The sequence below is a fragment of the Klebsiella sp. JN_Kp122 genome, assembly GCF_040062085.1.
GTDB lineage: Bacteria > Pseudomonadota > Gammaproteobacteria > Enterobacterales > Enterobacteriaceae > Klebsiella > Klebsiella aerogenes.
Window position 1 is genome coordinate 285,992 of sequence record NZ_JBEAHW010000047.1, and the last position, 57,369, is coordinate 343,360.

General features: G+C 56.9%; 53 protein-coding genes (2 of these 53 only partly in view). 30 read left to right on the forward strand and 23 right to left on the reverse strand.

The window, feature by feature from the left end:
* The 5 genes in view from gsiD to iaaA are tightly spaced (at most 46 nt apart) and all read right to left on the reverse strand, a layout consistent with a single transcriptional unit that may run on beyond the window.
* On the reverse strand, positions 1–815 hold the 5' portion of the coding sequence (gene gsiD / locus ABLU78_RS22245; RefSeq protein WP_047041807.1) for a glutathione ABC transporter permease GsiD. 97 nt of this gene lie to the left of the window's left edge; the window shows 815 of its 912 coding nt (coding positions 1–815); its start codon is at positions 813–815; the stop codon falls past the left edge of the window.
* Position 816: 1 nt separating this feature from the next.
* Positions 817–1,737, reverse strand: coding sequence for a glutathione ABC transporter permease GsiC (gene gsiC, locus ABLU78_RS22250; protein ID WP_020079290.1), 921 nt, complete (start codon positions 1,735–1,737; stop codon positions 817–819).
* Between the two features lie 46 nt (positions 1,738–1,783).
* Complete coding sequence (gene gsiB, locus ABLU78_RS22255; RefSeq protein WP_015367555.1) at positions 1,784–3,325, reverse strand: glutathione ABC transporter substrate-binding protein GsiB; 1,542 nt, start codon at positions 3,323–3,325, stop codon at positions 1,784–1,786.
* A gap of 33 nt (positions 3,326–3,358) precedes the next feature.
* On the reverse strand, positions 3,359–5,212 hold the full coding sequence (gene gsiA, locus ABLU78_RS22260; protein ID WP_048228572.1) for a glutathione ABC transporter ATP-binding protein GsiA: 1,854 nt from the start codon (positions 5,210–5,212) through the stop codon (positions 3,359–3,361).
* A gap of 14 nt (positions 5,213–5,226) precedes the next feature.
* Entirely contained in the window at positions 5,227–6,168 is a 942-nt protein-coding gene (gene iaaA, locus ABLU78_RS22265; RefSeq protein WP_047055632.1) for a beta-aspartyl-peptidase, read from the reverse strand.
* Positions 6,169–6,347: 179 nt separating this feature from the next.
* Between iaaA and moeA the strand changes: the two genes are divergently transcribed.
* From moeA to ABLU78_RS22295, 6 genes are all read left to right on the forward strand, one after another.
* Positions 6,348–7,583: a molybdopterin molybdotransferase MoeA gene (gene moeA, locus ABLU78_RS22270; RefSeq protein WP_032711277.1), complete on the forward strand. Its 1,236-nt coding sequence runs from the start codon at positions 6,348–6,350 to the stop codon at positions 7,581–7,583.
* Positions 7,583–8,338 (forward strand): molybdopterin-synthase adenylyltransferase MoeB, encoded by a 756-nt coding sequence (gene moeB / locus ABLU78_RS22275; protein ID WP_046883527.1) that lies wholly within the window; start codon positions 7,583–7,585, stop codon positions 8,336–8,338. Before moeA ends, moeB begins: the two co-directional genes overlap by 1 nt.
* A 155-nt stretch (positions 8,339–8,493) precedes the next feature.
* Positions 8,494–9,393: a glycyl-radical enzyme activating protein gene (locus tag ABLU78_RS22280; protein WP_048228570.1), complete on the forward strand. Its 900-nt coding sequence runs from the start codon at positions 8,494–8,496 to the stop codon at positions 9,391–9,393.
* Between the two features lie 3 nt (positions 9,394–9,396).
* Complete coding sequence (locus tag ABLU78_RS22285) at positions 9,397–11,829, forward strand: formate C-acetyltransferase/glycerol dehydratase family glycyl radical enzyme (protein ID WP_015367561.1); 2,433 nt, start codon at positions 9,397–9,399, stop codon at positions 11,827–11,829.
* A 150-nt stretch (positions 11,830–11,979) separates the two neighbouring features.
* The gene (locus ABLU78_RS22290) at positions 11,980–12,795 is read left to right on the forward strand and encodes a Cof-type HAD-IIB family hydrolase (RefSeq protein ID WP_015367562.1); all 816 of its coding nucleotides are present in this window, start codon (positions 11,980–11,982) and stop codon (positions 12,793–12,795) included.
* A gap of 139 nt (positions 12,796–12,934) precedes the next feature.
* Complete coding sequence (locus tag ABLU78_RS22295) at positions 12,935–14,200, forward strand: DUF1479 domain-containing protein (RefSeq protein WP_015704832.1); 1,266 nt, start codon at positions 12,935–12,937, stop codon at positions 14,198–14,200.
* Here ABLU78_RS22295 and ABLU78_RS22300 read toward each other — a convergent pair.
* Complete coding sequence (locus ABLU78_RS22300; protein WP_048228567.1) at positions 14,197–15,270, reverse strand: LacI family DNA-binding transcriptional regulator; 1,074 nt, start codon at positions 15,268–15,270, stop codon at positions 14,197–14,199. The genes ABLU78_RS22295 and ABLU78_RS22300 overlap by 4 nt on opposite strands.
* Positions 15,271–15,566: 296 nt before the next feature.
* Between ABLU78_RS22300 and ABLU78_RS22305 the strand changes: the two genes are divergently transcribed.
* Both ABLU78_RS22305 and ABLU78_RS22310 read left to right on the forward strand, forming a co-directional pair.
* Positions 15,567–16,868 (forward strand): MFS transporter, encoded by a 1,302-nt coding sequence (locus ABLU78_RS22305; RefSeq protein WP_048228566.1) that lies wholly within the window; start codon positions 15,567–15,569, stop codon positions 16,866–16,868.
* 15 nt (positions 16,869–16,883) lie between these two features.
* Complete coding sequence (locus ABLU78_RS22310; protein WP_045386662.1) at positions 16,884–19,247, forward strand: glycoside hydrolase family 31 protein; 2,364 nt, start codon at positions 16,884–16,886, stop codon at positions 19,245–19,247.
* Between the two features lie 193 nt (positions 19,248–19,440).
* On the opposite strand, the gene ABLU78_RS22315 is transcribed toward ABLU78_RS22310, so the two are convergent.
* Complete coding sequence (locus ABLU78_RS22315; protein WP_015367567.1) at positions 19,441–21,033, reverse strand: ABC-F family ATPase; 1,593 nt, start codon at positions 21,031–21,033, stop codon at positions 19,441–19,443.
* 179 nt (positions 21,034–21,212) lie between these two features.
* Here ABLU78_RS22315 and ABLU78_RS22320 point away from each other — a divergent pair, with 179 nt between their 5' ends.
* Together ABLU78_RS22320 and ldtB are read left to right on the forward strand one after the other, a co-directional pair.
* A complete protein-coding gene (locus ABLU78_RS22320) occupies positions 21,213–21,995 on the forward strand; it encodes a tyrosine-protein phosphatase (RefSeq protein ID WP_015704829.1) in 783 nt (260 codons plus the stop codon).
* 198 nt (positions 21,996–22,193) lie between these two features.
* A complete protein-coding gene (gene ldtB, locus ABLU78_RS22325) occupies positions 22,194–23,108 on the forward strand; it encodes a L,D-transpeptidase (RefSeq protein ID WP_015367569.1) in 915 nt (304 codons plus the stop codon).
* 91 nt (positions 23,109–23,199) lie between these two features.
* Here the strand turns inward: ldtB and ABLU78_RS22330 are convergent, their stop codons facing one another.
* From ABLU78_RS22330 to mntR, 5 genes are all read right to left on the reverse strand, one after another.
* Entirely contained in the window at positions 23,200–23,916 is a 717-nt protein-coding gene (locus ABLU78_RS22330; protein ID WP_015704828.1) for a GntR family transcriptional regulator, read from the reverse strand.
* Positions 23,917–23,976: 60 nt separating this feature from the next.
* Positions 23,977–25,353, reverse strand: coding sequence for a glycoside hydrolase family 1 protein (locus ABLU78_RS22335; RefSeq protein ID WP_015704827.1), 1,377 nt, complete (start codon positions 25,351–25,353; stop codon positions 23,977–23,979).
* Positions 25,354–25,508: 155 nt separating this feature from the next.
* Complete coding sequence (locus ABLU78_RS22340; RefSeq protein WP_032712937.1) at positions 25,509–26,549, reverse strand: aldo/keto reductase; 1,041 nt, start codon at positions 26,547–26,549, stop codon at positions 25,509–25,511.
* Between the two features lie 107 nt (positions 26,550–26,656).
* Positions 26,657–27,769, reverse strand: a complete 1,113-nt coding sequence (locus tag ABLU78_RS22345; RefSeq protein WP_048228563.1) for an anion transporter — start codon at positions 27,767–27,769, stop codon at positions 26,657–26,659.
* Positions 27,766–28,233, reverse strand: a complete 468-nt coding sequence (mntR, locus tag ABLU78_RS22350; protein WP_015367574.1) for a manganese-binding transcriptional regulator MntR — start codon at positions 28,231–28,233, stop codon at positions 27,766–27,768. The genes ABLU78_RS22345 and mntR overlap by 4 nt, the downstream gene beginning before the upstream one ends.
* A gap of 186 nt (positions 28,234–28,419) precedes the next feature.
* Here mntR and mntS point away from each other — a divergent pair, with 186 nt between their 5' ends.
* Together mntS and ABLU78_RS22360 are read left to right on the forward strand one after the other, a co-directional pair.
* Complete coding sequence (gene mntS, locus ABLU78_RS22355; RefSeq protein ID WP_015367575.1) at positions 28,420–28,545, forward strand: manganase accumulation protein MntS; 126 nt, start codon at positions 28,420–28,422, stop codon at positions 28,543–28,545.
* A 268-nt stretch (positions 28,546–28,813) separates the two neighbouring features.
* Positions 28,814–30,391, forward strand: a complete 1,578-nt coding sequence (locus ABLU78_RS22360) for a phosphoethanolamine transferase (RefSeq protein ID WP_032707650.1) — start codon at positions 28,814–28,816, stop codon at positions 30,389–30,391.
* 69 nt (positions 30,392–30,460) lie between these two features.
* On the opposite strand, the gene ompX is transcribed toward ABLU78_RS22360, so the two are convergent.
* Positions 30,461–30,976 (reverse strand): outer membrane protein OmpX, encoded by a 516-nt coding sequence (ompX, locus tag ABLU78_RS22365; RefSeq protein ID WP_015704823.1) that lies wholly within the window; start codon positions 30,974–30,976, stop codon positions 30,461–30,463.
* A gap of 352 nt (positions 30,977–31,328) precedes the next feature.
* Between ompX and rhtA the strand changes: the two genes are divergently transcribed.
* From rhtA to ybiO, 6 genes are all read left to right on the forward strand, one after another.
* The gene (rhtA, locus tag ABLU78_RS22370) at positions 31,329–32,216 is read left to right on the forward strand and encodes a threonine/homoserine exporter RhtA (RefSeq protein ID WP_015704822.1); all 888 of its coding nucleotides are present in this window, start codon (positions 31,329–31,331) and stop codon (positions 32,214–32,216) included.
* A gap of 238 nt (positions 32,217–32,454) precedes the next feature.
* Positions 32,455–32,958 (forward strand): DNA starvation/stationary phase protection protein Dps, encoded by a 504-nt coding sequence (gene dps, locus ABLU78_RS22375; RefSeq protein WP_015704821.1) that lies wholly within the window; start codon positions 32,455–32,457, stop codon positions 32,956–32,958.
* Positions 32,959–33,348: 390 nt separating this feature from the next.
* Positions 33,349–34,095, forward strand: a complete 747-nt coding sequence (gene glnH / locus ABLU78_RS22380) for a glutamine ABC transporter substrate-binding protein GlnH (protein WP_015367580.1) — start codon at positions 33,349–33,351, stop codon at positions 34,093–34,095.
* A 125-nt stretch (positions 34,096–34,220) separates the two neighbouring features.
* Positions 34,221–34,880 carry a glutamine ABC transporter permease GlnP gene (gene glnP, locus ABLU78_RS22385; RefSeq protein ID WP_015367581.1) on the forward strand — a complete coding sequence of 220 codons (660 nt, stop codon included), beginning with the start codon at positions 34,221–34,223 and terminating at the stop codon, positions 34,878–34,880.
* Entirely contained in the window at positions 34,877–35,599 is a 723-nt protein-coding gene (glnQ, locus tag ABLU78_RS22390) for a glutamine ABC transporter ATP-binding protein GlnQ (RefSeq protein ID WP_015367582.1), read from the forward strand. Before glnP ends, glnQ begins: the two co-directional genes overlap by 4 nt.
* Before the next feature lie 111 nt (positions 35,600–35,710).
* On the forward strand, positions 35,711–37,909 hold the full coding sequence (ybiO, locus tag ABLU78_RS22395) for a mechanosensitive channel protein (RefSeq protein ID WP_048228560.1): 2,199 nt from the start codon (positions 35,711–35,713) through the stop codon (positions 37,907–37,909).
* On the opposite strand, the gene rlmF is transcribed toward ybiO, so the two are convergent.
* Positions 37,906–38,820: a 23S rRNA (adenine(1618)-N(6))-methyltransferase RlmF gene (gene rlmF / locus ABLU78_RS22400; RefSeq protein ID WP_048228558.1), complete on the reverse strand. Its 915-nt coding sequence runs from the start codon at positions 38,818–38,820 to the stop codon at positions 37,906–37,908. The genes ybiO and rlmF overlap by 4 nt on opposite strands.
* A gap of 97 nt (positions 38,821–38,917) precedes the next feature.
* Between rlmF and ABLU78_RS22405 the strand changes: the two genes are divergently transcribed.
* From ABLU78_RS22405 to ybiJ, 4 genes are all read left to right on the forward strand, one after another.
* Entirely contained in the window at positions 38,918–39,532 is a 615-nt protein-coding gene (locus ABLU78_RS22405) for a flavin reductase family protein (RefSeq protein WP_015704818.1), read from the forward strand.
* A 158-nt stretch (positions 39,533–39,690) separates the two neighbouring features.
* On the forward strand, positions 39,691–39,954 hold the full coding sequence (locus ABLU78_RS22410; RefSeq protein WP_074164477.1) for a YdgH/BhsA/McbA-like domain containing protein: 264 nt from the start codon (positions 39,691–39,693) through the stop codon (positions 39,952–39,954).
* A gap of 119 nt (positions 39,955–40,073) precedes the next feature.
* Positions 40,074–40,340 carry a DksA/TraR family C4-type zinc finger protein gene (locus ABLU78_RS22415; protein ID WP_015367587.1) on the forward strand — a complete coding sequence of 89 codons (267 nt, stop codon included), beginning with the start codon at positions 40,074–40,076 and terminating at the stop codon, positions 40,338–40,340.
* A gap of 284 nt (positions 40,341–40,624) precedes the next feature.
* On the forward strand, positions 40,625–40,885 hold the full coding sequence (gene ybiJ / locus ABLU78_RS22420) for a DUF1471 family protein YbiJ (protein ID WP_015367588.1): 261 nt from the start codon (positions 40,625–40,627) through the stop codon (positions 40,883–40,885).
* Positions 40,886–40,987: 102 nt separating this feature from the next.
* Here the strand turns inward: ybiJ and ybiB are convergent, their stop codons facing one another.
* From ybiB to rhlE, 3 genes are all read right to left on the reverse strand, one after another.
* A complete protein-coding gene (gene ybiB, locus ABLU78_RS22425; RefSeq protein WP_032712930.1) occupies positions 40,988–41,956 on the reverse strand; it encodes a DNA-binding protein YbiB in 969 nt (322 codons plus the stop codon).
* 50 nt (positions 41,957–42,006) lie between these two features.
* Positions 42,007–44,151 (reverse strand): ATP-dependent DNA helicase DinG, encoded by a 2,145-nt coding sequence (gene dinG / locus ABLU78_RS22430; RefSeq protein ID WP_015367590.1) that lies wholly within the window; start codon positions 44,149–44,151, stop codon positions 42,007–42,009.
* A 195-nt stretch (positions 44,152–44,346) separates the two neighbouring features.
* Positions 44,347–45,687, reverse strand: a complete 1,341-nt coding sequence (gene rhlE, locus ABLU78_RS22435) for an ATP-dependent RNA helicase RhlE (protein WP_015704814.1) — start codon at positions 45,685–45,687, stop codon at positions 44,347–44,349.
* A 259-nt stretch (positions 45,688–45,946) separates the two neighbouring features.
* Between rhlE and cecR the strand changes: the two genes are divergently transcribed.
* From cecR to ABLU78_RS22460, 5 genes are all read left to right on the forward strand, one after another.
* Positions 45,947–46,624, forward strand: coding sequence for a transcriptional regulator CecR (cecR, locus tag ABLU78_RS22440; protein ID WP_048228557.1), 678 nt, complete (start codon positions 45,947–45,949; stop codon positions 46,622–46,624).
* The gene (hlyD, locus tag ABLU78_RS22445; RefSeq protein WP_015704812.1) at positions 46,621–47,613 is read left to right on the forward strand and encodes a secretion protein HlyD; all 993 of its coding nucleotides are present in this window, start codon (positions 46,621–46,623) and stop codon (positions 47,611–47,613) included. The genes cecR and hlyD overlap by 4 nt, the downstream gene beginning before the upstream one ends.
* The gene (locus ABLU78_RS22450) at positions 47,606–49,345 is read left to right on the forward strand and encodes an ATP-binding cassette domain-containing protein (protein WP_048228556.1); all 1,740 of its coding nucleotides are present in this window, start codon (positions 47,606–47,608) and stop codon (positions 49,343–49,345) included. The genes hlyD and ABLU78_RS22450 overlap by 8 nt, the downstream gene beginning before the upstream one ends.
* Positions 49,335–50,468, forward strand: a complete 1,134-nt coding sequence (locus ABLU78_RS22455) for an ABC transporter permease (protein ID WP_042895141.1) — start codon at positions 49,335–49,337, stop codon at positions 50,466–50,468. Before ABLU78_RS22450 ends, ABLU78_RS22455 begins: the two co-directional genes overlap by 11 nt.
* Before the next feature lie 88 nt (positions 50,469–50,556).
* Positions 50,557–51,663 carry an ABC transporter permease gene (locus ABLU78_RS22460; protein WP_015704809.1) on the forward strand — a complete coding sequence of 369 codons (1,107 nt, stop codon included), beginning with the start codon at positions 50,557–50,559 and terminating at the stop codon, positions 51,661–51,663.
* Here the strand turns inward: ABLU78_RS22460 and ABLU78_RS22465 are convergent.
* Positions 51,625–52,035 (reverse strand): YbhQ family protein, encoded by a 411-nt coding sequence (locus tag ABLU78_RS22465; protein ID WP_032712926.1) that lies wholly within the window; start codon positions 52,033–52,035, stop codon positions 51,625–51,627. The two genes, ABLU78_RS22460 and ABLU78_RS22465, sit on opposite strands and share 39 nt — an antisense overlap.
* 131 nt (positions 52,036–52,166) lie before the next feature.
* Between ABLU78_RS22465 and ABLU78_RS22470 the strand changes: the two genes are divergently transcribed.
* The 3 genes from ABLU78_RS22470 to ABLU78_RS22480 are packed head-to-tail and all read left to right on the forward strand — an operon-like array spanning position 52,167 to position 55,131.
* Positions 52,167–52,928 carry an endonuclease/exonuclease/phosphatase family protein gene (locus ABLU78_RS22470; RefSeq protein ID WP_042895144.1) on the forward strand — a complete coding sequence of 254 codons (762 nt, stop codon included), beginning with the start codon at positions 52,167–52,169 and terminating at the stop codon, positions 52,926–52,928.
* On the forward strand, positions 52,925–54,169 hold the full coding sequence (gene clsB / locus ABLU78_RS22475) for a cardiolipin synthase ClsB (protein ID WP_015704806.1): 1,245 nt from the start codon (positions 52,925–52,927) through the stop codon (positions 54,167–54,169). The genes ABLU78_RS22470 and clsB overlap by 4 nt, the downstream gene beginning before the upstream one ends.
* A complete protein-coding gene (locus ABLU78_RS22480; protein WP_015367601.1) occupies positions 54,166–55,131 on the forward strand; it encodes a lysylphosphatidylglycerol synthase domain-containing protein in 966 nt (321 codons plus the stop codon). Before clsB ends, ABLU78_RS22480 begins: the two co-directional genes overlap by 4 nt.
* Before the next feature lie 93 nt (positions 55,132–55,224).
* Here the strand turns inward: ABLU78_RS22480 and ABLU78_RS22485 are convergent, their stop codons facing one another.
* The 5 genes in view from ABLU78_RS22485 to moaB are tightly spaced (at most 44 nt apart) and all read right to left on the reverse strand, a layout consistent with a single transcriptional unit that may run on beyond the window.
* Positions 55,225–55,929, reverse strand: a complete 705-nt coding sequence (locus ABLU78_RS22485; RefSeq protein WP_015367602.1) for a Bax inhibitor-1/YccA family protein — start codon at positions 55,927–55,929, stop codon at positions 55,225–55,227.
* Between the two features lie 44 nt (positions 55,930–55,973).
* Entirely contained in the window at positions 55,974–56,426 is a 453-nt protein-coding gene (gene moaE, locus ABLU78_RS22490) for a molybdopterin synthase catalytic subunit MoaE (RefSeq protein WP_015367603.1), read from the reverse strand.
* Between the two features lies 1 nt (position 56,427).
* Complete coding sequence (gene moaD, locus ABLU78_RS22495; RefSeq protein WP_048228551.1) at positions 56,428–56,676, reverse strand: molybdopterin synthase sulfur carrier subunit; 249 nt, start codon at positions 56,674–56,676, stop codon at positions 56,428–56,430.
* Complete coding sequence (moaC, locus tag ABLU78_RS22500; RefSeq protein ID WP_015367605.1) at positions 56,669–57,157, reverse strand: cyclic pyranopterin monophosphate synthase MoaC; 489 nt, start codon at positions 57,155–57,157, stop codon at positions 56,669–56,671. Before moaC ends, moaD begins: the two co-directional genes overlap by 8 nt.
* 3 nt (positions 57,158–57,160) lie before the next feature.
* On the reverse strand, positions 57,161–57,369 hold the final stretch of the coding sequence (gene moaB / locus ABLU78_RS22505) for a molybdenum cofactor biosynthesis protein B (RefSeq protein ID WP_047041832.1). 304 nt of this gene lie beyond the right edge of the window; the window shows 209 of its 513 coding nt (coding positions 305–513); the start codon falls outside the window, past its right edge — the gene reads right to left on this strand; the stop codon is at positions 57,161–57,163.

The window sequence follows — 57,369 nt, forward strand, 5'->3', positions numbered from 1 at the left end:
GCCACATGCGGCGCCATCACCATATCCGCGCGCGCTTCGTTCAGCATCGCCCCCCACTCCGGCGTCGGCGGCTGGGCGCCAAGGCCGAGGAACGACAGGCTGGCGGCGGAGATAATCGACACGCCGATGCGCATGGTAAAATAAACCACTATCGACGATACCGTACCGGGCAAAATATGGTTGAACAGAATGGTCGTATCGCTGGCGCCGATACTGCGCGCCGACTCAATAAACGTCTGCTGCTTCAGCACCAACGTATTGCCGCGCACCAGGCGGGCGAACGCCGGAATTGAGAATATCGCCACCGCGATAATCACGTTGGCCATCCCGCTGCCCATCACCGCCACTACCGCAATCGCCAGCAGAATGCCGGGGAAGGCAAACAGCACGTCGCAGATACGCATGGTGATGCGGTCCCACCAGCCTTCGTAGTAACCGGCCAGCAGGCCGAGCACGGTGCCAATTAGCGCGCCAATTAGTACCGCCAGAACCCCTGCGGCCAGCGAAATTTGCGCGCCGACCAGCACACGGCTGAAGATATCGCGCCCCAGCGAATCAACGCCGAACCAATGCACCATTGACGGCCCTTCATTGAGCCGGTCGTAATCAAAATAGTTTTCCGCGTCATACGGCGCTATCCACGGCGCGATAATCGCGACGATAATCAGCAGCAGCACAAATAGGGCCGCTGCCATCGCCACCGGCTGGCGACGAAAACGCCGCCAGAACTCGTGCCACGGCGTGCGGATCTGCCCGGGCTTAACGCCCGGCATGGCGTTGATAACCGCTTCCCTTCTCCAGTTGAGCAATCGCACCTTACTTGTACCTGATAGCCGGGTTAATGGCGGCATACAACACGTCCACCACTAAGTTGATAAGAATGAACTCCAGCGAAAACAGCAGCACTTCCGCCTGGATCACCGGGTAGTCGCGCATCTCCACGGAATCGACCAGCAACCGGCCAAGCCCCGGCCAGTTGAAGACCTTCTCCACCACAATGGAGCCGCCGAGCAGAAAACCGAACTGCAGACCCATCATGGTCACTACCGGGATCATCGCGTTGCGCAGGCCATGCTTCAACACCACCAGCGTTTCGCTCACCCCTTTAGCCCGCGCGGTACGCATGTAATCCTCATGCAGCACGTCGACGAACGACGCGCGGGTGAAGCGCGCCATCACCGATGCCACCGCGGCGCCAAGGGTCAACGACGGCAGAATATAGTGCCGCCAGCTGTCGGCGCCGACCGTCGGCAGCCAGCCCAGCTCGACGGAAAAAACCTGCATCAGCAGCATGCCGAGGGCGAACGCCGGGAAGGAGATACCGGTTACCGCCAGCGCCATCCCCAACCGATCCGGCCAGCGATTGCGCCACACCGCCGCGGCGATGCCCGCCGCCATGCCGAACAGCACCGCCCAGCTCATACTGGCAAGCGTTAACCATAGCGTCGGCATAAAGCGGCTGGCGATTTCGCTGGTCACCGGGCGGCGCGAAGCCATCGAGATACCGAAATCACCCTGCAATACATTGGTGATGTAGTGCCAGAACTGCACGTGCAACGGCTGATCGAGCCCCAGCTGTTGGCGAACCATCGCCACCACCTGCGCATCGGCTTCCGGCCCGGCGATCAGCCGCGCCGGATCGCCCGGCAGCATATGTACAAACAGGAACACCAGAACGGCGACGATAAACAGCGTCGGAATGAGCCCCAGCAGGCGCTTCAGAACGTAATTCAGCATCGCCCCCTCCCATTTCGGCAGAGGGAACGCGTGAGCATAAGCACTATCACTGCGTCAGATCCGCCTGCTCGAAGCTAAAACCGGTATCCGGCTGAATATAAAACCCGGTCAGGTTTTTGCTATGCGCCGATACCAGCTTTTCCACCACCAGCGGCACCCACGGCGACTCTTTCCAGATAATGTCCTGCGCATCTTTATAGAGTGTGGTCTTCTGTTGCGCATCGGTCGTTTTCAGCGCCTCGCTCAGATCTTTATCAACCTGCGGGTTACTGTAAAACGCGGTGTTAAACAGGGTCGGCGGCCAGTTTTGTGAGGCGAATAGCGGCGACAGCGCCCAGTCGGCTTCGCCAGTCGACGCTGACCAGCCGGTGTAGAACATCCGCACCCCGCTCTCTTTCTGCCCCTTGCCTTCAACCTGCGCCGCACGCTGTCCGGCATCCATCGCCGTCACTTGCGCTTTTATACCCACCTGCGCCAGCTGCTGCTGGGTAAACTGCAGCACCTTCTGCGCGGTGCTGTGATTATGCGATGACCACAGCGTGGTGCTAAAGCCGTTAGGGAAACCGGCTTCTTTCAGCAACTGACGGGCTTTCGCCGGGTCGTAAGGCCATGCGCTGTAGGTCTGGGCGTAAGCAATAGAAGGCGGTACGACGCCGGTCGCCGGGGTGGCGTATCCGGCAAACGCGACCTTAACCAGCGCCTGACGGTTAATCGCATAGTTAATGGCTTCCCGCACCTTCGGATTATCGAACGGCTTCTGCGTTACGTTCATGCTGATATAGCGCTGCATAATCGACGGGCTGGCCACCAGCTCCAGCTTGCTGTTTTTCGCCAGCAGCGGCGCTTGCTCGTAAGGGATCGGGAAGGCGAACTGCGCCTCGCCGGTTTGCAGCATCGCCGCACGGGTGTTGTTATCGACCACCGGGCGCCAGGTAATGGAATCCAGCTTCGGCAGCCCCGGCTGCCAATAACCGTCAAACTTGCTGACTTTGACGAAATCGGTCTGGTTCCAGGTATCGAGCTTATACGGCCCGGTACCTACCGGGTGGAAGCCGATCTCCTTGCCATATTTTTTCAGCGCCGCCGGCGAAATCATCGCCGTCGCCGGATGGGCAAGAATATTGATAAACGCCGAGAACGGCTGTTTGAGCGTGATTTTGACCGTCGTCGGATCCACCGCCTCGGTGCTGGCGATATTCTTATACAGGTTATAACGTTTGAGATGGTTATCCGGATTGCTGGCGCGGTCGAGATTCGCTTTCACCGCTTCGGCGTTAAAATCGGTGCCATCCTGGAATTTCACCCCGCTGTGCAGCTTGATGGTATACACCAGACCATCCGCCGAAACGGTATAACTTTCCGCCAATACGTTTTGCAGTTTCATCTCTTTATCAAGGCCGAACAGGCCTTGATAAAACGACTTCGCCACCGCCTGCGATAACGTATCGTTCGCGTCATAGGGATCAAGGGTCGTGAAGTTGGAACCGACCGCCACTACCACATCTTTCGCGGCGAAGGCCGGCGTCGCCGCCAGCGCCGAGGCGATGCCAAGCGCCAGTAGCCATTTGCGTGTAACAGGTTGAGTCATGTTGTTATGCTCCTGCAAGAGTGCGTTAGGTTGTTATCGGCTCAGTACATCGGCGGGCTCACGGGCGACATAATGCCCCGGCGCTACCAGCTGTAACGGCGCGCTGTCGATTTCTTCTCCCGGTTTATAGATATTCCCCGGCAGCTCGTCAGAGAGTAATACGCGCTGCGGTTGACGATGCGCCGGATCGGCGACCGGCACCGCCGCCATCAGTTTACGGGTGTAAGGATGCTGCGGGTTTTCAAACACGGCGCGACGCGGGCCAATCTCCACGATCCGCCCGCGATACATCACCGCTACGCGGTGGCTGATGCGCTCCACCACCGCCATGTCATGGGAAATAAACAGAAATGCGATGCCCATTTCACGCTGTAAATCGAGCAGCAGATTAATAATCTGCGCGCGAATAGACACGTCCAGCGCCGACACCGACTCATCGGCGATCACCACTTTCGGATTGAGCGCCAGCGCGCGGGCGATACAGATACGCTGCCGCTGACCGCCGGAAAACTCATGCGGATAACGCCACGCGTGTTCCGCCTCCAGCCCCACGCGCTGCAACAGCCAGGCGACACGTTCGCGAGCCGCATCCCCTTCCAGCAGACCATGCACACGCAGCGGCTCCATAATGGAATAACCGACCGTCTGCCGCGGGTCGAGCGAAGCGTAAGGATCCTGAAAAATAAACTGAATATCGCGGCGCAGCGTCTGTAGCTTGCCGCCGGACAGCGCATCAATACGCTGGCCGTTAAAGGTGATGCTGCCGCCCTGCGCTTCCACCAGCCGCAGCAGCGCCCGCCCGGTGGTCGATTTACCGCAGCCGGATTCGCCGACCAGCGACAGCGTTTCGCCCGGCCACAGGTCGAAACTCACTTTTTCCACCGCATGCACTTCGCGGGTGACGCGGTTGAGAATACCGCCGCGGATCGGAAAACGCGCGACCAGGTCGCGTACCTGCAAAATCGGTTTACCGGCTACCACGGTATTCTGTTCCGGCTGCTGGGTCACACCGTCGTTGAGCAGCGGGAAGCGTCGCGGCAAATCGCTGCCGCGCATCGAGCCGAGCTTCGGCACCGCCGCCAGTAGCGCCCGGGTATAAGGATGCTGCGGGGCGCGAAAAATATCCTCGACGCGCCCACTTTCTACCGCTTCGCCGCGGTACATCACCAGCACGCGATCGGCGATTTCCGCCACCACGCCCATATCGTGAGTGATAAACATCACCCCCATCGCCATCTCTTTTTGCAGCGCGGCGATAAGCTGTAGGATCTGCGCCTGAATCGTGACGTCCAGCGCGGTGGTGGGTTCATCGGCAATCAGTACCGCCGGGCGACACGATAACGCCATGGCGATCATCACCCGCTGGCGCATGCCGCCGGAAAGCTGATGCGGATAGCGTGAAAGCATCGCTGCCGCTTCCGGAATACGCACCCGTTCGAGCATCTTTTTCGCTTCCCGCAGCGCCTCGTCATGGCGCAGTCCCTGATGTAGCCGAATAGACTCGGCAATTTGTTCGCCGATGGTGAATACCGGGTTCAGCGAGGTCATCGGCTCCTGAAAAATCATCGCCACGTCCGCGCCGCGAACCTGACGCATCTGCCCCGCCGTTTGAGCATTAATATCAATCACCTGACGGTTACGTCGGCGCAGCAGCAACGCCTCGCTGCTGACTTCGCTGACCGCCTCGTCGAGCAGACGCATCAGCGCCAGGGCAGTCACCGATTTTCCGGAACCGGACTCGCCGACAATCGCCAGCGTCTCGCCGCGGCGGAGGCTAAATGACAGGTTACGCACCGCAGAAACGCGCTGCCGCTGCTGGCTAAAGGCGACGTTAAGATCGCGTACCACCAGCACATCGTCTTCATCAATTTCATGACTTTGCGGCAAACTCGCTTCTCCTTTTATTCGCGATAAATTCCAATCGTCGGCGTATCGCCCGCATAACACCACGCCCGGTACATCCCTTCACTGTTGAACGGCAGCACCACATTCCCCTCGCGGTCGATGGCGATAAGGCCCCCGCTGCCGCCCAGCGCCGGCAGTTTTTCCTGCACCACCCGCTCGCAGGCCTCAAACAGGCTGAGATTGCCGTACTCCATCAACGCTGAAATGTCGTAAGCGGCGAGCGTGCGCATGAAGACTTCGCCGGTGCCGGTGCAGGAGACCGCGACGCTGGCATTATTGGCATAGCAGCCCGCGCCCGGCACTGGGCTGTCGCCGACGCGTCCGGGCAGTTTATTGGTCATTCCGCCGGTAGAGGTCGCTGCCGCCAGATTACCGGCCAGATCCAGCGCCACCGCGCCGACGGTACCCATTTTGTGGCGTTCATCGAGCGGCGCGGCATGATGATCGAGAATAATCTCGCCGCCCTCTTTCGCCTGCTGCAACTGCAGAAGCCGCTCGGTAGTGGAAAATAACTCGTTTTCAACCAGCGCCATGCCGCGCGAGGCGGCAAACTTTTCCGCCCCTTCGCCGATAAGCAGCACGTGCGGACTTTCTTCCAGCACCAGACGCGCCGCCAGCACCGGGTTACGCAGATGCTTTACGCCAGCCACCGCGCCGGCCTGCAGGCTATAGCCATCCATCACGCAGGCATCCAGTTCGTGAGTTTGATCGTGGGTAAACACGGAACCTATTCCGGCGTTAAATAGCGGGCACTCTTCCAGCAGGCGTACCGCTTCGGTCACCGCATCCAGCGCGCTGGCGCCTGCTGCCAACATTTTTTGTCCGCTATCGACGATGGCCGACAGCGCGGCCACATACTCGCGTTCGCGCGACTGAGTCATCTGCGCGCGGCTAATCGCGCCGGCGCCGCCGTGGATTGCTATTACCGCCTTACCCATTCAATCTTTCCTTTGCCATAAACTGTATAGATATCATTATACTGACTAACCTTTTATACGTTTTTTGAATATAGAAAGAGCATCCGGTGATGTAAAGGCTCGTACCGCAGTGGCATACAGTCGCCGGCGCTTTTCTGCCATAATAGGCGTTTTCGACGTTTTGCCAGCAGGAGTAACCCATGGATTTTACCGCCGGACTGATGCCGCTCGACACAGCCCTGACTCAGATGCTCGACCGTATTTCGCCGCTGCAGGCCACGGAAACCCTGCCGCTGCTGCAGGCCTTTTCGCGCGTGACCGCCCATGATGTCGTTTCGCCGCTGGACGTACCCGGTTTTGATAACTCGGCGATGGACGGCTATGCCGTGCGCCTGGCCGACCTCACCGACGGCGCGGCGCTGCCGGTTGCCGGTAAGGCCTTTGCCGGCCAACCGTTCCACGACGCCTGGCCGGCGGGCACCTGTATCCGCATCATGACCGGCGCGCCGGTGCCGGAAGGCTGCGACGCGGTGGTGATGCAGGAAGAAACGGAACAAAGCGACGCCGGCGTGCGCTTCATCGCGCCGGTAAAAGCCGGGCAAAATATTCGCCGGCGCGGGGAAGATATCGCCAACGGCGCGGTAGTATTCCCGGCGGGCACGCGTCTTACCGTAGCCGAGTTGCCGGTGCTGGCATCGCTGGGCATTGCCGACGTCGAGGTAGTCCGTAAAGTGCGCGTCGCGGTCTTCTCGACCGGGGATGAACTCCAGTTGCCGGGCCAACCGCTCGGCGACGGCCAGATTTATGATACTAACCGCCTGGCGGTACATCTGATGCTCGAACAGCTGGGCTGCGAGGTGATCAACCTCGGCATTATTCCTGACGATCCGGCGAAGCTGCGCGACGCCTTTATCGCCGCCGACCAGCAGGCCGATGTGGTAATAAGCTCAGGCGGCGTCTCCGTGGGCGAAGCCGATTACACCAAAACTATCCTCGAAGAACTGGGCGAGATCGGCTTCTGGAAGCTGGCGATTAAGCCGGGTAAACCTTTCGCCTTCGGCAAGCTCAGCAACAGCTGGTTCTGCGGCCTGCCGGGCAATCCGGTTTCCGCCACCTTAACCTTCTATCAACTGGTACAGCCGCTGCTGGCCAAGCTCTCCGGCAACCGCGGTCAAACCCAGCCGATGCGTCTGCGCGTGCGCGCCGCCAGCCGGCTGAAAAAATCGCCGGGCCGCCTCGACTTCCAGCGCGGCGTGCTGCAACGCAATCCAGAAGGCGAACTGGTGGTGAGCACCACCGGCCATCAGGGCTCGCACATTTTCAGCTCATTCAGCCTCGGTAACTGCTTTATCGTACTGGAGCGCGAACGCGGCAACGTCGAAGCGGGCGAATGGGTCGAAGTCGAGCCCTTTAATCATCTGTTTGGGGGGCTGTAATGGCCGTTGAGCTGAGCGACGAGGAGATGCTGCGCTATAACCGGCAGATCGTACTGCGAGGGTTTGATTTCGACGGTCAGGAGCGCTTAAAAGCCGCTCGCGTACTGGTCGTCGGCCTCGGCGGGCTCGGCTGCGCCGCCGCTCAATACCTGGCGGCAGCCGGGGTGGGTCAGCTCACCCTGCTGGATTTCGATACCGTTTCATTATCCAATCTACAACGCCAGACGCTGCACAGCGACGCAACCATCGGCCAGCCCAAGGTCGATTCTGCCCGCAATGCGCTGGCGCACATTAACCCGCACGTCCGGCTGGTCACCATCGATGCAATGCTGGATGACGCGGCGCTGGCAACGCAGATTGCCGACCACCATCTGGTGCTGGACTGTACCGACAACGTTGCTATTCGCAACCAGCTCAATGCTGGCTGCTTCCAACACAAAACCCCGCTGGTCTCCGGCGCGGCAATTCGTATGGAAGGGCAAATCAGCGTCTTTACCTATCAGGACGGCGAGCCCTGCTATCGCTGCCTGAGCCGCCTGTTCGGCGAAAACGCCCTCACCTGCGTCGAAGCCGGGGTGATGGCGCCGCTGGTCGGCACTATCGGTTCACTGCAGGCCATGGAGGCGATTAAACTGCTGACCGGTTACGGCGCCCCTGCAAGGGGCAAAATCGTGATGTATGACGCGATGACCTGCCAGTTTCGCGAAATGAAGCTGATGCGCCACCCGCAGTGCGAGGTGTGCGGTTCACGCTAATTCCAGCCGCCGGCGAGGCAGGTCGCCGGTTATTTTGTGAACCACGCCGTTCTTTTTCTCCCCATCTCTACTACCCACTCTGATTGTTGATTTGCATCAATATAACTTTCATTCGAAAGCTATTTAATCTTCATATGCAAATAAGAGGGTAAATCATGATCTTCAACATCCAGCGCTACTCCACCCATGACGGCCCGGGGATCCGTACCGTCGTATTCCTTAAAGGCTGTTCGCTGGGCTGCCGTTGGTGTCAGAACCCGGAAAGCCGCGCCCGCAGCGAAGACCTGCTGTATGACGCGCGGCTGTGTCTTGACGGCTGCGAGCTTTGCCAGCAGGCGGCACCGGAGGTGATTACCCGTACTCTGGATGGCCTGATCATCCATCGGCAAAACGTCAACGACAGCCACATTGCCGCGCTACGCCACTGCTGCCCCACAACCGCGCTGACGGTCTGCGGCGAGGAAAAAAGCGTGACGGAAATTATGGCGACGGTGCTGCGCGATAAACCGTTTTACGATCGCAGCGGCGGCGGCATTACTCTTTCCGGCGGCGAGCCCTTTATGAACCCGACTCTGGCGCAGGCGCTGTTCGAAGCCAGCCATCAGGCGGGCATTCACACCGCCGTGGAAACCTGCCTGCACGTACCGTGGAAGTACATTGAACCCTCTTTACCGTTTGTCGATCTGTTTCTGGCCGACCTGAAGCACGTTGACGAGGCCGTTTTCCAGCAGTGGACCGACGGCAGCGCCCGCCGGGTGCTGGATAACCTGCAGCGCCTGGCGCAGGCAGGTAAAAAAATCATTATCCGCGTCCCATTAATTCAGGGGTTTAACGCCAGCGAAGCCGACATTACCGCGATTACCGATTTTGCCGCCGACCGTCTTCAGGTCAGCGAAATCCATTTCCTGCCGTACCACACGCTGGGAATGAATAAATACCAACTACTCAGTCAGCCCTATACCGCACCGGACAAACCGCTGGCCGCTCCAGAGCTGCTGGCCTTTGCGCAGCAGTACGCGCAAAGCAAAGGTTTAACGGCGACCCTACGAGGATAACTTATGACCACCTTAAAACTGGATACTCTGAGCGCCCGCATTCAGGCGCATAAAATGGCGCTGGTGCATATCGTTAAGCCGCCGGTTTGTACCGAGCGCGCCCAACACTATACCGCCGCCTATCAGCAACATCTCGATAAACCCATCCCGGTGCGTCGCGCGCTGGCGCTGGCGCATCATCTGGCGGAACGCACTATCTGGATCAAGCACGATGAACTGATCGTCGGCAACCAGGCCAGCGAAGTTCGCGCCGCGCCGATTTTCCCGGAATATACCGTCAGCTGGATTGAGAAAGAGATCGACGATCTCGCCGACCGTCCGGGCGCCGGCTTCTCGGTCAGCGAAGCGAACAAACGCGTATTACATGAAGTGTGCCCATGGTGGCGCGGGCAGACCGTTCAGGACCGCTGCTACGGCATGTTTACCGATGAACAAAAAGCGCTGCTCGCCACCGGCATTATCAAAGCCGAAGGCAACATGACTTCCGGCGACGCCCACCTGGCGGTCAACTATCCGCTGCTGCTGGAAAAAGGGCTCGACGGCATGCGCGCGAAGGTCGCTGAGCGCCGCTCACGCATTAATCTGACGGTGCTGGAAGATCTGCACGGCGAACAGTTCCTGAAGGCGATCGATATCGTGCTCGCGGCAGTGAGCGAACACTGCAAACGCTTCGCTACGCTGGCGCGCGACATGGCGGCGCAGGAGCCGCGCGAACTGCGCCGCAACGAGCTGCTGGCGATCGCCGAAAACTGTGAAATTATCGCCCACCAGCCGCCGAAAACCTTCTGGCAGGCGCTGCAGCTCTGCTACTTTATTCAGTTGATCCTGCAGATTGAATCCAACGGCCACTCGGTCTCCTTTGGCCGCATGGACCAGTACCTCTATCCGTACTACCGCCGCGACGTTGAACTGCAGCAATCGTTGGATCGCGAACAGGCCATTGAGCTGCTGCATTGCTGCTGGCTGAAGCTGCTGGAGGTCAACAAAATTCGCTCCGGCTCGCATTCCAAAGCTTCCGCCGGTAGCCCGCTGTACCAGAACGTCACCATCGGCGGGCAAAATCTGGTCGACGGTCAACCGCAGGACGCCGTCAACCCGCTGTCGTATGCGATCCTCGAATCCTGCGGCCGCCTGCGCTCGACCCAGCCGAACCTCAGCGTGCGTTACCACGCCGGGATGAGCAACGACTTCCTCGACGCCTGCGTGCAGGTGATCCGCTGCGGTTTCGGCATGCCGGCGTTTAATAACGATGAAATCGTCATCCCGGAATTTATCAAACTCGGCATTGAGCCGCAGGACGCCTACGATTACGCCGCTATCGGCTGTATCGAAACCGCGGTCGGCGGCAAATGGGGCTATCGCTGCACCGGCATGAGCTTTATTAACTTCGCGCGGGTGATGCTGGCGACGCTGGAAGGCGGCCGCGATGCCACCAGCGGCCAGGTGTTCCTTGCCCAACAACATGCGCTGTCGAAAGGTAACTTCGCTAACTTCGACCAGGTACTGGAAGACTGGGATACTCAGATCCGCTACTACACCCGTAAATCTATCGAGATTGAGTACGTTGTCGATACCATGCTGGAAGAGAACGTCCACGATATTCTCTGCTCAGCGTTAGTTGATGACTGCATCGAACGGGCGAAGAGTATCAAGCAAGGCGGCGCGAAGTATGACTGGGTTTCTGGTCTGCAGGTCGGGATTGCCAACCTCGGCAACAGCCTGGCGGCGGTGAAAAAACTGGTCTTCGATCAGGGCGTTATCGGCCAGCAGGAGCTGGCGAAAGCGCTGGCGGAAGATTTTGCCGGCCTGACCCACGAGCAGTTACGTCAGCGCTTGATCAACGGCGCGCCGAAGTACGGTAACGACGACGACAGCGTCGACATTCTGCTAGCGCGGGCCTATCAGACCTATATCGACGAGCTGAAGCAGTACCATAACCCGCGTTACGGCCGCGGCCCGATTGGCGGTAACTATTACGCTGGTACGTCGTCTATCTCCGCGAACGTCCCGTTCGGCGCGCAGACCATGGCGACGCCGGATGGCCGCAAAGCGCACGCGCCGCTGGCGGAAGGGGCCAGCCCAGCCTCCGGTACCGATCACCTGGGGCCAACGGCGGTTATCAGTTCGGTAGGCAAACTGCCGACCGGCGCGATCCTCGGCGGCGTGCTGCTCAACCAGAAGCTGAATCCTTCCACGCTGGAGAACGAGTCCGATAAGCAAAAGCTGATGGTGCTGCTGCGCACCTTCTTCGAGGTGCATAAAGGCTGGCATATTCAGTACAACATCGTGTCACGCGAAACGCTGCTGGAAGCCAAGAAACACCCTGACCAGTACCGCGATTTAGTGGTCCGCGTCGCCGGATACTCGGCGTTCTTCACCGCCCTGTCGCCGGATACCCAGGACGACATCATCGCCCGTACCGAGCATACGCTGTAAGGAAAATACCCGGCCGGCGCTGCGCTGAGCCGGGTGACATCTTCTGTACCCGTTGATAATTGGATAAACTTTCATTCGAAATAAATTTGTGCTGCCCATCACATTGTAATTAGAATGTTACTGGTCGAAGTTAAGCCAGGAGCACCTCTTATGACCGTTAAAGTTATCGTCACCGATATGGACGGAACTTTTCTCAATGACGCCAAGCAGTACGACCGCCCGCGTTTCCTCGCGCAGTTTGCGCAGCTTAAACAGCAAGGTATTGAATTTGTTGTCGCCAGCGGCAACCAGTACTATCAGCTGATCTCATTTTTCCCGGAAATCCGCGAGCAGATTTCATTCGTCGCAGAAAACGGCGCTCTGGTTTACGAGCATGGCAAACAGGTGTTCCACGGCGAACTGACCCGTCACGAATCACAGGTGGTGATTGGCGAACTGCTGAAAGATCCGCAGCTCAACTTTGTCGCCTGCGGCCTGCAAAGCGCGTACGTGAGCGATAAAGCCCCGGACGCCTTTGTCGAGCTGATGTCGAAGCACTACCATCGTCTGCAGCGGGTAAGCGATTACCACCGCATCGACGATACGCTATTCAAATTCTCCCTCAACCTGCCTGATAGCGATATCCCACAGCTTATCGATAAACTGCACGTCTCGCTCGACGGGATCATGAAGCCGGTCACCAGCGGCTTTGGCTTTGTCGATTTGATTATCCCCGGCCTGCATAAAGCCAACGGCATCAGCCGCCTGCTCAAACGCTGGAACCTTTCGCCGCAGCAATGCGTAGCAATTGGCGACAGCGGCAATGACGCCGAAATGTTAAAACTGGTGAAATATGCTTTTGCTATGGCCAACGCTGCCGACAGCATCAAAGCCATCGCCGGTTTCACCACCGATGACAATAACCACGACGGCGCGTTGAAGGTGATTCAGGCCGTTCTCGATAAGACCTCCCCTTTCAACGACTGATCCTGTGCCGGGGTATCCGCCCCGGCTTTTCCATTTTGTGCGCCGCTGCATAATTTTAAACTTGCATTAACTCTAATTTAACTTAAATTAACGTTTGTAAGATTTAATACTTTCGAATGAAAGATACAGCGAGGTGATTATGGCTGCTCTCCCTACCCACGAAACATTACCTGCCGACCATAAAGCGGCGATTCGCCAGATGAAACAGGCCCTACGCGCGCAAATCGGCGATGTTCAGGCGGTATTCGATAAACTCTCGGCGCGCATCAGCGAGCGCCTGGACGAGATTAATGCCCTGAAAGCCGCGGGCCAGGAGGTCTGGCCGACGATCCCGTTTAGCGATATCGCCCAGGGTAAAGTGAGCGATGCGCAGCGCGAGGCGATTAAGCGCCGTGGTTGCGCGGTTATCAAAGGCCACTACCCGCGCGAACAGGCGCTGGCCTGGGATAACGCGATGCTGGAATACCTGGACCTGAACCATTTCGACGACGTTTACAAAGGGCCCGGCGACAGCTTCTTCGGTTCGCTGGAGGCTTCGCGCCCGGAGATCTATCCGATCTACTGGTCGCCCTCGCAAATGCAGGCGCGCCAAAGCGATGAAATGGCGGCGGTACAATCCTTCCTTAACCGCCTGTGGCGCTTTGAGCAGGACGGCAAACGCTGGTTCGATCCGGATGTCAGCGTGATTTACCCTGACCGCATCCGCCGCCGCCCGCCGGGAACCACGTCAAAGGGGCTGGGCGCGCATACCGATTCCGGGGCGCTGGAGCGCTGGTTGCTTCCCGCTTATCAGCAGGTTTTCGCCAACGTCTTTAATGGCAATATCGACGCCTACGATCCGTGGGACGCGGCGCATCGTACCGAAGTGGAAGAGTACACCGTCGATAACACCACCAAATGTTCGGTCTTCCGCACTTTCCAGGGTTGGACAGCGCTGTCGGACATGATCCCCGGTCAAGGGCTGCTGCACGTGGTGCCGATCCCGGAGGCGATGGCTTACGTTCTGCTGCGTCCGCTGCTGGATGATGTGCCGGAAGATGAACTATGCGGCGTCGCGCCGGGCAAGGTACTGCCGATCTCTGAGCAATGGCATCCATTGCTCATCAAAGCGCTAAGCTCGATTCCCGCGCTGAATGCCGGCGATTCCGTCTGGTGGCACTGTGATGTCATTCACTCGGTCGCGCCGGTGGAAAATCAACAGGGCTGGGGCAACGTCATGTACATCCCGGCCGCGCCGATGTGCGAGAAGAATCTCGCCTATGCGCAGAAGGTAAAAATCGCGCTGGAAAAAGGCGCCTCGCCGGGGGATTTCCCGCGTGAAGATTACGAATGCGACTGGCAGGCGCGCTTCACCGTTGCCGATCTTAACGATCACGGCAAACGCGCATTGGGCATGAAGATCTAATCATCATACAGACCTTGCTGTTCTACGGCGGTATGGCTCTTGCCTGGCCGGATCCGCCGCACCGAATCGCGTACCACCAGGGCGCCGTGCAGCAGTAGCGAGCCGTGCGGCGCTTCCGGGCGCAGCAGACGCTGCTGCAAAAGATGCACCGCCTCGCTGCCGAGCTCATCCCGCGGTACATGAATCGCCGTTAGCGGCACGTCCTGAATCGCCGCCAGATTAAAACCGTCGATACTCATCACCGAGACATCCTGCGGCACCCGCAGGCCTCGTTTTTGCAGCGCGCTGACGGTACCTGCGGCCATAAAATCGCCGCCCACCAGAAACGCCGTCGGCATCGGGCGCCCCTGTAAAGCATCGAGCCAGGCCCCGACCTGCTCTTCCGTTTCTCTGGCGCTAAAGTTGGCGACGCTAATCAGGTCGCGGCTACCGGTAAATCGCAGGTTGCGCGCGCGCCACGCCTCCTTGATACCCACTAGCCGTAGCTCCATGGTATAGCGGCGCAAGCACATCACGTTCATTACCGCCTGATGGCCCATATCAAACAGATAACGAGCGGCGCACTGGCCAATCAGCCGATGGTCAGGCGCAATAGAAGGAAGCCGCATCCCTTCATCCCGGCAGTTAATTAATATGCAAGGTTTGCCAAGATCCGCCGCCAGCGCGTGGATATGCCGATCGTCGATACCCAGCAATACCGCCGCCTGGGTGTCGGTCTCGTTCATGCGGGCCAGAAACAGATTGGCGTCGCTGTCGTTTTCTTCCAGCGCGCAATAGCGCAGACGTACTTCATGCGGCGCCAGCGCGTTATTAATACTCTGGATGACGCGATAGTAGAAGATATCTGAACGTTCATCGAAGGCCCGCTGCGGCGCAAAAATCAGCAGGTTGTTGAGCAGTAGCCGCCCGGCGGCCAATCCCTGCATCACCCCCAGCTCACGGGCGCAGGCCAATACCGCCTGACGGGCCTTTTCGCTGGTATTCGCTTTTCCGGCTAAGACGCGCGAAACCGTACTGGCTGACAGCCCGGTGCGGGCGGCAATTTCGGCGACTCGCAGCTTTTTATCCATTCTGTGATCCAGCTCCAATTCAAAAATGAAAGAATTTTCATAGTCTCCAAACCCTGACCAACAAGCAAATACTCCGGCAAATTATGAGAACTACGTCATCTCATGAAAAATTTTGCATAAATAGCGCTACTGCCCGCCGACTTTCTCCCTTATTTTGAATTGGTCCAATATCTTCCATACTAGTTATACCAATAGATATTGAAATAAAAACAAATAATTCAAATGGTTAGAACTATTACGTGACGACTCAGCGGCTGAAGCGTCATTTCCCCCTACAACGTCTTGTGGAGAGTTCTATGAGTCAAGGCCTCAACAATGATATGGCAGTCAGCAAAACGCGCCGGGTGGTGAAAAACCTGCGCTGGTGGGTGCTGGTGCTGTTTTTACTTGGCGTCACCGTCAACTACATCACACGTAACTCGCTGGGGATTATCGCCCCGGAACTGAAAGCCACTCTCGGTATTACCACCGAGCAATATTCGTGGATCGTCGGCGCATTTCAGCTGGCTTATACCATCTTCCAACCGCTGTGCGGCTGGCTTATCGACGTCATCGGGCTCAAGCTGGGCTTTATGGTTTGCGCCACATTGTGGGCGGTAGCCTGTATCGCGCACGCCGGAGCAGGCAGCTGGCTGCATCTGGCTATTTTACGCTTCTTTATGGGCGGCGCAGAGGCGGCCGCCACCCCGGCTAACGCTAAAACCATCGGCGAGTGGTTCCCGAAATCCGAACGGCCGATCGCTGCCGGCTGGGCTGGCGTCGGCTTTTCTATCGGCGCAATGCTGGCGCCGCCTATCATCTACTTCGCCCACGCTTCCTTCGGCTGGCAGGGCGCGTTTATGTTTACCGGCGTGCTGGCGCTGCTGTGGGTCGTACTGTGGTGGGTGTTCTACCAGAGCCCGGAAAAACACCCGAATCTCAGCCAAAGCGAGCTGGAGTACATCAAGCAGGACAACGAAGCGCCGCCGGTGAAGCTGCCCTTTTTTACCGCGCTAAAAACCGTCTCGAAGAACAAACGTTTCTACGGTATCGCCATCCCCGCTTTTATGGCCGAGCCCGCCTGGGCGGTGCTGAGCTTCTGGGTGCCGCTGTACCTGGCGAAAGAGCACGGTATGGATCTTAAACAGATAGCGATGTTCGCCTGGCTGCCGTTCCTCGCCGCCGACCTTGGCAGCGTGGTCAGCGGCTATCTCACCCGCCTGTACGTCCGTTGGTTCGGCTGTACGCGAGTCAATTCGGTCATCGCCAGTTCCGTTACCGGCGCGTTTCTGATGATCTCGCTGGCCCTGGTGGCCATTACCCGCGATCCCTATATCACCATCATCCTGATCTCCATTGGCGGTTTCGGCCATCAGATCATCTCCTGCATGCTCAGCGCGCTGGTGGTGGAGTCTTTCGACAAGGGACAAATGGCGACGGTCAACGGTATGCGCGGCTCCGCGGCGTGGATCGCCAGCTTCCTGTTCTCATTATTAATCGGGGTGACCGCCGACAAAATTGGCTTCAACCCGCTGTTTATCGCCATGGGTTTCTTTGACCTGATTGGCGCCGTTTTCCTGGTGGCATTTATTGCTGAACGTCGCGCCAAGCGCGCCTGAGAGTGGATGTAAAATATGAAGACGTTGAAACACTGGAGTTTGCACCAACAGCTGGAGCATCACGTTGAATTGACCGTTGATGGTCAGCACACTTTGTGTCTGTATGTGCTGGAAGAGAATTTATTCCGCGTCCTGCTGAAGCGCCAGGGCCAACTGGCGCTGGATCGCACCTGGAGTATCGCCCCGCAGCAGGATGTGCCGTGGGAAGGCCGTGCGCGGGATGACCTCAGCGGTTTTAGCCTCCCGGCCTGGCAGATGAGCGAAGCGGATGACACGCTGACCATCGCCACCCGCCAGCTGCGCGTCACCGTCCACCAGCCGCTTTGGCTGGAGTGGAGCTATCGCGACGAGGCCGGTGAGTGGCAGACGCTCGCCAATGACCGCCCAACCAGCGCCTATCTGGCAAACGCCCACGGGGATGGCGTCGCCCATTATCTTAGCCGCCGCAAAGATGAACGTTTCTACGGGCTGGGTGAAAAAGCCGGCGACCTGCAGCGTAACGGCAAACGCTACGAAATGCGTAACCTCGATGCCATGGGCTACAACGCCGTCAGCACCGACCCGCTGTATAAACATATTCCGTTTACCATCACGCAGCGCAGCGATATCAGCTACGGCCTGTTCTATGACAACCTGAGCAGTTGCTGGCTGGATCTGGGCAATGAAATCGACAACTACCACACCGCCTATCGCCGCTGGCAGGCGGAGGCCGGCGACATCGATTATTACCTGTTTACCGGTAAGCAGGTGCTGGATGTGACCAAAGCGTTTGTCCGTCTGACCGGTAAAACGTTGTTTGGGCCGAAATGGAGCCTCGGCTATAGCGGCTCGACGATGCACTATACCGACGCACCTGATGCGCAAAATCAGCTGATGAACTTTATCCGCCTGTGCGAGCAGCATGCAATCCCCTGTGATTCGTTCCAGCTCTCTTCCGGCTATACCTCAATCAACGGCAAACGCTACGTCTTTAACTGGAACTACGACAAGGTGCCGCAGCCAAAAGTGATGAGCCAGTCGTTCCACGATGCCGGGCTGAAACTGGCTGCCAATATCAAACCGTGTCTGCTGCAGGATCACCCACGCTATGGCGAAGTGGCGGAACGCGGCCTTTTCATTCGCGATTCGCAAACCGATTCGCCGGAGCGCTCCAGCTTCTGGGACGATGAAGGTTCACATCTCGACTTCACCAACCCGCACACCGTGACCTGGTGGCAGGAAGGCGTGACGACCCAGCTACTGGAGATGGGTATCGATTCGACCTGGAACGATAATAACGAATATGAGGTATGGGACGGCGAGGCGCGCTGCTACGGCTTTGGCCGCGAAATCGCCATTAAGCATATTCGTCCGGTGATGCCATTATTGATGATGCGCGCCTCGCTGGAAGCCCAGCAGCGCTTTGCGCCGCAAAAGCGCCCGTATCTGATCTCCCGCTCCGGCTGCGCCGGGATGCAGCGCTACGTGCAAACCTGGAGCGGCGACAACCGCACCAACTGGGATACGCTACGCTATAACACCCGTATGGGATTAGGGATGAGTCTTTCCGGCTTGTTTAACGTCGGCCATGACGTCGGCGGATTCTCCGGCGATAAACCCGAACCAGAACTGTTCGTTCGCTGGGTGCAAAACGGCGTGATGCATCCGCGCTTTACCATTCACTCGTGGAATGACGACCAGACGGTCAATGAACCCTGGATGTACCCGGAAATCACCCCGGCGATCCGCTCTGCCATCGAGCTGCGCTACCGTCTGCTGCCCTATTTGTACACCCTGTTATGGCAGGCGCATGCCGATGACGAACCCATGCTGCGCCCGACCTTCCTCGACCACCAGCACGATACCCAGACCTTCGCCGAGTGTGATGACTTCATGCTGGGGCGCGATCTGCTGGTGGCAAGCGTGGTGGAGCCTGGCGCCCGTCAACGTCAGCTGTGGCTACCCGATAATCAGGACGGCTGGTACGATTTTTACAGCCACCAGTGGTTCGCCGGCGGTCAGTGGGTGACGCTGGACGCACCGCTGGAAAAACTGCCGCTGCTGGTCCGCGCCGGCGCCGGTCTGCCGCTCAGTGAACGTATCAGCCACGTCGATGCGCAAAAAGACGATCGTCGCGAACTGCAGTTGTTCCCACTGAAAGGTACCGGCTCAACCCGCGGTTTGCTGTTTGAAGACGACGGCGAAAGCTGGGGCTATAAAGAGGGTGATGCGCTATGGCTGGAGTGGGAAATGACCTGCAGCGCCAGCAGCATAAACCTGAAGCTCGACGCTCGCGGCAACTATCGCCCAGCGTGGAAAGCGCTGAAGCTGTCATTACCGGCGGGAGAAAAACGCAAACTGCTGGTGAATGGCGTCGAAGGGACCGAGTGGAGGCTCTGACCATAGGCTGGCTGAAAATGCCGGTATTGGTGGTCTAGAAATCCCCGGTGGCGCTACCGCTTACCGGGGCTACAACACTGTGCGGTTTGGTAGCCCCGTAGGTCGGGTAAGGCGTTAGCCGCCACCCGACAAAAAAACGGCACCGCGGGTAGCCCGGGTAAGGCGTAGCCGCCACCCGGGTAACGGAGAGGGATTACTCGATACCTTTACTGCGCAGGTAATCTTCGTAGTTGCCGCTGAAATCGATTACGCGTTCTGGGGTGATCTCCAGTACGCGAGTCGCCAGCGAACTCACGAACTCACGGTCGTGAGAAACGAAAATCAGGGTGCCCTGATACATCTCCAGCGCCATGTTCAGCGATTCGATCGATTCCATATCCAGGTGGTTAGTCGGTTCATCCATCACCAGGATATTCGGTTTCTGCATCATCAGCTTACCGAACAGCATGCGACCTTTCTCGCCGCCGGAGAGGACTTTCGCCGGCTTTTTGATATCGTCCTGGCTAAACAATAGACGACCGAGGATACTGCGTACCGCCTGCTCGTCATCGCCTTCCTGTTTCCACTGGCTCATCCAGTCAAAGACCGTCAGGTCATTCTCGAAATCTTCGGCATGATCCTGCGCGTAGTAGCCGATACGGGCGTTTTCCGACCACTTAACAGTACCGTTGTCCGCTTCCAGTTCGCCAACCAGCGTTTTCAGCATCGTTGATTTACCGACGCCGTTGGTCCCCAGTACCGCCAGCTTTTCGCCAACTTCCAGCAGCAGATTAACCCCTTTGAACAGCGGGCCGTTATCAAAGCCTTTCGCCAGCGCTTCCACTTCCAGCGCGTTACGGAACAGTTTCTTATCCTGTTCGAAGCGAATGAACGGGTTCTGACGGCTGGAGGCTTTCACTTCATCCAGCTTAATTTTATCTATCTGACGGGCACGGGAAGTCGCCTGACGCGATTTTGAAGCGTTGGCGCTAAAGCGGCTAACAAAGGCCTGCAGGTCGGCAATTTGCGCTTTCTTCTTGGCGTTATCGGCCAGCAGACGCTCACGCGCCTGGGTCGCCGCGGTCATATATTCGTCATAGTTGCCCGGATACACGCGCAGTTCGCCGTAATCGAGATCCGCCATATGAGTACAGACCATGTTCAGGAAGTGACGGTCGTGCGAAATGATGATCATGGTGCTGTCGCGTTCGTTCAGCACCTGCTCCAGCCAGCGAATAGTATCGATGTCGAGGTTGTTCGTCGGTTCATCGAGCAGCAGGATATCCGGATTGGAGAACAGCGCCTGCGCCAGCAGGACACGCAGTTTCCAGCCCGGCGCGACTTCGCTCATCGGGCCGTAATGTTGCTCCACCGGAATACCAACGCCGAGCAGCAGTTCACCGGCGCGCGCTTCGGCGGAATAGCCGTCCATCTCGCCGTATTTTACTTCCAGGTCGGCCACTTTATAGCCGTCTTCCTCGCTCATTTCCGGCAGCGCGTAGATGCGATCGCGCTCTTGCTTCACTTCCCACAGCTCGCCGTGGCCCATGATAACCGTATCCAGCACGGTGAACTCTTCGAAGGCGAACTGATCCTGGCGCAGCTTACCGATGCGCTCGTTCGGGTCGAGAGACACGTTGCCCAGCGTCGGCTCAAGATCGCCGCCGAGGATCTTCATAAACGTGGATTTGCCGCTGCCGTTGGCGCCAATCAGGCCGTAGCGGTTGCCGCCGCCAAATTTGACGGAGATGTTTTCAAACAGCGGCTTACTGCCAAACTGCATGGTGACGTTGCTGGATACTAGCACGAGGATATCCTGAAAATAGAGAATTAGGGATGTGATGAACCAGACATTATGCCAGCAAATGGTTCACTTTTCACGGCTTGCGGTAAAAAGCCCGCCAATAACTATGCTATGGTCAGGGTTTTACCGCAAAATGACCGATTGCTAAGACATAATAATTATCCGCAATTCAGAGGGAATTTATGACCACCCGCACCAGCCATCCTGCATTTATCTCGCTTCAAGGCGGCATCAACTTTCGCGACCTCGGCGGTCAACGCGCGGCCGACGGCCGGCGCGTACGTTCTGGCAAACTGCTGCGCTCAGGCTCGCTGCACAACATGACGCCGGAGGATCTCAATCATCTCAGCGCCATTCCGCTGAGCCGGGTGCTGGATTATCGCGATCCGACAGAGGTCAATCGCAGCCCCGATCGGCTGAATAGCGAAGCCTTTTACCTCAACGCCCCGGCCAATCCACTTTCCAGCAGCGTCAATGCGAAAGTCACCGAGTTTAACGCCGCGACCCTCAACACCATGGACGGCGAGCAGTTTATGCTACAGCTCTACCGCCAGTTACCGTTTAATAACGCCGCCTATCGCCAGTTGACGCAATGGCTAATGGAGCCTTTTGACGGCGCCCTGCTGCAGCACTGCGCCGTCGGTAAAGACCGCACTGGCGTCGGCTGTGCCCTGACGCTGTTCGCGCTCGGCTGTGATAGCAATACGGTCATGGAAGAGTATCTGCTGACCCAGGGGATGCTGGCGCAGGTCGAAGGATTCCTGCTCGACACCTTCGGCGAAGGCCTTAATGAGCACGGGCGTAAAAATCTCGCCGCCATCATGACCGTTCAGGAGTCATATCTGGCGACCGCGTTGTCCAGCATTGAACAGCGTTACGGTCATGTCGACCGCTGGCTGGAACAGGAATACCGCCTGACGCCGCAGGCGCGTGAAGCGTTGCAGTCACGGCTGCTGGAAGATTAATCCACGTTTCACTAACCAGACGATTCGCCGTGAAAGCGGCGCGTTGCGCACTACACTATTAGCAACAGGAAAAAATTGTGATTTCGTACACATCTGATTTACCTGTTTATCGGAAAGCACATATAATGCGCTCCCATCTACTATCTGAACATCTAACAAGGCCCGTGTGGCGTTGACACCGCGCACGACATGAAGAATATGAAATTATCGACACTCTTAGCGGCAGCCTTCGCCATCGTGGGCTTTTGCAACACAGCTTCAGCTGTTACCTATCCTCTGCCGACCGACGGCAGCCGTCTGATTGGCCAGAACCAGGTCATCACTATTCCAGACGATAATAAACAGCCGTTGGAATATTTCGCTGCCAAATACCAGATGGGTCTGTCCAACATGCTGGAAGCGAACCCGGGCGTGGATACCTACCTGCCGAAAGGCGGCACCGTGCTGAATATTCCGCAACAGCTGATTCTGCCGGACACCGTGCATGAAGGTATCGTCATCAACAGCGCCGAGATGCGTCTGTACTACTACCCGAAAGGCACCAATACCGTGATCGTACTGCCGATCGGTATCGGCCAGTTGGGCAAAGATACGCCGATCAACTGGACGACCAAAGTTGAACGTAAGAAAGCGGGCCCGACCTGGACCCCGACGGCGAAAATGCACGCCGAATACGCCGCGGAAGGTAACCCGCTGCCGGCAGTCGTACCAGCAGGCCCGGATAACCCGATGGGTCTGTACGCGCTGTATATCGGTCGTCTGTACGCCATCCACGGTACCAACGCCAACTTTGGTATCGGCCTGCGCGTGAGCCACGGCTGCGTACGTCTGCGTAACGAAGACATCAAATTCCTGTTTGAGAACGTGCCGGTTGGCACCCGCGTGCAGTTTATCGATGAGCCGGTAAAAGCCACCACCGAACCGGATGGCAGCCGCTACGTCGAAGTACACAACCCGCTGTCGACCACCGAAGCGCAGTTCAAAGGCGGCGAAATCGTGCCTATCAGCCTGACTCAGGCCGTGCAGTCGGTGACCAGCCAGCCTGACGTTGACCAGAGCGTAATGGATCAGGCGATCCAGAACCGTTCAGGGATGCCGGTGCGCCTGAACTAAGTTCAGCTAGCACATGAAAACGGCGGGCCTGGTGCCCGCCGTTTTTTTATCTGCATCTGCTAAGCGCTGCGCCAGCAGGGAGCGCTCCCGGTTAGCCGTTATTGACCAGAATGACCCCGCCATGATCGTAGCGGTAGTGGCAGTGCGCGTACTCCAGCGGCGTACCGTCTTCCAGATAGATAACCTGCTCAACCTCCAGCACCGGGTCGGTCGGCTCGCAGTTAAGATGTAATTTATCCAGCTCATCCGGCTTAATCGCCCGCACCACCCGATAAGACCCCATCAGCTTCAGCCCCAGCGTCTCCTGCACGTAACGAAACACCGAGCTTTGTAGATGGCTTTTATTGAGCCCCGGCACCAGCGCCACCGGCATTACCGTTAAATCCAGCGAAATCGGCTCGCCGTTAAGCAACCGCAGGCGGACAAAGTCATACACCGGCGCATCGGCGTCGATCAGCAGCGAACTCTGTTCCTTCTCGCTGGGAAAACGCAGTTCAAAGCGCACGACTTCGCTTTGCACCTCGCCGAGATGCTCCCAGGTTTTGGTGGCGCCGAAATAGTCGCTGCCGGGCAGTTCCCACTGCGATAGCTGGAGGAAATTTTTCCGCACAAAGGTACCCTGCCCTTTGCGGGTGTAGATAAGCCCCTCGACAATCAGCTGACGCATTGCCTGCTGGATCGTCATCCGGCTGGTATTGAACTCTGCCGCCAGCGCAAACTGGTCGGGTAACGGCGCGCTGGCAGGATACTGCTGGCTAATGATCCGCTTTTTTATTTCCCGCGCGATATTAAGATACTTCGCCGTCATTCTCCGATCCTTTACTATTTTGTGAGGGGCTGGCGGGCAGCATACACCGCCCGCTCGCCGTTACATCTCTTCGCCATTACTGTGGATAACCCGCTTCAACCACGCGTAGCTTTTCTTCGGTACCCGCTTAAGATCCTTGAGATCGTGGTTTTCACGATTGACGTACACCACACCATAGCGTTTACGCATGTCGCCCTGCGAGCTAAGGATATCGATTAATCCCCAGCCGAGATAGCCTATCACCTGCGCCCCGTCTTCAAACATTGCCGCTTTCATGGCGTTAATGTGGTCACGGTGGTAGGCAATGCGGTAATCATCGGCGACCTGATTTTCGCCGTCCCAGGATTCGATCACCCCAATCCCGTTTTCAATTGGGAAGACCGGCAGCCGCCAGTCGTTGTAATAGCGGGTAATGATCGTGCGGAATCCCAGCGGATCGATCTGCCAGTTCCATTCCGTCGCTTTCAGGTATGGATTGTCCTGATTACCGAACAACATATAGTTGTTCACCGCCGTACCTGGCGGAATCGCGTCGCTATTGAGCGTGCGGCTGGCGTAGTAGCTGAATGCCAGATAGTCGACCTTCACCCTCGCCATCAACGCGATATCTTCAGGGCGATAGATATCGTCAAAACCTTCACGGGCGACAAAATGCATCACTTCCGGACTATAGCCCTCGCCCGCGTAGGCGCGCAGCAGATTCTGATTTAAAAACTCGTCCAGTTGCTGGGCGCACAGAATATCGCGCGGCTTACAGGTTGCCGGATAGACCAGCGCATGGGCCAGCATTCCGCCCATCAGACACTGCGGTTTGGCCTGATGCAGATAGTCGGTGAGATGGACGTGCGCCATCATCACGTGGTGCTGGATCTGGTAGAGTTCGCGCAACGTTTTATCGCCACGCAGATAGCCGGTGATCAGAAAAGCCTCCGGCGAATGGTAAAGATTCTGTTCGTTGAAGGTCAGCCAGTACTTCACCTTATCGCCGTAGCAGTCGATCATCTTCTGGCCATAGCGGATAAAAGCGTCCATTACCCGGCGATCGGTAAAACCGTTATAGCGCTCCGCCAGCGACAAGGGCATATCGAAGTGATAGAGGCAGATCATCGGTTCAATACCGCGGGCAATGAGCTCATCAATAAACTGATGGTAGAACGCAATCCCCTCTTCATTAAACTCGCCATCTCCCTGCGGACAGACGCGGCTCCAGGCAATCTGGAAGCGATAGCAGTTCATGCCCAGATCCTGCATTAAATCAAAATCTTCGCGGAAGCGATGGTAGGAGTCGGTCGCTACCTTCCAGTCCGAGGCGAACTCCGACGGTTCACGGATATCGTACACCGACATCCCCTTCCCCCCCTCATTCCACGCCCCTTCGGTCTGCATGCTGGAGACCGAATTACCCCATAAAAAATTGGCCGGTAGTTTGTCTTTCATGGTTCGCCTCTGTATATGACTAGTCATTTAAATGTTATGACTAGTCATATACAAAAAAACTACCGCCGAAGCAAAAGCAGGATCGTTTTCTGTGAGCCATACAAACAAAAAAGATCGCCGCAAGCGGCGATCTTTATAAGCACGAAAAAACAGCGTTACTGCGCGTCAAGCTGCTTACGGCGATATTCCCCCTGGCGCTCCAGCATCCAACCCGGATACTCGCGCGGCAGCGCGCTGACCGCGTCAAGCTGGCGCAGCTCATCTTCACTCAGGCGAATAGCGGTGGCGGCAATGTTATCCTGCAACTGCTCGGCCCGTTTGGCGCCAATAATAACGCTGGTGACCGCCGGCTGATGCAGTAACCACGCCAGCGCAATCTGCGCCACCGAGACCCCTTTCGCTTCGGCTATCACCTGCATAACGTCAATGCAGTCAAAGGCGCGATCTTTATTCACCGGAGGGAAATCGAACTCCAGTCGACGACCGCCAGCTTCCGCCTGACCATCGCGGCGATATTTACCGCTCAGCAGACCGCCCGCTAGCGGGCTCCAGACCATCAGGCCGAGACCTTCGCTTTGCATCATCGGCACCAGTTCGCGTTCCAGGTCACGCCCGGCAATCGTGTAGTAAGCCTGCAGAGAAGCAAAGCGCGAGAGCCCGAGGCGTTCCGCGATGCCCAGCGCTTTGGCGATTTGCCATGCCGCCCAGTTAGAAACGCCGATATAGCGCACATGCCCCTGCTGCACCAGGGTGTCGAGCGCCGACAGCGTCTCTTCAATAGGCGTCGCCGGATCGAAACCGTGTAATTGATAGAGATCGATATGATCGAGCTGCAGGCGGCGCAGGCTCTCTTTCACGCTGCCCATAATGTGGTAGCGTGAGCTGCCGCGCGAGTTCACCCCAGCGGTGCCGGTTTCGCCGAACACTTTGGTCGCCACCACCACGTTTTCACGCGGTATCTTCAGATTCTTTAACGCCTGGCCGGTGATCTCCTCCGAGCGTCCTTCTGAATAAACGTTGGCGGTATCGATGAAGTTGATGCCCGCATCCAGCGCGCTGCCCACCAGCTGTTCGGCTTCCGCCTGGCGCAGCTGGCCGATTTTTCCCCACATCCCCTCTTCGCCGCCGAAGGTCATGGTGCCAAGGCACAGCTCAGAGACAAACAGGCCGGTATTTCCCAGTTTTTGATAACGCATAGCAGTCTCCTCATTCGGATGATTAACGTCAGCCAGATAGTTATAGCCCGAGCGTCGTCATCGCGAATGGGGTGTTCCTGCCCGTTTCTTGCCCAATCCTCTGAAAATCAGCGCCACAGCGCGAGCATGGCGTAACCAGTGAGCGCCGCCCAGATCAGCAGCGGAATGGAATAAAGATGAAAACGCCACCAGATCCGGCGGTCGCCGGCCATCCGCAGCGCAATCAGGTTCGCCAGCGATCCGGGCAGCAGTCCAAAGCCGCCGACGTTCACCGCCCAGGCTAACAGCATCGTTGGCGGCACGTAATTGAGCAGCAAAATAGTCGACGGCACGTTGCTGATAAACTGCGACAGGCCAATTGCCGTCAGCCATAGCCCGCCATGCGAGAGCTGGCCGACGTCGTTCAGCCACTGCTGCAGCACCGGCAACTGCGTCAGCAGATGAACGTCGATAAACATCGCCATAAACACCAGCAGCAGCGACCAGTCGACGTTGATAATCACCGCTCGCGCCAGCAGCAGGAACCCGACGGCAATGAGCGACAGTCCCCAGAGTTCCTGCTTCATCTCCAGCGCCGCCAGAAAGATAAGGTAGAAAGCGAGGCAGCTCCACACCAGCCTCGGCCGCCACTCCGGCGCTTTGTCGCTACTTTGATAATTGAGCCGAGCGGCGGGGAAACAGAACCAACACAGCACCAATAGCGTGATCATCATCGCCGCCGCCAGCGGCAGCATCTGGCCGATAAAGGCAAGAAACGATAGCCCGGAGCGGCCCCACAGTAAAATATTCTGCGGATTGCCGATGGGCGTTAATAAAGAGCCGGCGTTAACCGCCAGCGCTTCAAAAATAATCAGCCGGTTCACCGGGATGGCGCACCATTTTTTCAGCGTTAACGTGAGGGGAACGACAATGAACAGCGCGACGTCGTTGGTCAAAAAAGTGGAAAGCAGCGCGGCAGCCAGCACCATGAAGATGGCCAGTTGGCGTTCGGTGACGAAACGGCGCGCCATTTTGCGCCCCAGCACATCAAAATAACCGCTCAGTTCAATCCCTTTGGTCAGCAGCATCAGCCCACTAAGGGTGATGATAGTGTGCCAGTCGATAGCCTGCCCCCAGCGCTGAGGCGCGAAAGGAACAAACAGGCTAAGGATAACGGCGATAAGTAACAAAAGATGCAGGAAACGGTCGCGAGCGAGCGACTGCACAAAGGGGAGATTCATTCTGCGTGTAATCTCTGGGTAAACAGCTTAAATTGCGCCAGCGTCTCTTCGCTAACGTGGTGTTCCATTCCCTCAGCATCGCGGCGGGCAATCTCCGGACTCACGCCAATCGCCAGCAGAAAGTTTTCCACTATCTGATGACGCTCGCGGCTTTCATGGGCTAGCTTTTCCCCTTCCGGGGTTAAGAAGATCCCGCGCCAGGGGATCTGTTCGATCAAGCCGACGCTCGCCAGACGTTTAAGCATTTTCGCCACCGTCGGTTGCGAAACGCCAAGACGCGCAGCCATATCCACCTGGCGCGCTTCGCCCACTTCGTTGATCAGATCGGAGATAAGCTCCACATAGTCATCAATCAGCTCGCGACGATGCGCTTCGCGCACCTGACGAAACCCCTCTACGTGTTCTTCGACATTAACCAGCTGCGTCACTTTTTTAGTTATGGGCTTACCTGCGCGACGGTTCATTGTGCTTCCTCGTTGGTGTGACGCGTCAAGCATCATATAAAAGGATCCACATTGTAATGGATTGCGCCCGTAGCACAAAAAAATAACATTTTAGCCATAGCTATAAAATATAGCCTGTGCTATATCTGTATGTAATGCAAACAGCCATCACGGATTTGACGGCGCGAAAACGCAGGAGGAATAACCATGAACGAATTCAAGAGGTGCTTAAACGTGTTTAGCCATTCACCCTTTAAAGTACGCTTAATGCTGATCGGCATGCTGTGCGACATGATCAACGGCAAACCGCAGCAGGATAAACCTAACCACTAACGCGGCGTCGCGGTACGCCGCTTCATTTTTTTGTCATTTTTCCCCGTTAACCTACCCGGTTGCCTCGCCTTTCAGCGCTTTTTTCAAGTTTTGTAAGCTTTCTCGCAAAACAATCTGTTATGAATAGTTGACCTTACCATTCGCAGGCCCTATCGTTTGTCAGCCCTGCCACTACTGCGGCTCGCAGAGACCCTCTTCACGCACTGTCCAGCAGGTTTTACCCCCTTGATGCCAGGGGACGAACATGGCGTCTTGTTGATTACGAATTATGAATGTCACTCTGAAAGAAACGCTGGCCGCCCGCAGACTGGCCCTGAACCCGTGGACAGGATTCTACTTTTTACAGTCGCTGTTGATTAATCTGGCGCTTGGGTATGAATTTAGCTTGCTCTATACCGTTGCGTTTACCTGCGTACTCCATCTGCTTTGGCGCACCTTTCCGCGGGTACAAAAAGGGGTAGTTGGCCTCTATTCCCTGCTGGCCGCGATGTACTATCCCTTCGGCCAGGCTTACGGCGCGCCAAACTTCAATACGCTGCTGGCGCTGCACGCCACCAACGTGGAAGAGTCGACGGAAATTCTCACTATTTTCCCGTGGTACAACTATTTGCTGGCGGTATTTATCTTCGCCCTCGGCGTCATTGCCGTACGGCGCAAACCACAGCCGCCCGCGCGCCTTGGCAAAGTGGAATATCTGGGGCTGCTGTTTAGCATCGGTATCTTCTTCCTGCAACCTGTGCAGAATCTGGCCTGGGGCGGCGTCTTTAAAGTCATTGATAGCGGTTATCCCGCTGTGCGCTTCGTAAAAGACGTGATCGTTAATAACAATGAAGTGCTGGATGAACAGGCGCGGATGGCGCAGTTGGCGAACATGAAAGATAGCTGGCACGTGCTGGCGGTGAAGCCGAAGTACCATCTCTATGTCGTGGTGATTGGTGAGAGCGCGCGCCGCGATGCGCTTGGCGCTTTCGGCGGCCACTGGGACAACACGCCGTTCGCCAGTTCGGTCAACGGCTATCTGTTTAAAAACTACGTCGCCGCCAGCGGCTCCACGCAGAAGTCGCTGGGCCTGACCCTCAATCGGGTGGTAGACGGTAAACCCCAGTATCAGGATAACTTCGTCACCCTCGCCAACCGCGCGGGCTTCCAAACCTGGTGGTTCTCCAATCAAGGGCAAATTGGTGAATACGACACCGCCATCGCCAGCATCGCCAAACGCGCCGATGAGGTGCAGTTCCTGAAAAATGGGGATTTTGAAGCCAATAAAAATACGCAGGATGAGCAGCTGCTGAAACTGACCGAGCAGGTCTTATCAGTCGAGCGCAGCCAGCCGCAGTTGATCGTATTGCATATTATGGGCTCGCACCCGCAGGCCTGCGATCGTACCAAAGGCAAGTACACCACCTTTGTGCAGTCAAAGGAGACCTCATGCTATCTCTACAGCGTGACGCAAACCGACGCGCTGTTGGCGAAACTCTACGGCCAGCTACAGAATTCCGGCAGCTCTTTCTCGCTCACCTATTTTTCCGATCACGGTCTGGCATTTAAAGAACGCGGTAAGGCGGTGCAGTATCTCGCCCATGATGACAAATATCAGCAGAACTTCCAGGTACCGTTTATGGTGCTCTCCAGCGACGATAAAGCGCATAAGATGATTAAAGCCCGCCGCTCGGCGAATGATTTCCTCAGCTTCTTCTCGCAGTGGACCGGCATCAGCGCACAGGAAATTACCCCACGCTATCGCTTTATCTCGGAACAGAAAGCCGGACCGGTGTATATCACCAATTTCCAGTTACAGAAGGTGGACTACAACCATCTGGGCAGCGACGAGTTTACCGTCAACTAAACGGTATCGCCGAATCACAGACAAAAAAAATCCGCCCCTTGAGGCGGATTTTTTATATCACCGAAGTGATTAGAAGCGGTAACCTACGCCAGCAATCCAGGTGCCGACGTCAACGTTACGAATGCGAGACTGCTCGTAGGAGAAGTCCAGGGCAACGTTTTCGATCGGGTTGAACTGCATACCAGCGCCGTAAGAGAAACCGTAGTCGCTCATGTCGGATTTGTGGTTCGGGAAGTTGTTGTTCTGGAACTTACCGTAGCCAACACCGATTACACCGTAGATGCTCGCCCAGTCGTTCAGACGGTAAGCCGGACCAGCGGTGATGCCGTAGTACTGACCTTTGTTGTAAGTACCGTTGCTGGTGTTGTCTTTTTCGGTGTAGGTGAAGGAACCGATAACGCCCAGCGGGTTGTTATCTTGCTCGTAACGGTACTTAAGGTTGAAACCGCCTGCTTTGTTAGCTTTACCCTGCATGTCGCTCTGAGCGTAACCACCGGTAACGGTAGAAGTTGCAGCGAAAGCAGTAGTACCTACGGATGCAGCCAGAACAACGGCCAGTGCTGAAAGACGTGCAATTTTATTCATAACCACCTCAAATGTGTTTCTAATAAGTCCTAAGTCTTAAATATATCAAAAACTTTTGGGAAACTCTTTTGACTTTACATTGTCTAACATACTTTTTCATGTAAGCAAAAGTTTCCACGATTTCGTAACAATCTGGAAATCAAACACTTTTCGCGCAAAAAGTGCTTAACGTTTACCAGCCGTAAGCGCTGTGCATCCAGATTATTCTTAGTCGCGAAGGCATTCCCCTACGCATTTTACGCCATTGTACTGTTTTTCCACCCTCTTTTTTCAACAATCGCTAAACCGTTAAGCGGTTATTCCAGTACACTGGAACCTTTACCTCTTTTGACAAACCCTGACAGGAGAAAGGATGCCCGGCTCGTCCCGTAAAGTTCCGGCGTGGTTGCCGATACTGGTTATTTTGATCGCCATGGTCTCCATTCAGAGCGGCGCATCTCTGGCGAAATCGCTCTTCCCGTTGATTGGCGCACCGGGAGTCACCGCTCTACGCCTGACGCTCGGCACTTTAATTTTAGTCGTTATTTTTAAGCCGTGGCGACTGCGCTTTGCCCCGCAGCAGCGGCTACCGCTGTTCTTTTACGGCGTGGCGCTAGGGGCGATGAACTATCTCTTCTATTTATCGCTTCAGCGGATCCCGCTTGGCGTCGCGGTCGCGCTGGAGTTCACCGGGCCGCTGGCGGTGGCGCTCTTCGGTTCACGCCGCCCGCTTGATTTCGTCTGGGTGGCGCTGGCGGTGCTCGGGCTGTGGTTCCTGCTGCCGCTTGGGCAAAACGTAGGGGAAGTGGATTTAGTCGGCGCGCTGTTCGCGCTCGGCGCCGGCGCATTCTGGGCGGTCTATATTCTTACCGGCCAGCGCGCGGGTGAAGAACACGGCCCGGCGACGGTGGCCATGGGCTCGCTCATCGCGGCGGTAATTTTTGTGCCCATCGGCGTCGTCCAGGCCAGCGATACGCTGCTGCAATGGTCGTTGCTGCCGCTGGGGCTTGGCATCGCCATTCTCTCCACCGCCCTACCCTATTCGCTGGAAATGATCGCCCTGACCCGGATGCCCACCCGTACCTTCGGCACGCTGATGAGCATGGAGCCGGCTCTGGCGGCGCTGTCGGGAATGGTGTTCCTCGGCGAGACGCTAACCCTGACGCAAACTCTGGCATTAGGGGCCATTATCGTTGCCTCAATGGGTTCCACGCTGACCATGCAGCGGCAAAGCAAAATCGAGAAAGTCGATATAAATTAAGATTTTGTTACCGCACTGGCCCGTGACGGTATCGGGCCAGCCGTCTCATGCTAACAAATTGAATTAAAATGTTTTTTTAAATAGCCAACAACTCTGTGCTATCAAACTGATATGGACAGCCGATGCCTCATACCCGATATCCCTTGCTATAATTAGTCCCGAAGTCATTTGGGACAAACGCTCTACATAATTCAAATTTGAAGTATGACGAGTATCAATATCAAGAGGATATGAAACTATGAGTACCGCAAAACTGGTTAAAACTAAAGCGTCTAACCTGCTCTACACCCGTAACGATGTGGCAGACAATGAGAAGAAAGCGACTATTGAGCTGCTGAATCGCCAGGTGATCCAGTTCATCGACCTGTCTCTGATCACCAAGCAGGCCCACTGGAATATGCGCGGTGCCAACTTTATTGCTGTCCATGAAATGCTGGATGGTTTCCGCACTGCGCTCACCGATCACCTTGATACGATGGCTGAACGTGCCGTTCAACTGGGCGGCGTCGCACTGGGCACCACTCAGGTCATCAACAGCAAAAGCCCGCTGAAAAGCTACCCGCTGGATATTCACTCCGTTCAGGAACACCTGAAAGAGCTGGCGGACCGTTACGCCATCGTGGCCAATGATGTGCGTAAAGCGATCAGCGAAGCGAAAGATGAAGACACCGCCGATATCTTTACCGCGGCTTCCCGCGACCTGGATAAATTCCTGTGGTTCATCGAAGCGAATATCGAATAAACGTCTACCGCCGTCAGCGCCCGCTGGCGGCTTTTTCCTTTTCTCCCACGCTACCCCCCGCAATCGCTTAGCTCGCCCTCTTTTGGTGCATATGTATGTACACAATACGTACTAAAGTAAAACAATTGTAATAATCACCTCACACAATCGTTACAGCAAGATTGTTTTCCCATCAGGGTTTGCGTTAAAAATGCTCTGGTTATTCGCTACGTTTATATTGCACCAAAATGATGCCCCGTCACGGTGCGTTTGCTGTATCGAGTAACCGAAATTGTGCAAGCAATATGAAAGCTCCTGTTGAAAAACAATAGCTTGTAAAACTGGCACGATTTTTTCATTAGGCTACACGTTCTCGCAGGGGCTCGTCCCGTGGATAAAAAAGGAAATACTATGAAGTCTGTATTAAAAGTGTCACTGGCTGCACTGACCCTGGCTTTTGCGGTTTCGTCTCACGCCGCAGATAAAAAACTGGTAGTCGCCACCGATACGGCGTTTGTTCCGTTTGAATTTAAGCAAGGTGATAAATACGTCGGCTTCGATATTGACCTGTGGGCCGCGGTCGCTAAAGAACTGAAACTGGACTACACCCTGAAACCAATGGACTTCAGCGGCATCATTCCCGCGCTGCAGACCAAAAACATCGATCTGGCGCTGGCGGGGATCACCATCACCGACGAGCGTAAAAAAGCAATCGACTTCTCCGACGGCTACTACAAAAGCGGCCTGCTGGTGATGGTGAACGCGAAAAACAATGACATTAAAGATGTGAAAGATCTGAACGGCAAAGTGGTCGCCGTGAAGAGCGGCACCGGCTCCGTTGATTATGCGAAAGCCAACATCAAAACCAAAGATCTGCGCCAGTTCCCGAACATTGATAACGCTTATATGGAACTGGGCACCGGCCGCGCTGACGCGGTACTGCACGACACGCCAAACATCCTGTACTTCATTAAAACTGCCGGTCAGGGCAAGTTCAAAGCGGTAGGCGAATCGCTGGAAGCGCAAAGCTACGGTATCGCCTTCCCGAAAGGCAGCGACGAACTGCGCGAAAAAGTGAACGGCGCGCTGAAAACGCTGCGTGAAAACGGCACCTACAACGAAATTTACAAAAAATGGTTCGGTACTGAACCAAAATAATAATCAGGACGACTTCCCGCGGCCAATCCGCCGCGGGCTCCACGGCGCCAGGGTCTCTTTGCCCGGCGCCGTATTCGCAGAGGCTTTCTCTGCTTTCGACACGGTAACAGTAACAGGAACACATTATGCAGTTTGACTGGAGTGCCATCTGGCCCGCCATTCCTATTTTGCTGGAAGGCGCCAAAATGACGCTGTGGATTTCGGTCCTCGGCCTGGTTGGCGGCCTTATCATCGGTCTGGTGGCCGGTTTCGCCCGCTGTTTCGGCGGCTGGATAGCCAACCACATCGCGCTGGTATTTATTGAAATCATCCGCGGCACGCCTATTGTGGTGCAGGTGATGTTCATTTACTTCGCGCTGCCGATGGCGTTTAGCGACTTACGCATCGACCCGTTCACCGCCGCGGTGGTGACCATCATGATCAACTCCGGGGCCTATATCGCGGAAATCACCCGCGGCGCGGTGCTGTCCATCCATAAAGGTTTCCGCGAAGCGGGTCTGGCGCTGGGACTCTCCCGCCGCGAGACCATCCGCCACGTGATCCTGCCGCTGGCGCTGCGCCGTATGCTGCCGCCGCTCGGTAACCAATGGATTATCAGTATCAAAGATACGTCGCTGTTTATCGTTATCGGCGTCGCCGAACTGACCCGCCAGGGCCAGGAAATTATTGCCGGTAACTTCCGCGCGCTGGAAATCTGGAGCGCCGTTGCCGTCATTTATCTGATCATCACCCTGGTGTTGAGCTTCATTCTGCGTCGTCTTGAAAGAAGGATGAAAATCCTGTGATTGAATTTAAAAACGTTTCCAAACACTTTGGCCCGACTAAAGTGCTGCACGATATCGATCTGAAGATCAACAAAGGCGAAGTGGTCGTGATCATCGGGCCGTCCGGCTCCGGTAAATCCACGCTGCTGCGCTGCATCAATAAACTGGAAGAGATCACCAGCGGCGATCTTATCGTCGATGGCCTGAAGGTGAACGACCCGAAAGTTGACGAGCGCTTAATTCGCCAGGAAGCCGGAATGGTATTCCAGCAGTTCTATCTGTTCCCGCACCTGACGGCGCTGGAGAACGTGATGTTCGGCCCGCAGCGCGTGCGCGGCGCGTCGAAAGCGGCGGCGGAAACGCTGGCGAAAGAGCTGCTGGCGAAGGTGGGTCTTGCGGAACGCGCGCACCACTATCCATCCGAACTCTCCGGCGGCCAGCAGCAGCGCGTCGCTATTGCCCGCGCGCTGGCGGTGAAACCGAAAATGATGCTGTTTGATGAGCCGACTTCGGCACTTGACCCGGAACTGCGCCATGAAGTGCTGAAAGTCATGCAGGACCTGGCTGAGGAAGGCATGACGATGGTCATCGTAACCCACGAAATCGGCTTTGCTGAAAAAGTGGCATCACGGCTGATCTTCATCGATAAAGGCCGCATCGCCGAAGACGGCGACCCGCAGGTTCTGGTGAAGAACCCGCCAAGCCCGCGTCTGCGCGAGTTTTTACAGCACGTAGCCTGATGCGCCCGGCTCTCCCCGGTAAGGGGAGAGCCGCTTTCCAGATTCATCCCACCGCTCCTTCTCCTCTGACCCCTTCTATACTTAGCAGTTTGAGATGCAATGGAGGCGCCCATGCCGTGGATCCTACTGTTGCTCGCTGCGCTGTGGATTTCGCCGCTGTCGGCGGCGTCATTGCCCGGCATTCCGGCGGCGACAACCGACAAAAGCACAGCCAGCGAGCCTGACCTCGAACAAAAAAAAGCCGCCTGGGCGGCATTAGCTGACGTGCTGGATAATCCAGACTCGCGGCAGGAGTTAATCGATGAGCTGCGCAAAGCCGCCGCTACCCAGCCCCCTGCCGCCGCCCCCACGCTGACCCCGCCAGAAGTCAAAGACGAGCAAACCGTTCTGGAAAGCGTGACGGAAATTAGCCGCCAGTATAGCGAGCGCCTGTCGTCACGGTTTTCGCAGCTATGGCGCAATATCACCGGCTCGCCGCATAAGCCTTTCCATGCCGATGCTTTTCGCAATGCCGCTGGCGACTTCCTGCTGCTGGCCGGGCTGGTATTTGCCTTCTGGTGGTTAGTACGCCTGGCGGCGCTGCCGCTGTACCGCAAAATGGGCCATTGGGGAAGGCACAAAAACCGTGAGCGCAACAACTGGCTCCAGTTACCGGCAACCATCGCTGGCGCTTTTATCATTGACCTGCTGCTGCTGGCGCTAACGCTGTTTATCGGCCAGCTGTTAAGCGATCGTTTAAACGGCGGCAACCGCACCATTGCTTTCCAACAAAGCCTGTTTCTTAACGCCTTCGCGCTGATCGAGTTTTTTAAAGCCATTCTGCGATTGATTTTTTGCCCGCGGATTGCCGATTTACGCCCCTTCAATATCAGCGACGAACACGCAATCTACTGGAACTTACGCCTCAGCGCCCTGAGTAGCCTGATTGGTTACGGGCTGATCGTAGCGGTGCCGATTATCTCCAATCAGGTTAACGTGCAGATTGGCGCGCTGGCCAACGTCATCATAATGTTGTGCATTACGGTGTGGGCGCTGTATCTGATTTTCCACAACAAACGCGCCATCACTCAGGGGCTTATCCATCTTGCCGACCGCTCGCTGCCGTTCTTCAGCTTGTTTATTCGCGCTTTTGCTCTGGTCTGGCACTGGCTGGCCTGCGCTTACTTTATCGTGCTGTTCTTCTTTTCGCTCTTTGACCCCGGCAACAGCCTCAAATTTATGATGGGCGCGACGCTGCGCAGCCTCGCTATCGTCGGCGCCGCGGCGCTGGTATCCGGTATTTTGTCACGCTGGATAGCCAAAACCATCACCCTGTCGCCAGAAACCCAACGCCACTACCCGGAGCTGCAAAAACGGCTCAACGGCTGGATCTCCGCCTCGCTGAAAGCCGCGCGGATCCTTACGGTATGCGTGACGGTGATGCTGTTGCTGAGCGCCTGGGGTCTATTTGATTTTCAGCAATGGCTTCACAATGATGCCGGGCAGAAAACGGTGGATGTCCTGATTCGTATCGCGCTGATCCTGTTCTTCTCCGCCGTCGGCTGGACCCTGCTGGCAAGCCTGATTGAGAACCGCCTGTCATCGGACATTCATGGACGCCCGCTGCCCAGCGCTCGCGCCAGAACGCTGCTGACGCTGTTTCGCAACGCGCTGGCGGTGGTCATTACCACTATTACGATAATGATCTTATTGTCGGAAGTGGGGGTGAACATCGCGCCGCTGCTGGCGGGCGCCGGGGCATTAGGATTGGCTATCTCTTTCGGCGCCCAAACGCTGGTCAAAGATATTATTACCGGCATCTTTATCCAGTTTGAAAACGGGATGAACACCGGCGATCTGGTGACCATCGGGCCATTAACCGGTACGGTGGAACGGATGTCGATCCGCTCGGTGGGCGTGCGCCAGGATACCGGGGCGTACCATATTATTCCCTGGTCTTCGATAACCACCTTCGCCAACTTTGTGCGCGGGATCGGTTCGGTGGTCGCCAACTATGATGTCGACAGGCAGGAGGATTTGGATAAAGCCAATCAGGCGCTGAAGGCGGCGGTAGACGATCTGATGGCGCAGGAGGAGATCCGCGGGCTAATTATTGGCGAACCGTCGTTCGCCGGGCTGGTAGGACTAAGCAATACCGCGTTTACGTTACGCGTCAGCTTTACGACGCTGCCGCTGAAGCAGTGGGCGGTACGCTTTGCCCTCGATACCCAGGTGAAGCAGCATTTCGATCGCACCGGCGTGCGTGCGCCGGTACAAACCTGGCAGGTATTGCCGCCGCCGGGCAACGCAAACCCGGCGGCAGAGACTTAAAATGGACGGCGGCGCTTTGCGTCGTCCATAAAGCTCCAGGCGATAAAGCGGCTCTGTTTCTGCCCCTGCGCCATCTCTTTTTTCACCACTTTCACCGCGCCGACGTCGGTCAGCAGGCGATACAGCGGCGGCAGATTGTCGCCGCGGGAGACCAGCGAGGTAAACCATTTAACCTGGCGGCCGAACTGCTGGCTTTCGCGGATCATCTGCGAAATAAAGGCCACTTCCCCGCCTTCACACCACAGTTCCTGCTGCTGGCCGCCGAAGTTCAGTACGCTATCTTCCCCCAGCCCCAGATTACGGCGTTTACGCTCGCCACCGGCACGCGCGCTGGCGGCGGAATCGTGGAACGGCGGGTTGCAGAGGGTCGCATCATAGGTTTCATTCTTATGAATGATGCCGGTAAAGATTGCCTGGCCCTCTTTCTGACGACGTAGACGAATTTGTCGCGTCAGCCCTGGATTGCCGTTGATAATCGCTTGGGCACTGGCAAAGGCCTGCGGGTTGACTTCGCTACCGGTAAAGCGCCAGCCGTATTCATGCGCGCCAATCAGCGGATAGATGCAGTTCGCGCCGGTACCGATATCGAGAATGGTGGCTTTTTTCGGGATCTCGCCGCTATCCTGCGCCAGCAGGTCGGCCAGATGGTGGATATAGTCCGCGCGTCCCGGCACCGGCGGGCACAAGAAGCCGTCAGGAATATCCCAGTGTTTTACCGCGTAAAAGTGCGCCAGCAGCGCCTTATTCAACGCCTTCACCGCCAGTGGATTAGCAAAATCAATGGTTTGCTCACCTGCCGGATTCAGGGTGATATAGATTTGCAGCTCAGGATGAGTCTGGCACAGCGCTGGCAAATCATAGCGTTGGTGATGACGGTTACGCGGGTGCAACCCCGGCTTTTCGGCTTTCATGGCAATCTCCTTTCAACAGCCGCGTAAGATACCCGTTGACGGCGGCGCGGTAAATAAGGGAGTCTGGATATCTTCTTATTTCGCTTTCTGGTGCTCTATGTACTTCTATCAACCTGCCGAAGGCCACGGCCTGCCGCACGACCCGCTGAATGCCATCGTCGGGCCGCGCCCCATCGGCTGGATCGCTTCGCTCGATAGCGCAGGGCAACGCAATCTCGCCCCCTACAGCTTCTTCAACTGCTTTAACTATCGGCCACCGATCATCGGTTTCGCCAGCGGCGGCTGGAAAGACAGTGTGCAGAACATTGTTGAAACAAAAGAATTTGTCTGGAATCTGGCTACCCGGCCACTCGCCGAAGCGATGAATGAAACTTCCGCCACTATTCCACGTCATGAAGATGAATTCCTGCGCGCCGGATTGACCGCCGCGCCGAGCCGGATCGTCCGCGCCCCGCGCGTGGCGGAAAGCCCGGTCAACTTCGAATGTCGCCTGTCGCAGTGTATTCAGTTAACGCGCGCCAGCGGCGAAGCCATCGATAGCTGGCTGGTGCTCGGTGAAGTGGTCGCCGTGCATATCGATGAGTCGCTGCTGGAAGACGGGATTTATCAAACCGCGAAAGCGCAGCCGATTTTACGCGCCGGCGGGCCGACGGCCTACTACAGCATTGATGAAAGCCAGCGCTTCGATATGATCCGCCCGGACGCTCGTTAACTTTAGCGTAGCAAGGATAATACATGCCGTCGCTGGCGAAAGCCTGTGCGGCAATAAGCGCGTAAAGTGGTTGTTTGCCCATTATTATTTATCCGGTGGTTCTGCTCATCACGACCTAAACTTAAGGTATGTCCCATGCTGTTAATGAGGATATAGCCATGAGAACCTTTCTGCTCGCCCCCGCTTTTATCGCCCTTGCTCTTCTCTCCTCACCCACACAGGCCAACAACCCCGAGACCGCTGCCGTGGCCGTTGGCCCGCTGCGCCCGTCCGGCTCAGTTTCCGCCTCCGGCGCCAGCACCCTCGACGACTTACAGGCGCAACTGGCGCAAAAAGCCCACCAGCAGGGGGCGATTGCCTGGCGAATAAACGCCGCTGGCGGCGGCAACAAATTAGCCGGCACGGCGATTATTTATAAATAATCCTTCTGCCCGCGCCGGGAATACGCAGGCGGCAATGCCGGCGCCCGGGACTTGGCTGCGCATTTTTTGCCCCCATATTTTCTATACTGTTTACAGATTGCTAATACGAGGAGCGCATCATGGCATCAGGTTGGGCAAACGATGGGGCCGTCCAGGATCAAATTGACAGCACGGTAAACGATGCCGTCGCCCGCGCCCGCAGCGAGCTTCCTGGCGGAGAGAGCAACAAATTTTGTGAAGAATGCGGAGAGCCCATTCCGGAAGCGCGGCGTAAGGCGCTCGCCGGGGTCAGATACTGCGTGAAGTGCCAGCAGGATAAAGATTTACACAACAATACATATTCAGGATATAATCGTCGTGGCTCCAAAGACAGCCAGCTACGCTGACCTTCCTTTACCGTTCATTACCGCTGATTGCGCTATCTTTTCACGCACGTTTTTTGGCGAAAAAAGTGGCAAAATGTGCCTTTAGTTGCCATGGCAACTAGTTTGTCCTTCTAGCGCAGCAATAGCGTAAAATAATTTATTAATAATCAATAAATTATTCTTCTTTCAAAAAATTCGATGAAGACTGTGAATTTCCTTCGATTTTATCTCGCGACAAAAAACGTGATACTTATCACATCGACGGAACATCGTCCCCCTACAGAACACACTGCGAGAGATTAATTATGAAAAACATCAAATACGCTGCCGCTGCTATCGCCCTTTCCGCTCTGTCTTTCGGCGCATTCGCCGCTCAGCCGGTAACCCCAGCCCAGGCAGAAAGCATGAATAAAATCGGCGTTGTTTCCGCTGAAGGCGCAACAACTCTGGATGGTCTGGAAGCCAAACTGGCTGCTAAAGCCGATGCCGCTGGCGCAACCGGCTACAGCATCACCTCCGCTAACACCAACAACAAAGTTAGCGGTACCGCGGTTATCTACAAATAATCGCAGCAATACTCTGAAATGCCACTGAATTAACCCTGAAAAGACCTTTTAAATACCCTTGTTTGCCCGTCCGAGCCACCGGACGGGCTTTTTTTTGTCCGTTTACCAGCGTTCGGCAACCTGCGCCAGGCCATTAGCGAGCGAAGTCGCCTGACCGGTGGCAACCAGGCAGCAGGCAAGCTGAATTTTCAGCGACTGCGGAACCGGCTCGCTACCGCTCACGCAGCGCTCAATCCAGCGCGCGGTAATTTCAGGATCTTTGGATTCCGGCAATGCCACTTTTTCCTGCACACTCTCGTCGGCCCGCTCATGCAACACTCTGGTTCCCGCCGCATCAATCAGGTTAATTTGCGGGCAGCGCTGCGGGTTGGCATAGACTTCACCTTCGGTACCGTGCATCAGCAGCGCCCGGCCACCGATCTGCGTAAAGAACGCCGCGACCTTGCCGACATATTCCGGATGCGACACGCTCGACAGACGCAGCGCGGCATCTTCAGCGAACGGCGTCGCCAGCTTGGCCAGCGTATGCGCGCTGTTGCGCACCCCCATCCGCCAACGCAATGCCAGCTGCTTTTCCAGCGGCGGGCACAGCGCCCCGACCGGGATATAGACCGGCTCATGGCTGTCGAGACGCGCCTGGGCCTGACCCGCGTGGGTGGTGGCCGGGATCCCCATCAGCGCAAAAATGGTCTCGGTCAGGATGCGGGTTGGATCATGACTGACGCCATGAACCACCACCGGGAAACCGAGTTTATGCAGCAGTACCGCCAGCAGCGGCGTCAGGTTGGCCTGTTTGCGCGCGCCGTTATAGCTGGGGATAACAATTGGCATCGGTTTCGCTACCGGCGGCGTCAGGCGGATGGTCTGTAGCTGCATCGCCTCATAAAAGCCCTGCATTTCGGCTTCGCCTTCGCCCTTGATGCGCAGCGCAATGAGAATAGCGCCCAGTTCCAGATCGTCCACTTCACCGTTTAACATCCGCGTATACAGCGCACGGGCCGTGACTAAATCCAGGTCGCGAGCGTGATTTTTTCCGCGCCCGACTTCTTTGATAATTTTGGTGTAATCCATCGACTTGCTCCCTCCAGCGGTAGGCTCCGCCGACCACACCGCTTATGCGCTTAGCGGCGTCGGCGACGCGTCTGTTTTGCTTTGCTTTTTACTATAACCTCGGGAACGCCCGGCTGCTCTATAGGAAATACCGGTAACGCATTTAACAATCGCGCGCCGTAATTTTTAGTCAGCAGGCGCTTATCGTAAATAATGACTTCGCCCCAGCACTGATGGCTACGGATCAGGCGCCCGACCTGTTGAATCAGGTTGAATGAGGCGCTCGGCAGGCTTTGCACCTCAAAGGGATAGCGGTTGAGGCTTTTCAACCACTCGCCTTCGGTGATCACTACCGGGCTGTCGATCGGCGGGAAGGCGATTTTATGGATATGCACCTGGCTTAACAGTTCGCCTTTTAAATCCAGCCCTTCGGCAAAAGATTGCAAGCCAACTAACACGCTGCGCTCGCCGCCTTCAACGCGTTTACGATGCAGCTCGACCAGTCGATAGCGCGGCTGGTCGCCCTGCACCAGCAGCATCAGGCGCAGATCGGTAACATGTTCCAGAAAGCGATTCATGGCCCGCCCGCTGGCGAACAGCACCAGCATACCAAGATGCTTTTTGCTCTCGACCTGCTCACGGAAAAAAGCCGCCATTTCGGCGATGTGCTGCTCTTCGTTATCAATAAGCGGCTCATAGCGCATTTGCGGAATAATGATTTTTCCCTGCTCGACGTGATTGAACGGCGAGTCCAGCGCCACGAAACGATCGCCCGCTTTCTCTTTCAGACCGCTCATCTCCTGCAGGCGCGAGAAGCTATTCAACGAACGCAGCGTCGCCGAGGTGACGACAATATGCGGCACGCTGCGCCACAGCAGACGTTCGAGCTGATCGCTGACGCGGATCCCCACGCAGTGGAACCAGACATGGATCTGGCCATCGCGAATCTCGCGGGTGGCCCACTTGGTCACCGGCGCGCCGGAAGACTGCGCCATTGAGGCCAGCCGCCACAGCTTGCTCTGACTTTCGAACATGCCAAGTGCCCGGTTCATCTGCAGCAGGATACGATGCAGACGCACCACGTCGTGGCTGCCGGTCTTTTCGCTGAGATCGTTGAGAAACAGCTCCGCCAGCCCGCGTAGCATTTCGGTGAGCTTGGCCAGCCGCTGGCAAATCTCCATCACTTCCTGCGGCAGTTCGCCCATCGGGAAGCGATGCTCCGCCTCCTGGGCGGCAGGCATATAGAGATTGAGAATATTATTGAGCGAGGCGATAAGCTCATACAGCTCTTCGCAGTGTTCGTTCAACCGTTCCGGATTAGCCAACGGCGGCGTGGTCTTCGGACGGAACTGCTCCATGCAGGTCGCCACCAATTTGCTGAACAGATCCAGCTGCAGCCGGTACCAGGGCGCGGTTATCTCGGCGCTCATCTCTAAGGCGTCGCGGGCGACGTCCGGCAGATGGTGGCCTTCGTCGAGCACCAGCAGCAGGTTTTTCGGCTCTGGCAGCACCGCTTCGCTCTCCATGGCCGCCATCACCAACGCATGGTTGGCCACCACCACTTCCGCTTCCTGGATTTCGCGCCGGGCGACGAAGAATGGGCATTCACGGTAGTAGTGGCAGTTGCGGTTAAGACAGCTGGCTTTATCGGTGCTCAGCCGCCCCCACAGGGCGTCATCAATGGGCTTGTCGGTATGATCGCGCAGGCCGTCCCATTTATAGCCGTCGAGATCGGTTTTCAGCGTCGCGCAGAGCTTTTGTTCGGCCTGGTTTTTTGGCGTCAGATCGTCATCGAGGAACGCCAGCAGATCCTGCTGCGTCGCCTCGGTACTGGCCAGCGCCGCCAGATTACGCGGACAAACGTAGCGGCCACGGCCAAAGGCGGCGGTAAAGCGCAGGTCGGGAATAATCTTGCGCAGCAGCGGCAGGTCTTTACTGTAGATTTGATCCTGCAGCGCGACGTTGGCGGTACTGACCACCAGCGTTTTTTGTTCCTCACGGGCAATGGCGATGCCGGGGATCAGATATGACAGCGTTTTGCCGACGCCGGTCGGCGCTTCGATAGCCAGATGCCGCCCCTCTTCCCCGGCGAGCGTTTTCGCCACATCGGCGATCATCTGCCGCTGCGGAGCTCGGGGGATAAAGTCCGGGATCTGTTCCTGAAGCGCCTTATACCAGGCGGCGATTTGCGCTTTAAGCGCAGCGGTCAAAGCCATGAGAAAACCTGAATACTGTATAAACAGCCACTATTGTGCCATTTTTGCCGGCCAGGAGGTATTGCTTTCTGTAGAGGGTGGAATCGCGCTCGATAAAAAACGCAATGAACGGTAAAAAAACGGCCCGCCGCCGCGCACGCGGAGAGACGGGCCGTTATGATGCCTGGGCGCTTTATCGTCCCAGGCAGCAGCATATTATTCGCCGGCAGGTTTACGCGGGCGACGGCGACGCGGTGGTTTACCGTCCTGGGTACGCGCTTTCGGCGCTTCGCCATCCTGACGGCGCGGCGCCTGCTGGCTACGGCCCTGGCTCTGACCGCCGCGTCCTTGCCCCTGACCGCGGCCACCGCCGCCACGCTGCTGACGACCGTTTTGAATCGGCTCCGCTTTAATCGACGGATCCGGCTCGTAACCGGCAACAGCAATACGCGGGATCTCTTTTTTCAGCAGGCGTTCGATATCACGCAGCAGCTTATGCTCGTCCACGCAGACCAGCGACAACGCTTCGCCGGTCGCCGCCGCGCGTCCGGTACGGCCAATCCGGTGCACGTAATCTTCCGGCACGTTCGGCAGCTCATAGTTGACCACGTGCGGCAGCTCTTCGATATCGAGCCCGCGCGCGGCGATGTCGGTGGCGACCAGCACACGAATGCCGCCGGATTTAAAGTCAGCCAGCGCGCGGGTACGCGCACCCTGGCTCTTATTGCCGTGGATGGCGGCGCTACGGATACCGTCTTTATTCAGCTGCTCCGCCAGATGGTTGGCACCGTGCTTGGTACGGGTAAAGACCAGCACCTGCTGCCAATTGCCTTCGCCAATCAGCTGCGAGAGCAGTTCACGCTTACGTTTCTTATCCACAAAGTGAACGTGCTGGGTGATCTGCTCAGAGGCGGTGTTGCGGCGCGCCACTTCGACTTCCAGCGGGTTATGCAGCAGTTTTTCCGCCAGCGCCTTGATCTCATCAGAGAAGGTGGCGGAGAACAGCAGGTTTTGACGACGCGGCGGCAGTTTAGCCAGCACGCGGCGGATGTCGTGGATAAAGCCCATATCCAGCATGCGATCGGCTTCATCCAGTACCAGCACTTCGACTTTATCCAGGCTGACCGCATTCTGATGTTCAAGATCCAGCAGACGGCCTGGGGTGGCGACGAGGATATCGACGCCGCCGCGCAGCTTCATCATCTGCGGGTTGATGCTCACGCCCCCGAAAACCACCAGCGAGCGGATATTGAGATATTTGCTGTAGTCGCGGACATTCTCACCCACCTGCGCCGCCAGTTCGCGGGTCGGCGTCAGGATCAGGGCGCGCACCGGACGGCGCCCCTTCGCGTGCGGCTGATCCTGGGTCAGGCGCTGCAGCAGCGGCAGCGTAAAGCCGGCGGTCTTGCCGGTCCCGGTCTGGGCGCTGGCCATCAGATCGCGGCCCTGCAGTACTGCCGGGATCGCCTGCTGCTGGATGGGGGTCGGCTCAACGTAGCCCTGCTCGGCGACGGCGCGCAGGATATCGGGATTCAGGCCAAGGGAATCAAAAGACATAACAACTCCGAACCGCCCCGACCCGTTTAAGGGCGTAGTTTTCAGGGAGATTATTGCGATAGAGATGGCAAAAACCACAATGCCATGAAGGGGCGCAGTTTAGCAGATTTTGTGACGAACCGCATAAAATATCCCCGCAGGAATTACCAGCAAAATAATACTCGCTTGCGCCGGATAATTTTTCGTCTTCACCATGGTGGACAGTTCAGCGAATCGCCCCTATTCTTAATCAATCGATTGATTAATTTTTTAGAGTGCGATGAACAGTACCTCCGTGACCAGTAAAGGCGAACAAGCCAAAAGCCAGCTTATCGCCGCCGCCATCGCGCAATTTGGCGAATATGGCCTCCATGCGACGACCCGCGATATCGCCGCGCAGGCCGGGCAGAATATCGCCGCTATCACCTATTATTTCGGTTCGAAAGACGACCTGTATCTCGCCTGCGCACAGTGGATCGCCGACTGTATCGGCGAGAATTTCCGCCTGCATGCCGAGGCGGCCGAAGCCCTGCTCGCCCAGACGAAACCTGACAAACCGGCGCTGCGGGAATTGATCCTGCGCAGCTGCCGCGATATGAGTCTGCTGCTGACCCAGGACGACACGGTCAACCTCAGCAAGTTTATCTCTCGCGAGCAGCTCTCCCCTACCGCGGCTTACCAGCTTATCCACCAGCAGGTTATCGCCCCGCTACATAGCTATTTGACCCGGCTTATCGCCGCCTGGACCGGGCGCGATGCCAACGATACGCAGATGATTCTGCACACCCACGCCCTGCTTGGCGAAGTACTGGCCTTCCGCCTCGGGCGGGAAACCATTTTACTGCGTACCGGCTGGGCGCAGTTCGATCAACAAAAGGCTGAACAAATTTTTCAGGTGATCACCTGTCATATCGATTTCATTCTGCAAGGGTTAGCGCAAAGGAGCCTGGGATCATGAAAAAACCCGTCGTCGTTCTATTGGTCGTCATCGTGCTCGCCGCGCTCGGCGGCGGCTGGTGGTGGTATCAAAGCAGCCAGGCAAAAGATCTCACTCTCTACGGCAATGTCGATATTCGTACTGTGAATATGAGCTTCCGCGTCGGCGGGCGGCTGGCAACCCTGAACGTCGATGAAGGCGATGAAATTCGCCGTGGGCAAACCCTCGGCGAACTTGACCGCGCGCCATATGAAAACGCGCTGCAACAGGCGCAGGCCAACGTCTCCACCGCCCAGGCTCAGTACGATTTGATGATGGCGGGTTACCGTGCCGAAGAGATTGCGCAGGCGGCGGCCGCGGTTAATCAGGCGCAGGCCGCCTGGGTCTATGCGCAGAATTTTTATCAACGTCAGCTCGGCCTGCGCGCCAGCAGCGCGATTTCCGCCAACGACCTCGAAAACGCCCGTTCTTCACGCGATCAGGCGCAGGCGACCTTAAAATCGGCGCAGGATAAACTGCGTCAATATCGCGCCGGTAACCGCCCGCAGGAAATTGCCCAGGCCAAAGCCAGCCTTGAACAGGCGCAGGCGGCCCTGGCGCAAGCCAAACTGGACCTGCATGATACCGTACTGACCGCGCCGTCCGACGGCACCTTGATGACCCGCGCCGTCGAACCTGGCACCATGTTAAACGCCGGCGGCACGGTGCTGACACTGTCATTAACCCATCCGGTTTGGGTACGCGCCTACGTTGACGAGAAAAATCTCGGCCAGGCGCAGCCGGGGCGCGAAGTACTGCTGTATACCGATAGCCGGCCGAACAAGCCCTATCACGGTAAAATCGGCTTTGTCTCCCCCAGCGCCGAATTCACGCCAAAGACCGTGGAAACACCGGATTTGCGCACCGATCTCGTCTACCGCCTGCGCATCGTGGTGAACGACGCCGACGCCGCGCTGCGTCAGGGCATGCCGGTGACCGTCTCCTTCAGCAACGGAAACGGGCATGAGTAAGGACGCGATAACTTTAACCGGACTGACACGCGGTTTTCCCGGTATGGACCGACCCGCAGTCGCGCCGCTGAACTGTACGATTCACTCAGGCTACGTCACAGGGCTCGTCGGCCCAGATGGCGCAGGTAAAACGACGCTGATGCGAATGCTGGCCGGTTTACTTAAGCCTGATGAGGGCAGCGCCAGCGTAATCGGCTTCGATCCGCTGAAGGACGACGGCGCGCTGCACGCGGCGCTCGGCTATATGCCGCAGAAATTCGGCCTGTATGAAGATCTGACGGTGATGGAAAACCTGAACCTGTACGCCGATCTGCGCAGCGTCACCGGCGAGGCGCGGAAGAGAATATTCGAGCGCCTGCTGGAATTCACTTCTCTTGGCCCTTTCACCGGGCGATTAGCCGGCAAACTCTCCGGCGGCATGAAGCAAAAACTGGGGCTCGCCTGTACGCTGGTAGGCGATCCGAAAGTGCTGCTGTTAGATGAGCCCGGCGTCGGGGTCGACCCTATCTCGCGCCGCGAGCTGTGGCAGATGGTGCACGAACTGGCCGGCGACGGCATGCTAATCTTGTGGAGCACCTCTTATCTCGATGAAGCCGAGCAGTGCCGCGATGTGCTGCTGATGAACGAAGGTAAATTGCTTTACCAGGGCGAACCGAAGGCGCTGACGCAAACCATGGCCGGGCGCAGCTTTCTGGTCTCCAGCCCGCAGGAAAACAACCGCCGCCTGTTGCAGCGGGCGTTGAAACTACCGCAAATTAGCGATGGCGTGATTCAGGGCAAATCGGTGCGTTTGATCCTGAAAAAGGCAGCCCGCATTGATGAGGTTCAGCAAAACGGCAACATGCCGCCGCTACAGGTGGCCGAAACCGCGCCGCGTTTTGAAGACGCCTTTATCGACCTGTTAGGCGGCGCCGGAACCGCCGAGTCGCCGTTAGGAGAGATTATTCATCACGTGGACGGCAACAAAGACGAAACGGTCATTGAAGCACGGTCGTTAACGAAAAAGTTTGGTGATTTCGCCGCCACCGACCACGTCGATTTCCAGGTTAAACGCGGTGAGATTTTCGGCCTGCTTGGCCCTAACGGCGCCGGTAAATCCACGACCTTCAAAATGATGTGCGGCCTGCTGGTGCCGACCGACGGAAAAGCGCTGGTGCTGGGAATGGATCTCAAGGTCAGCTCCGGTAAAGCGCGCCAGCATTTAGGCTATATGGCGCAAAAATTCTCGCTGTACGGCAACCTCAGCGTCGAGCAGAACCTGCGTTTTTTCTCCGGCGTTTACGGTCTACGCGGCCGGGCGCAAAATGAAAAAATCGCGCGCATGAGCGATGCCTTCGGCCTGAAAAGTATCGCCGGCCACGCCGCCGACGAGCTACCGCTCGGCTACAAGCAGCGGCTGGCGCTGGCCTGCTCGTTGATGCATGAACCCGACATTCTGTTTCTCGATGAACCCACCTCCGGTGTCGACCCGCTTACTCGCCGCGAATTCTGGCTGCATATCAACAGCATGGTCGATAAAGGGGTCACGGTAATGGTGACTACCCACTTTATGGATGAGGCGGAATACTGCGACCGCATCGGGCTGGTCTACCACGGCAAGCTTATCGCCAGCGGCACGCCGGACGCGCTGAAGGCGCAGGCGGCGAATGACAGTCAGGCGGATCCCACTATGGAACAGGCGTTTATTACCCTGATTAACCAATGGGACAAGGAAAACGGTCATGAGCAATAGCATTCTTTCCTGGCGACGGGTTCGCGCGCTGTGTGTCAAAGAGACCCGACAGATCGTCCGCGATCCCAGCAGTTGGCTAATTGCGGTGGTGATCCCCCTGCTCCTGCTGTTTATCTTCGGCTACGGCATAAACCTCGACTCCAGCAAACTGCGAGTCGGCGTATTGCTGGAACAGCAGAGCGAAGAGGCGCTGGATTTCGTCCATACCATGACCGGCTCGCCCTATATCGACGCCACCGTCAGCGATAATCGCCAGCAGTTGATTGAGCTGATGCAGGCCGGGCGCATCCGCGCGATGGTCGTCATTCCCGTCGACTTTGACCGTCAGATGGCCCGCGCCGGCGCCAATGCGCCGATTCAGTTAATTACCGACGGTAGCGAACCGAATACCGCTAACTTCGCGCAGGGCTACGTCGAAGGTATCTGGCAGATCTGGCAACAGCAACGGGCGGAAGACCGCGGTGAGACCTTTGAACCGCTTATCGATGTGCAGATGCGCTACTGGTTTAACCCGGCGGCCATCAGCCAGCACTTTATTATCCCCGGCGCAATTACCATCATCATGACCGTGGTCGGCGCGATATTGACCTCGCTGGTGGTAGCGCGCGAATGGGAACGCGGCACCATGGAAGCGCTGCTATCCACTGAAATCACCCGCGCCGAACTGCTGCTGTGCAAGATAATTCCCTACTATTTCCTCGGCATGCTGGCGATGTTGCTGTGTATGCTGGTATCGGTATTTATTCTCGGCGTGCCCTATCGCGGCTCGCTGCTGATTCTGTTTGTCATCACCAGCCTGTTTTTGCTTAGTACGCTGGGAATGGGGTTACTGATCTCGACCATTACCCGCAACCAGTTTAACGCTGCGCAGGTCGCGTTGAACGCCGCTTTTTTACCATCGATTATGTTGTCCGGGTTTATTTTCCAGATAGACAGTATGCCGGCGGTGATCCGCGCGGTGACCTACGTGATCCCGGCGCGTTATTTCGTCAACACCCTGCAAAGCCTGTTTCTGGCGGGCAATATTCCGGTGGTGCTGCTGGTGAACGTGCTGTTTTTGATTGCTTCGGCGGTGATGTTTATCGGCCTGACGTGGCTGAAAACCAAACGGCGTCTGGATTAACCCTGCGCTCGAATTTTGCCCGGTGGCGCTACGCTTACCGGGCCTACGGTAAGTTTCGGTCGCCCGGGTCCGACATGAGGAAGGTTTTATGTTTCATCGTTTATGGACATTAATCCGCAAAGAGCTGCAGTCGCTGCTGCGCGAACCGCAAACGCGGATGATTTTAATCATGCCGGTGCTGATTCAGGTATTGTTGTTTCCCTTTGCCGCCACGCTTGAGGTGACCAACGCTACCATCGCTATCTATAACGAAGATAGCGGCCGCCACGCGGTGGAGCTCACCCAGCGCTTTGCCCGCGCCAAAGCCTTTACCCACGTCCTGCTGCTGAAAAGCCCGCAGGCGATTCAACCGACCATCGATGAACAAAAAGCCCTGCTCGTGGTGCGCTTCCCGGCGGATTTCTCGCGTAATCTCGACAACTATCAAACCGCCCCGCTACAGCTACTGCTCGACGGGCGTAACTCCAACAGCGCGCAAATCGCCGCTAACTATCTACAGCAGATTGTTAAAAACTATCAGCAGGATCTGCTGCAGGACAAAGCGAAACCGAACAACAGCGAACTGGTGGTGCGCAACTGGTACAACCCGAATCTCGACTATAAATGGTTCGTGGTGCCGTCGCTTATCGCCATGATCACCACCATCGGGGTGATGATCGTCACCTCGCTGTCGGTGGCTCGCGAGCGTGAACAGGGTACCCTCGATCAGCTGCTGGTCTCACCGCTCGCCACCTGGCAAATCTTCGTTGGCAAAGCGGTACCGGCGCTGATAGTCGCCACGATGCAGGCGACTATCGTGCTGGCGATCGGTATCTGGGCTTATCAGATCCCGTTTGCCGGCTCGCTGCTGCTGTTCTATTTCACCATGCTGATTTACGGTCTATCGCTGGTGGGCTTTGGCTTATTGATTTCTTCGCTGTGTTCAACCCAGCAGCAGGCATTTATCGGCGTGTTCGTCTTTATGATGCCGGCGATTCTGCTATCCGGCTACGTTTCACCGGTAGAAAACATGCCACAGTGGCTGCAGGATTTGACCTGGATAAACCCAATCCGGCACTTTACCGATATCACCAAGCAAATTTATCTGAAGGATGCGAGTCTGAAGATTGTGTGGGGAAGTTTGTGGCCGCTATTAGTCATAGCGGCCACCACCGGCTCAGCGGCGTATGCGATGTTCCGAAGAAAGATTGCCTAGTTTTTTATCTTTCGCCAGCAGCGATACTACCGCCGGGCCTGCTAGTATGACCAGCCCGGCGAGGGCCAGCAGCAGGTTGTTGTGCAGCACGCGCGACAACAACCAAAGCACTATCATGGCGGCGCCGAAGTACCAGGTCGTGGTGAGTTCCTCAAGGAAGTCCCCCACGTCGCGCCAGCGCGCTTCATGGTGACGCTGCAAAAACAGCATCGCCAGCAGCGTGACGCCGTACAGTACGCACAGCCCTAATCCGACGCGCACCAGCGCGCCGCTCAGCCAACCCATCACCAGTACCGCCACGACCAGTAGATGCAACATAATCTGCCAGCAACTAAGACCCGTTGCGACGCGTACACGTTGTTGCCACTTCATGGCTTCTCTCCTGAAGGATTTTTCTCTGTTACTCAGAGTACCGCACTTTACGGAAAATTCCGTATCACCGCATCTTTTTGTGACGTCTACTACACTATTTTATTCAGGAAAGTGACATTAACTGGAGAATTATGGCTAAGCCAACGTCGCGAATTTCGGTGAACGTGCTGACAATTAACACCCACAAGGGCTTTACGGCGTTTAATCGGCGTTTTATTTTGCCCGAACTGCGCGAGGCCGTTCGCAGCGTCAGCGCCGACATAGTTTGCCTACAGGAAGTGATGGGCGCGCACGAAGTGCACCCTTTGCATATCGAAAACTGGCCTGATACCACCCATTACGAGTTTCTTGCCGACACCATGTGGAGCGATTACGCCTACGGGCGCAACGCGGTCTACCCCGAAGGCCATCACGGCAATGCCGTACTGTCGCGCTTTCCCATTGAATATTATGAAAATCGCGATATCTCGGTCGGCAATGGCGAAAAACGCGGCCTGCTTTACTGTCGCATCGTACCTCCGCACAGCGGCACGACGATCCACGTCATCTGCGTGCATCTCGGTCTTCGCGCGCACCAGCGGCAGGCACAGCTAACGATGCTGGCGGAGTGGGTCAATACGCTACCGGCAGGCGATCCGGTGGTGGTGGCAGGCGACTTCAACGACTGGCGCCAGCAGGCTAATCAGCCTTTAAAAGCGCAGGCGGGGCTTGAGGAGATTTTTACCCGCGCCCGCGGGCGGCCGCTACGCACCTTCCCGGTCGCTTTCCCGTTGCTGCGCCTCGATCGTATTTACGTTAAGAATGCGCATGCCAGCCATCCGAAGGCGCTGGCGCTTAAACACTGGCGGCATCTGTCCGATCATGCGCCCCTGAGCGTGGAGATACATCTGTGAAATGTCGCTGGCAGGAAGGCAATCGCATTACCCTACTGGAGAATGGCGACCAGTATTATCCGGCGTTATTCGCCGCCATTGGCCGCGCGCAGCGCAAGGTGATCCTTGAATCCTTTATCTGGTTTGAAGACGAGGTGGGCTGGCGACTGCATGCGGTGCTACTGAAAGCCGCCCGCCGGGGTATTCAGGTGGAAGTGCTGCTCGACGGCTACGGCTCGCCGGACCTCAGCGATGAGTTTGTCGGCGAACTCACCGCCGCTGGCGTGGTTTTCCGCTACTACGATCCGCGCCCGCGCCTCATGGGCATGCGTACCAATTTATTCCGCCGCATGCATCGAAAAATCGTGGTGATTGACGACACAACCGCGTTTGTTGGCGGCATTAACTACTCTGCCGAGCACATGAGCGATTACGGACCGGAGGCGAAACAGGATTATGCCGTGCAGGTTGAAGGGCCGGTGGTGCTCGATATTCTCCAATTCGAGCTGGAGAACCTGCCCACCAGCGAGGCTGCCCGCCGCTGGTGGCGACGCCGTCGGCATCAGCCGGAAATTAACCAAACCCCTGGCGAAGCGCAGGCGCTGTTTATCTGGCGCGATAACCATGAACATCGTGACGATATTGAACGTCACTATCTGAAAATGCTGACCAGCGCCCGCCGCGAGGTCATCATCGCCAACGCCTATTTCTTTCCCGGCTACCGTCTGCTGCACGCGATGCGCAATGCCGCGCGGCGCGGCGTACGGGTGAAGCTGATTGTCCAGGGCGAGCCGGATATTCCGATTGTTAAGTTTGGCGCCCACCTGCTGTACCACTACCTGATTAAAGGCGGCGTTCAGGTGTATGAATACCGCCGCCGTCCGCTGCATGGCAAGGTTGCGCTGGCGGACGACCACTGGGCCACTGTCGGTTCAAGTAATCTCGACCCGCTGAGTCTGTCGCTGAATCTGGAGGCCAACCTGATTATCCACGACCGAGAGTTCAATCAGACCCTGCGTGATAACCTCAACGGCCTTATCGCCAGGGACTGCCAGCAGATAGATAAATCCATGCTGCCAAAACGTAACTGGTGGCGGCTCGGCGTCAGCGTGCTGGCGTTCCACTTTCTGCGCCACTTCCCCGCCTGGGTCGGTTGGCTGCCGGCGCATACCCCGCAGTTAGCCAGGGTCAGCCCGCCGGTGCAGCCGGAAATTGAAACCCAGGATCGGGTAGAAACGCAAACCAGAGACAATCCGCTATGAGCAAATCGCATCCCCGCTGGCGGATGGCGAAAAGAGTGCTGACCGCGCTCTTTTTTATCGCCGTCATCGTATTGCTGGTAATTTACGCGCAAAAGGTCGACTGGCAGGATGTATGGAAGGTCATCCGCGGCTACGATCGTCTGGCGCTATTTAGCGCCGTTGGGTTGGTTATCGTCAGCTACCTGATTTATGGCTGCTACGATCTGCTCGGGCGAGCCTGGTGCGGCCACAAGCTGGCAAAAAAACAGGTGATGCTGGTGTCGTTTATCTGCTACGCCTTTAACCTGACGCTCAGCACCTGGGTCGGCGGGATCGGGATGCGCTATCGGTTGTACTCGCGGCTGGGGCTGAACGGCGGCACTATTACCCGTATTTTCTCGCTTAGCATTACCACCAACTGGTTGGGCTATATTCTACTGGGCGGCGTCATTTTCACCGCGAATCTGGTGACGTTGCCGCCGCACTGGTACATCAGTCAAACCACGTTGCGTATTATTGGCGGCGTTCTGCTGCTTTTAACCCTGATCTATCTTTTCGGTTGCGCCTTCGCCAAACGCCGCCACATGACGATTAAGGGACAGCGGTTGGTGCTGCCCTCTTTTCGTTTCGCTCTACTACAGATAGGGATTTCAGCGGCGAACTGGATGGTGATGGGGGCGATTATCTGGCTGCTACTGGGCAGCGAGATTAACTATTTTCTGGTGCTGGGCGTGCTGCTGGTGAGCAGTATCGCCGGCGTTATCGTTCATATTCCCGCCGGGATTGGCGTGCTGGAGGCGGTGTTTATCGCCATGCTCTCCGGCGAGTCGATTTCGAAGGGGGCGATAATTGCCGCGCTGCTGGCGTGGCGCGCGCTGTACTATTTTCTGCCGCTGCTGCTGGCGACCATCGCCTATCTGGTGCTGGAGAGTCGGGCGAAAAAGCTGCGGCAGAAAAACGAGCGCAAGCTGGCCCGCGGATGAAACGGCCCGGTTGCGCTTACCGGGCGATATTTTTGCGGATTGCCTGGATTGGTAGCCCGGATAAGGCGCATCGCGCCGCTATCCGGGATGATATTAACGGCGGTTGCCGAAGATACGCAGCAGCATCAGGAACAGGTTGATGAAGTCCAGATACAGCGTTAAGGCTCCGAGAATCGAGTATTTACGCAGCGTGGCGCTATCGCGGGTATCAATCTGCTCGCCGATGTTTTTCAGCTTCTGGGTGTCGTAGGCGGTCAGGCCAACAAACACCAGCACACCAATGTAGGTTACCGCCCACATCAGCGCTTCGCTCTTCAGCCACAGGTTAACCAGCGACGCCAGCACGATACCAATCAGCCCCATAAACAGCATGCTGCCGAAGCCGCTCAGATCGCGCTTAGTGGTGTAACCATACAGGCTCATCGCCCCGAACATCCCGCCGGTCACCACAAAAGTGCTGGCGATAGACGAATAGGTATAAACAATAAAGATGCTCGCTAACGTTAGCCCTGTTAACGCCGAATAAAGCATAAACAGCGTCGTCGCCATACCCGCGCTTAAGCGCTGCACCATCCCCGAGAGCACAAACACCAGCGCCAGTTGGGCGATGATCAGCCCGAAGAAAGTGATTTTGCTTGAAAAGACGAACATCATGACCGCCGGGGTATTCGCCGCAAACCACGCGATAAACGCGGTTAACAACAACCCGACCGTCATCCAGCCGTAAACCTGCGCCATGTAGGTCTGCAGGCCGCTGCGGCTCTGAACAATGGAATCGGAACGAGGGAATCTGTCCATGACTATCTCCTGATTAACAAGTTTCTCTCAGTAAGCGTATCACACTACCAGCGCTCTGCCGCCTGATGATCGCTGTCGCGGGCATCGACCCAGCGTTCGCCATCCGGCGTCGCCTCGCGTTTCCAGAACGGCGCGCGGGTTTTCAGGTAATCCATGATGAACTCGCCGGCGGCGAAGGCGCTGCCGCGGTGGGCGCTGGTCACGCCAACAAAAACAATCTCTTCGCCCGGCCACATTTCGCCAATGCGATGGATAACCGTCACCCGGCCAAGCGGCCAACGCTCCCGCGCCTGTTCAACGATTTCCGCCAGCGATTTTTCGGTCATGCCCGGATAGTGCTCCAGGGTCAGCGCTTTCACGCTGTCGCCGAGATTGTGATTACGTACTTTGCCGGTGAAGGTGACCACCGCGCCGTCTTCATCGCGCTCGGCCAGCCACGGATACTCATCGCCGACGCAAAAGCGCGCCGGGCTTACCACGATGCGAGTCTGCGTCATCTTAGCCCCCGGTGACCGGCGGGAAAAACGCCACTTCGTCGCCGCTCGTGACCGGATGGTCAAACGAGGTCAGCGTCTGGTTGACCGCCGCCAGCAATTTTCCTTCTTCCAGCGCCAGCGCCCAGCGGTCTCCGCGCGCGGCAAGCTGCTGACGCACGGCTTCAACGGTCGGCAATTCGCTGGCGTCGAGAGTCAGGGTATCGGTGCCAACCAGTTCGCGCACCTGGGCAAAAAACAGGACGTTAATCATGGGCTTCCTCCACCTTAAAATCGCCGGACTTGCCGCCGCTTTTCGCCAGCAGACGTACCGGGCCAATAACCATATCTTTCTGTACCGCTTTACACATGTCGTAGATGGTCAGCGCGGCAACCGAGGCCGCGGTCAGCGCTTCCATTTCTACGCCGGTTTTACCGGTCAGGCGGCAGAGTGACTCAATGCGCACGCGGTTATGCTCCGGCTGCGCCTGCAGGTTCACTTCTACTTTACTGAGCATCAGCGGATGACACAGCGGGATCAGCTCCCAGGTACGTTTCGCGGCCTGAATCCCGGCGATACGCGCGGTGGCGAACACATCGCCTTTATGGTGGCTGCCGTCGATAATCATCGCAAGCGTTGCGGCCTGCATTTCGACGTAAGCCTCAGCGCGCGCCTCGCGTACCGTTTCCGCTTTGCCGGAGACGTCAACCATGTGGGCTTCGCCCGCGGCGTTAATGTGGGTCAGTTGTGACATAAACTATTTCTTTAAATGAGGAATGAAGTTGCACGGGCGAGTACGCGCATCCAGCTGTGGCGCGATAATATTTTCCCACGCGGTGGCGCAGGCCTTGGTCGAGCCCGGCATCGCGAAAATCAGCGTGCGGTTGGCAACGCCAGCAACGGCGCGGGACTGCAGCGTCGAGGTGCCTATCTCTTCAAACGAGAGCATACGGAACACTTCGCCAA

Excerpts from the sequence above, each read along its gene's own strand:
- gsiC (WP_020079290.1), bottom strand. The coding sequence starts at position 1,737 with ATGCTGAATTACGTTCTGAAGCGCCTGCTGGGGCTCATTCCGACGCTG.
- gsiB (WP_015367555.1), bottom strand. The coding sequence starts at position 3,325 with ATGACTCAACCTGTTACACGCAAATGGCTACTGGCGCTTGGCATCGCC.
- iaaA (WP_047055632.1), bottom strand. The coding sequence starts at position 6,168 with ATGGGTAAGGCGGTAATAGCAATCCACGGCGGCGCCGGCGCGATTAGC.
- moeA (WP_032711277.1), top strand. The coding sequence starts at position 6,348 with ATGGATTTTACCGCCGGACTGATGCCGCTCGACACAGCCCTGACTCAG.
- moeB (WP_046883527.1), top strand. The coding sequence starts at position 7,583 with ATGGCCGTTGAGCTGAGCGACGAGGAGATGCTGCGCTATAACCGGCAG.
- ABLU78_RS22280 (WP_048228570.1), top strand. The coding sequence starts at position 8,494 with ATGATCTTCAACATCCAGCGCTACTCCACCCATGACGGCCCGGGGATC.
- ABLU78_RS22285 (WP_015367561.1), top strand. The coding sequence starts at position 9,397 with ATGACCACCTTAAAACTGGATACTCTGAGCGCCCGCATTCAGGCGCAT.
- ABLU78_RS22290 (WP_015367562.1), top strand. The coding sequence starts at position 11,980 with ATGACCGTTAAAGTTATCGTCACCGATATGGACGGAACTTTTCTCAAT.
- ABLU78_RS22295 (WP_015704832.1), top strand. The coding sequence starts at position 12,935 with ATGGCTGCTCTCCCTACCCACGAAACATTACCTGCCGACCATAAAGCG.
- ABLU78_RS22300 (WP_048228567.1), bottom strand. The coding sequence starts at position 15,270 with ATGGATAAAAAGCTGCGAGTCGCCGAAATTGCCGCCCGCACCGGGCTG.
- ABLU78_RS22305 (WP_048228566.1), top strand. The coding sequence starts at position 15,567 with ATGAGTCAAGGCCTCAACAATGATATGGCAGTCAGCAAAACGCGCCGG.
- ABLU78_RS22310 (WP_045386662.1), top strand. The coding sequence starts at position 16,884 with ATGAAGACGTTGAAACACTGGAGTTTGCACCAACAGCTGGAGCATCAC.
- ABLU78_RS22320 (WP_015704829.1), top strand. The coding sequence starts at position 21,213 with ATGACCACCCGCACCAGCCATCCTGCATTTATCTCGCTTCAAGGCGGC.
- ldtB (WP_015367569.1), top strand. The coding sequence starts at position 22,194 with ATGAAATTATCGACACTCTTAGCGGCAGCCTTCGCCATCGTGGGCTTT.
- ABLU78_RS22330 (WP_015704828.1), bottom strand. The coding sequence starts at position 23,916 with ATGACGGCGAAGTATCTTAATATCGCGCGGGAAATAAAAAAGCGGATC.
- ABLU78_RS22335 (WP_015704827.1), bottom strand. The coding sequence starts at position 25,353 with ATGAAAGACAAACTACCGGCCAATTTTTTATGGGGTAATTCGGTCTCC.
- ABLU78_RS22340 (WP_032712937.1), bottom strand. The coding sequence starts at position 26,549 with ATGCGTTATCAAAAACTGGGAAATACCGGCCTGTTTGTCTCTGAGCTG.
- ABLU78_RS22345 (WP_048228563.1), bottom strand. The coding sequence starts at position 27,769 with ATGAATCTCCCCTTTGTGCAGTCGCTCGCTCGCGACCGTTTCCTGCAT.
- mntR (WP_015367574.1), bottom strand. The coding sequence starts at position 28,233 with ATGAACCGTCGCGCAGGTAAGCCCATAACTAAAAAAGTGACGCAGCTG.
- mntS (WP_015367575.1), top strand. The coding sequence starts at position 28,420 with ATGAACGAATTCAAGAGGTGCTTAAACGTGTTTAGCCATTCACCCTTT.
- ABLU78_RS22360 (WP_032707650.1), top strand. The coding sequence starts at position 28,814 with ATGAATGTCACTCTGAAAGAAACGCTGGCCGCCCGCAGACTGGCCCTG.
- ompX (WP_015704823.1), bottom strand. The coding sequence starts at position 30,976 with ATGAATAAAATTGCACGTCTTTCAGCACTGGCCGTTGTTCTGGCTGCA.
- rhtA (WP_015704822.1), top strand. The coding sequence starts at position 31,329 with ATGCCCGGCTCGTCCCGTAAAGTTCCGGCGTGGTTGCCGATACTGGTT.
- dps (WP_015704821.1), top strand. The coding sequence starts at position 32,455 with ATGAGTACCGCAAAACTGGTTAAAACTAAAGCGTCTAACCTGCTCTAC.
- glnH (WP_015367580.1), top strand. The coding sequence starts at position 33,349 with ATGAAGTCTGTATTAAAAGTGTCACTGGCTGCACTGACCCTGGCTTTT.
- glnP (WP_015367581.1), top strand. The coding sequence starts at position 34,221 with ATGCAGTTTGACTGGAGTGCCATCTGGCCCGCCATTCCTATTTTGCTG.
- ybiO (WP_048228560.1), top strand. The coding sequence starts at position 35,711 with ATGCCGTGGATCCTACTGTTGCTCGCTGCGCTGTGGATTTCGCCGCTG.
- rlmF (WP_048228558.1), bottom strand. The coding sequence starts at position 38,820 with ATGAAAGCCGAAAAGCCGGGGTTGCACCCGCGTAACCGTCATCACCAA.
- ABLU78_RS22405 (WP_015704818.1), top strand. The coding sequence starts at position 38,918 with ATGTACTTCTATCAACCTGCCGAAGGCCACGGCCTGCCGCACGACCCG.
- ABLU78_RS22410 (WP_074164477.1), top strand. The coding sequence starts at position 39,691 with ATGAGAACCTTTCTGCTCGCCCCCGCTTTTATCGCCCTTGCTCTTCTC.
- ABLU78_RS22415 (WP_015367587.1), top strand. The coding sequence starts at position 40,074 with ATGGCATCAGGTTGGGCAAACGATGGGGCCGTCCAGGATCAAATTGAC.
- ybiJ (WP_015367588.1), top strand. The coding sequence starts at position 40,625 with ATGAAAAACATCAAATACGCTGCCGCTGCTATCGCCCTTTCCGCTCTG.
- ybiB (WP_032712930.1), bottom strand. The coding sequence starts at position 41,956 with ATGGATTACACCAAAATTATCAAAGAAGTCGGGCGCGGAAAAAATCAC.
- dinG (WP_015367590.1), bottom strand. The coding sequence starts at position 44,151 with ATGGCTTTGACCGCTGCGCTTAAAGCGCAAATCGCCGCCTGGTATAAG.
- rhlE (WP_015704814.1), bottom strand. The coding sequence starts at position 45,687 with ATGTCTTTTGATTCCCTTGGCCTGAATCCCGATATCCTGCGCGCCGTC.
- cecR (WP_048228557.1), top strand. The coding sequence starts at position 45,947 with ATGAACAGTACCTCCGTGACCAGTAAAGGCGAACAAGCCAAAAGCCAG.
- hlyD (WP_015704812.1), top strand. The coding sequence starts at position 46,621 with ATGAAAAAACCCGTCGTCGTTCTATTGGTCGTCATCGTGCTCGCCGCG.
- ABLU78_RS22450 (WP_048228556.1), top strand. The coding sequence starts at position 47,606 with ATGAGTAAGGACGCGATAACTTTAACCGGACTGACACGCGGTTTTCCC.
- ABLU78_RS22455 (WP_042895141.1), top strand. The coding sequence starts at position 49,335 with ATGAGCAATAGCATTCTTTCCTGGCGACGGGTTCGCGCGCTGTGTGTC.
- ABLU78_RS22460 (WP_015704809.1), top strand. The coding sequence starts at position 50,557 with ATGTTTCATCGTTTATGGACATTAATCCGCAAAGAGCTGCAGTCGCTG.
- ABLU78_RS22465 (WP_032712926.1), bottom strand. The coding sequence starts at position 52,035 with ATGAAGTGGCAACAACGTGTACGCGTCGCAACGGGTCTTAGTTGCTGG.
- ABLU78_RS22470 (WP_042895144.1), top strand. The coding sequence starts at position 52,167 with ATGGCTAAGCCAACGTCGCGAATTTCGGTGAACGTGCTGACAATTAAC.
- ABLU78_RS22480 (WP_015367601.1), top strand. The coding sequence starts at position 54,166 with ATGAGCAAATCGCATCCCCGCTGGCGGATGGCGAAAAGAGTGCTGACC.
- ABLU78_RS22485 (WP_015367602.1), bottom strand. The coding sequence starts at position 55,929 with ATGGACAGATTCCCTCGTTCCGATTCCATTGTTCAGAGCCGCAGCGGC.
- moaE (WP_015367603.1), bottom strand. The coding sequence starts at position 56,426 with ATGACGCAGACTCGCATCGTGGTAAGCCCGGCGCGCTTTTGCGTCGGC.
- moaD (WP_048228551.1), bottom strand. The coding sequence starts at position 56,676 with ATGATTAACGTCCTGTTTTTTGCCCAGGTGCGCGAACTGGTTGGCACC.
- moaC (WP_015367605.1), bottom strand. The coding sequence starts at position 57,157 with ATGTCACAACTGACCCACATTAACGCCGCGGGCGAAGCCCACATGGTT.